Origin of the sequence: Marinomonas pollencensis, assembly GCF_003387375.1 — a bacterium.
Classification (GTDB): domain Bacteria; phylum Pseudomonadota; class Gammaproteobacteria; order Pseudomonadales; family Marinomonadaceae; genus Marinomonas; species Marinomonas pollencensis.
The window spans coordinates 323,852-381,522 of the sequence record NZ_QUNG01000001.1; the positions used below are offsets into that span (position 1 = coordinate 323,852).

Genomic DNA, 57,671 nt, shown 5'->3' on the forward strand with positions numbered 1-57,671 from the left:
AAAAATATAACAAAGGACAGGAGTGCTAGATATTGGTTTAACGTTAATAGGTGTCTAGGGAAGTCAGTTCTTGGGTAATCGATCAACAGACACAGTCCCAGAATTTAAAAGATTTGCATTATGATATTGCGGATACGGATCATCTTCTGCTTCATGCTCTTCAACATTTTGATAAATTTTACGAGTGTCTGTTACTGCGCTATCACTATCAACCTCAGCAACCTTTCCCACATAACAAGTGATTCCATTACTGTCTGTGTAATCTTATTGCTCTTCATTCTTAATCAATACTTCCACTACACAAAAGCACAACGAAGCAGCCCTTGCTGAAAAGCTGGAACAACTTATCCAAACACTAAGCAAACCAAAAGTAGCAGATAAAAAAACCCTTTGGACATCCGATGAATGCGCTGCTTACCTTGGTTTGTCAAAAAAGAAATTCATGGGCGACGTAGCGTGCAAACGCACTTTCCCACAAGCAAGAAACGTAGGCGGATCAGCAAACCGCACCAACTGGCAACTGGCGCTGGATCGCAAGCGAAGTCATGTCATGGGCACTCGCTCAGAAAATGACACACTGAATTGATTTACGACAGACATAAAAAAAACCGCCCATGAGGCGGTTTTTTATCACTGATTATTTATTCAAAGCATCAACAAACTCTCTAATTCTCAGATTAAAATGCCCGCTTGATACAATTTCTTTCATAACATCAATCAGCTCCACTTGATTACTACATACCATTTCATTTCGTTGAAAAACAATATTTATAGGATAAACATTGCTTGATTCTTTGTACTTAAATAAAACCTTGTACGGGTTATCTGAGCCTTTCTCTGTTAAACGAACCTCAAAATACCCAGTTCTTTTTTTAATATCTTTATTATTCCCATAGAGCATTCCAATTTGAACCGTAGCAGCCATAAAAGGACTCAAATCACCACCTTCTACTTCATGGTAGTGCTCAAGTTTTACATCTCTTTCTATAAAGCTCGACAAGTTTTCCTGTAGAGTAGAAAAAACAGAATTAAATCCTTCTTTTAAACTAAGAAGTTCATCCGCTTTATCTTTCCCATCGCTTAAAGAATCGCTAAAATCAAACATAAAAACCTCTAAACTCTTAAAATCTCAGCTATAACTGGCATGTGATCTATATGACAGTCTTTTTTATCAAAATCCATTTTGAATTCACAGTCATCAATAACCGTAGTATTAGATTCATTAAGATGCCATTTGCTATGACCTAAAAAACAACCAGATAAAATAATCTGATCAAATGAATGCCACCTTACACCTTCTTTTGTTTGGTAATTATAGGTGCCAGAGCTAAATTTCCCACTAGAATTCGAATGACTATACTCAATAGAAGATACTACAGTCTTCCAAAACGGGTTATAAAGAAGGTCAATAGGATGTTTCTTTACTGAATCTAAGCATCTACTTGCCCTTAACGTTTTCATAAGACTTTCATCATAGGGATTATCATTAAAATCCCCCATAACAACGACTTCTTTTATTCCATTTTCAATAAAGTAGCTCTGAATGCTGTCATATATATGTTGCGCAGCAAACTTTCTATTTTCACTACCTGAATCTTGCATTCTACTGGACCAATGACAAAGATAAATCCTAAAAACTTCCTTATCATCGATGTTTTCAATATGTAAAACTTGGCCTGACTTTATTCTTGACCCCATATAAGGCTTAATTAAATTAGTATGCTCCTGTATCTTTATTTTCTTTGCATTGTACATTACACAAACATCGAACCTAGTACGTGGAATATTGTCAACTAGAGAGGCAACTCCAACATTTTCAAGGTCTAAGTTATTTTTTATATAAGTAACATCTTCTTCTGAAACTTCACACAAAGCTAAAAAATCGCATTCGTAGTCTAGAAAAAGCCTTACTATATGATCATAATTCCTTTTACTTGTTTCAGGCGTGGCCTTCGTCTCCGCTTTGTTCGAAGCTGGAGACAACCCCGTATTCCACCAAGCAAAACGCAACTTATATAAAAGCACTTTTATCCCTCACAAACTTATCTCAACAATCAACTTCAAAAGTAATTAATTCCATTCTATGTTTTTATTATCTTTTTCATAAGATCAATACCACGCAAATCTATTGCTTAGTGTCAGTTTCACCTTACATTAAAACGTTTTGCGCGTTCATGCCAGCCTAGCCTAACATCACATCCAAAAAAACCGCACTTAGGCGGTTAATTATGAATATAAAAGGCACTTCTATCGAACAAATTTAGTGTAACCAGGATATTGCATTAACATAAATTTCATAATATTAACTTTCAACTTAGGATTATGATGAGCCGTGGCATATGCACCTGCTCCAACCTCCATACCAGGTAAGTAGAAAGTTATAAATGACCTATCGTGTTTTCGTTCTTTGCTAACCAAGAACTTAGACAATTCAGCAAGCTCTCTTTCATTTGGAAGCCTTCCATCAATCAAAGGAACCTCTACATCAATTGAAATTTTAATTAATTACATTTCTGATCTATCCAATATTTTATACGGTATTTGGCTTTGATCTGCGTAAACCGATAAAGACATAATCGACATTAGTAAAACAATAATAAACTTCATCTCTACTCCTTTAGAATATTCAGTGAATTTAATCATCAGCCATTTCATCAAGATTGTTTCCTTTTTCACCATCTGGTCTTGTTCGGATGTATTTGTTATTTTTAGTCTCTACCGCAACCAAATCCACTATTCCTTTCTTAGCCATCTCATGCGCTTTTTCAGAAGAAATGAAGTTTACATTTCCCTCAAGTAGTACACCAGTAATATTGCCATCTTTGTCACGTTTTGCACCAATTACTTTACGCTTGTTAGTCATCTATTATTCCTTAATTTTGAAGTCCTAATCAGAAAAATAATAATAGTACAGAAACAAAAAAAACCGCCACTTGGGCGGTTTTTTAATCAATCAAAATATTTTGATCACATAGCAATTCTAGATTTATCATTAAACAACGAACCATTTATAGCAGAAGGCTTTGCAACCATACAAAACTCTAACATTTCGTTTGCTCTTCTCTTAACCTTGTCATAAATAACCCCTACTAACTTCACAACAATAATAAAAGGAAGCAGGTACAGAGACATCATGATTGTGTTAACCATAAAAACATCTTTAAGAACGTTATTAACGTCTTTCACAATAAGACCTGGAGTCTTATCGTGCGAATTATCTAATAATGCATGAAATCTTCTAAGAGACTCTTCATATTCGACATTATTATGCTTGGCATCAAGCATTGCTCTAACAAAGTTTGAAAATGTCAAAAGATGCAATCTATTTAATGAACGATTAATTACATCATCGACTTCTTTAAAAGCCCGAAGCGTTGTTTTATTTTCGGTATGCTGTACGTTTATGTATTGAGCTCTTAGAGTATCTCTCAACACAAACAACCTATCTCGAGCTGCTTGTCTGTAGCTCGGTAGAATTACAGCCTGATATATATAATGCACTACACATAAGATAAAGGCGATAACCCCTAAATATTGCATAATACTTTCTCCCTACTAAATAGACTGTCTTTTAGCGAGTTTCGCTAGAGCCAAGTCCATTGTTGACTTGCTGCTGTTGCAGTCTTGATTTTTCAATTCCAATTCTTTTATATTCTGAGCTGTGACTTCGTCTCATAGCTCTTGCATGACCAGCCCAAAGTATAGATACAAGCCCCATTCCTAACCAACCGATCAAGGAAAAATCTTTAAATCCTGAAAGAAGACTTAAAAAGGCATCATATACATGCTCTTCTGGCATTTTAAAAATTAAAGCCAAAGCACCGATGAAGAAAAACAGAGGAAACAATTGACCTCTATCCATTGCTTTCAAAACGATATCTCTAAAGGCATGAGCCCAAGTAACTTTTTGTGATGATTTTTTTGAAGCTTTTGCCATACCTAACTTACTTTATATTAATATCCATTTATTAAAATTCAATGGCTGAGCATTGAATGAGGCAAACTTCCACAATTGTCGAACTGAGTGAAAAGCGTGCAAATATTACTTTACAAAAACCTTATAAGCAATTGTTTGATAATTATGATACATACACGATGGTGCCAACTAGTCCAGCATCAAGGCTATGTCACCCATATCTGGTGCGTAGTACACCCTTTGTAAAATTCTAAGATCAGTATGGCCTGAAATCTTGGCTAAGTTAAGCACATCCACTTTAGTTGCTAGCCGTGTCAGTGCTTCTCGCCTTAGGTCGTGAAAGTGTAGATCATCTATCAGGCACTTATTACGAATCTTCCTGAAATTCACATCAAGGGAATCTGACTTTAGGTTAAAGGCATTGCGCTTGCAGTCATCTAGTGTCTTGAGCTTTTCTAATACTTTCACCGCGGTAGTCGATAACGGTACGGTACGAGGGTTGCCGTTCTTTGTTTTGGCTAAATGAACGGTGCGTCTTTCTAAATTCACGTCTTCCCATGTTATGCCGCAAATCTCACCGGCACGCATTGCGGTTTCGATGGCAAATACAATGGCCGCGCCTATTCGCTCGCTCTTGGATTCTGGCGGTATCTCTATATCGTATTGTGTGGCTATCATCAGTTGTTCAAATTCGCCTGGTAACAGCCTCCTAGTCCGGGCATCCGGCTCTTTGGGACGCTTCACCCTTGTCATTGGGTTTTCTTTCAACCAGCCCCATTCCTTCGCACATTGGCTACAAATAGAAGAAAGTACAGTCCATTCACGTAACACAGTACCAACGGCTACTTTTTGCAGGCGCCTGTCTCGCCATTCGGCAAAGTGTTTTGATTGAATATCTTGGAGGGAAATAAAACAAAGTGGGTCTGCAGGCTCATCAGCGCTTTTACCCAACCAGCGTTCAATTCTTCGTATTTCGAATTTCTGGCCACGTTTGGTCACACTGACCGTATCACGGTAGCGTTCAAGTGCTTTACTAAAAGGACGATCTGGAATGTCAGAGGAAGTACTTTCTTTTGCTTCGCGCTCTAGATCGGACGCCCATGCTTGCGCCTCACGCTTTGTAGAGAAGCCACGCTTCGTCTTACGCTTACCTTTCACGCTAACTTGAGCGCACCATGTTCCATCATCGGTTTTAAAAATAGACGCCACTGAATATTCTCCGGTGCAATGTGCGGTGCAGTTTCGGTGCAGAATTTCAGAAAAGATAGCATATAAGCGGAAAAGCTTACAATTTGAAGTAGTACTAAGAAAATGCTGGAGAGTAGATATTTAAAGGGATTGAGTAAGATAAGAACTTTTTAGAAAGGTATGGGCAAAAAAAAAGGCACCATAAATGGTGCCCGGGACCGGAATCGAACCGGTACGCTCGTTAAAGCGCAAGATTTTAAGTCTTGTGTGTCTACCAATTTCACCACCCGGGCATTTCTGATATGGAGGCCGGAGTCGGAATCGAACCGGCGTTCACGGAGTTGCAGTCCGCTGCATGACCACTCTGCCATCCGGCCTTCAATATATCAGACATCTTTTAAGTGGAGCGGGAAACGAGGCTCGAACTCGCGACCCCAACCTTGGCAAGGTTGTGCTCTACCACTGAGCTATTCCCGCGTCTCAAAAGATGGTGCATATTCTATGCATTTGAACTTTCACGTCAAGGAAAAAATCTAAATAAATAGCTAACTTAGCGACTTTTTTTATTTTTGATTATTTTTTATCCGCTTTCTTGGGTACTAGGTCTGGCCAAGCCGCTTTTAAGTAAATATACATGGACCAAAGTGTCAGCAATGCCGCCACCACCAACACCGACATACCGAACAATGACCACATAGTGCCTGGCGGACTACCCAACAAAATAAAAATAGCCAACATCTGCATCGCCGTTTTTAGTTTGCCAATGTAAGACACGGCGACACTGGCACGCTTGCCCATTTCCGCCATCCATTCACGCAATGCGGAAATAACAATCTCACGACCAACAATAACCACGCCTGCCAATGTCATTAATGGATCGGAATAACTAGCCACCAACATAATCAGCGCAACCGACACCATCAGCTTATCTGCTACTGGGTCAAAGAAGGCACCAAAGGGCGTCGTCTGGTTGAGCTTTCTTGCTAAATAACCATCAAGCCAATCCGTCCAAGCGGCTAAGGCAAACACAGCTGCACAAGTGTAATAACGCCCTTCCCACGGCAAATAATAAATAGCCACCAAAATCGGGATCATAAAAATCCGCAGGGAGGTTAATATATTCGGTATGTTCATTTTTTTCCTATTTCAGTCTGTAAACGTATGACAAATCAATTTTTATGCAGATGCAGATAAATTTCTTCCGCTTTTTTAACACCAATGCCTTTCACTTTTGCAATGTCGGCTTGGCTTGCGGCTAATAACTCTTGGTAGCCCCCAAAAGTAGACAATAATTCTTTACGTCGACTGGGTCCAATCCCTGGTATGTCTTCCAATACCGAATGACGTCTTTTTTTATCTCGACGACGGCGATGGCTCTTGACGGCAAAACGGTGCGCTTCATCCCGTATATGTTGAATCAAATGAAGCGCGGAGGAATCAGGTGGTAATACTACTTCATCCTCCTTCGACCCTATATACAAGGTTTCTAAGCCAGGTTTTCGCGTATCCCCTTTGGCCACCCCTAATAAAAAGATGTCGACCAACCCCAGCTCTTTCAATACCGCTTCAGCTTGGGTTAGCTGGCCTTTGCCACCGTCAATCAACAGTACGTCTGGCGCTTCTAACTCACCACTTTTAACCCGCTTATAACGACGCAAGAGCGCTTGCTTCATCGCACCATAATCATCCCCAGGCTCAACGCCTTCAATATTAAAGGAGCGATAACGCTTTTTATCAGGGCCATCAGGACCAAACACCACACAGGATGCCACCGTCGCCTCACCACTAGAATGACTAATATCAAAACATTCCATATGGCTTGGCGGCTCTTTAAAGCCTAATATTTTCTGTAGCGCCGTTACCCGACTAAAATGATTGCGCTTATCCGATAAGCGCGCTTGCAAACCTTGCTCTGCGTTAAGTTTAGCCAAATCCATCCAGCGGGCACGCTGCCCTCGAACATTATGCAACACTTCTATGCGCTTTTGTGTGGTTTCAAAAATCCCTTCCACCAGCGCGTCACCGTCTTCTAGTTCATGACTGCTAATCAAGACTTTTGGTAGCTCTTGAATTCCCCCTAAATAGAACTGGGCAATAAACGACGATAACAATTCACCCTCGGTGATTTCAATGGGCATTTTAGGATAATGACTTTTACTGCCAACCACCTTGCCATGGCGCACCATCATGACATGTACGCACAATCCCCCTGGCTGAATAATCGCGGCTAATACATCCGCATCGCCGGTTTGACCGTACACATCTTGCTGCTCTTGGATGTGTTTTAGCTGGATCATTTGATCTCGCAGCTCAGCCGCCCGCTCAAACTCCATTTCGATGGCCGCCGCTTTCATTTTGTCGGCTATTTCACTGGTTAATTCTTGGTTTTTACCTTCAAGAAACATTCTCGCATGTCGTACATCATCGGCGTACTGCTCGTCGTCAATCAAGCCGACACACGGACCAGAGCAACGCTTTATTTGATACTGTAAACAAGGCCGTGAACGGTTCGCATAAGTGCCATCTTCACACTGTCGCACCTTAAAAACCTTTTGCATGGTGTTTAAACTTTCACGAACCGCCGTTCCACTAGGAAAAGGGCCATAGAGTTTACCCGCCGTGGTTTTATTGCCACGCCGAAACAAGAGTGCTGGATGTTGATGCTGGGAGAGCAATATATAAGGATACGATTTGTCATCTCGTAGCAAGATATTGTAAGGCGGACGGTGTTGCTTGATCAGTGTTTGTTCAAGCAACAGGGCTTCTGTTTCGCTTTTCGTGACAGTGATTTCGATATCATCGATGCGACTCACCAAGGCCATGGTTTTGGTGGTCAGTCCGGTCGCACGAAAATAACTAGAGACGCGGTTTTTTAAGTTTTTTGCCTTCCCCACATACAACAACACCCCCTTGCCATACATGCGATAGACGCCCGGGCGAGTGGTTAAATGGCTGACAAAATGTTTTGGATCAAATTCTGCGTGAGTCAAACAAACCTCGTTTACGACCCCATACCAAGGACATTGTAACGCACCGCTAAATGAATAAGCTCCACGTCACTTTCTATGTTCAGTTTTGAAAAGATACGCGTCCGATAAGTACTTACCGTTTTAGGACTCACGTTTAAATGCTCTGCAATCTCTGTTGAACGTTTACAATCCACTATCATCTGGGCAACTTGTAATTCACGGTCCGACAAGGTCTCAAGTGGCGACCCTTTACTATCGATCGTGTATTTTGCTAACGCCATTTTCTGCGCCACGCTCTTAGCAATATAACGCTCACCTTTATGAACCGCATGCAAAGCCTCTAGCAGTTCATCGGTGTTGGTGCCTTTGGTTAAATAGCCAGAAGCGCCTGCTTCTAGCAGTTTGACCGGATATAAGCTGTCTTCAAGCGCAGACAAAGCAATCACCTTCACTTTTGGCGTGAGGCGTTTTATTTCTTTCGTCGCTCCCAAACCACCAATTCCGGGCATATGAACATCCATCAACACAATATCAGGTAAAAGCAAGCGTGACTGTACGATGGCTTCTTCGCCACTGTGAACAATACCCACCACGGTTACACCTGAGACATCCTGTAAAACACGGCTAATTCCTTGACTCACCATATCGTGGTCATCAACTATCAGGATTTTTAACAAAGGAACCACCTTACTCACTAGTTAACTTAGTCCTCTATTACTATGTTAACCATAATGACACGGGTCTCATAGCGCTGAGAACATTTTATTTTTTCTATTAACCTAACCACTTAGGTCACTCTGGTAAGGTGCCGCTGTAGCCCATTGCTTTCAGTTTCTCTGCTGCGATAAGGCGATATCGCTGGCGAATCCCTGTGCCCAAGGTTTTTTGCGTGTAATACAGCACAGGAGCAACCTCTTCTTCAGGCAAATTCAAGGCCTTAGCAATGTCGCTAATAAGCGTATCGACACCGACTGAGTATTTGTTTTCGATCATCGTCACTTTCGGCACAACAAGGCGCTCACCAGAAATCACCCGATCGACAATATTACGATAATTTTCTTCGTAAAGAGGCCACGAGACACGCTCCTCTTCTGACTTAAGCTTGTACCAGCCAGTTTGCGTACCTGCAAAATACACCGCAGGGTGAGACCAATGAAACAGCAAAGGGTCTGAACGACAAGCGCAGGCTTCTAAATAAGCAGAACGCGGGTCCAACAAACCATAAGCTTTATAAGCTGTATTAATCAGCTTAAGAAACTCTGAAATGGTTGGAGGCCATGCATACACTTCTTTGGTACGTTCTACCGCATATGCCAGCAGCGGCTCCTGAAACCCCTTTAACGCAACCGCCCACTCACGCTTAGCCAGCTTTACCTCATCAGGATTACTGTAAGCCGAGGCAAATTTGTGGGTATAAATCGCTTTAAAACGAGCAAACAACATGTTCACCAAGACGCGCGTTTGCTGCTGCGCTTCGTCTCTCTGACTATCCTGCTGGGTATTACCAGTCTGTGTCGTGGATGTTGGTGAGGGCGTCGCTAACTTGCTCTCGAGAGGTTTTATTAAATTTTGTACTGCCTGAGGTTCCTTCATAAGAAGATCGATCCGATTGTTTGTACTGCCACTGACGTTTTACGTATTTAAAAAATTCGCTGTTCCAAGTTCTGACATTTTTTCGCTGCTCTTTAATACGCAACAAGAACTCCGCTTGCAGCGATAAGGCAAACTCTTTACTAATGCCCGCTTGCGCAACCTGTTCCAACGTCGCTTCTTCTGGTTGCCATTGATCGGGCTGGCGAGAGCGCTCCTTTTGCTCTAAATACAAGTCAAAGTCGGTCACTCCACGCCTATCATTAACCACTGGCGGTGTTGCATATTCTTGATGTCGCGCCGTGTGCCTTGGCGCATAGCTGGCCTTAGGAGCACTCGACTGAGGCGGCTTCGGGGTGAACTGTGATTGTGGTGCCCCTGTCGGTGTTGCAGATGCCCTATTTAGGCTGGCGTTATCACGTGCTTCTTGCTGCAAACGATTGACTTTGGTCATCAATAAATCATCGCCACCAGCAGGCGCTGAATGCGTTTCTTTTCTTGCTCCTGACGCCTCAACCAGATGAATCTCTAACAATTGGTCATGGCGCTGAAAACTCAGTAACTGGCTAATTTGTAAGTTTGCCAATAAGCGCATCACCATAGGCACAGTCCAAAACGGCAACTGAGTACTTAAGTGTGCGATTTCTATTTTCAAAACAGCGGAGTTCAGCACATAAGTCTGTTGTTTTAAAAAGGTTAAAAGCACCGTCTCTTCTAGGCCTACCTGTGCTGCCATAGAAAAAGAAATAGGTAATAAATAATCGTTGTTCAACATCGTTCTCGCTTCACACGTTTAGCCTCTCAGTCTAACAAAAGCTCGCCTCATAAGCACGATAACCCGTAAAACCCTTGGCCTGCAATCTAAGGTTTTTTTCACTAACAAAGACTAATGACAATTACATTACCGTTACATTAAGCATCATTGACAGCACCAAAATGGACTTCTATGCTCAGGCTGTAGGTCACTAAAAACCCCTACCCAAATCAACTTTACTGAGGAGAAAAGTTGTATGCACACAATTAATATTACTGGACACCACTTAGACATCACCCCAGCAATCAAAGATCATATCACTGAAAAATTCAGCAAAGTCTCAAAACTGACCGATCAAATAACTACCATCAATATCATCTTATTAAAAGACAGCAAAAATCAAAAAGCCGAAGCCACTCTTCATCTTCCAGGCAAAGAAATTTTTGCGGCAGCCTCCTCGCAGGACAGGCTATTTCATGCTATTGATGCCATGGTAGACAAGTTAACTAGGCAAGTAGAAAAGCACAAAACCAAACAAAATACTGTTAGCCACAAGGCCGCAGTTGTTTCCTAGCCGTTATCGCTCGTTATTGCCAAACGGCAACCAAAACCTTTCCAAAAGCACCGAGCACAGCTCGGTGTTTTTGTATTAAGTTGTAACTATCTAAAACACATCTTGAGTTTTTGAACTAACAGCCTCATATTAAGTCATAAGGTAAACATAAACTTTAAGGAGTACCTCTCATGCGTTACACCGAAGCCCTTTCGACACACACGTCCAAATCGGCCAACAAAACGCTCCGCAACACCTACGGGTTGTTATCGCTAACATTGTTGTTCAGCGCCTTTACTGCGGGCATGAGCTTGGCCTTTAACTTACCTCACCCAGGACTCATCATTACCTTGGTGGGTTTTTATGGTTTGCTTTTCTTAACCCATAAATTTAAAAACAGCGCCCTCGGCATTCTGTTTGTCTTCGCGCTAACGGGCTTTATGGGGATCACATTAGGCCCTATTTTAAACGCCTATCTAAGCATGACAAATGGTGCTAGCTTGATCATGAGCGCATTAGCCATTACTGGCCTTTCTTTCTTAGGCTTGTCCGCTTACGCTCTTGTTTCTAAAAAAGACTTCAGCTTTCTAAACGGCTTTATTACCGTTGGTTTCTTTGTTTTATTGTTTGCTGTTATCGCAGGTATTTTCGTCCAAATGCCAGCCTTGCAAATATTTATCTCAGCGGGCTTTGCTCTCTTCTCAGCCGCTATTATTTTGCTGCAAACAAGCCAAATCATTAACGGTGGTGAAACCAACTACATAATGGCAACAGTGAATCTTTATGTTTCTCTGTACAACATGTTCTTGAGCGTTTTGTCTCTACTAGGCATGGCGAACGACGACTAAAAACAGTCAACTAGAAAGAATAAATCAAGGCCGCTGCATGCGGCCTTTTTTATTGGTAAACTCTGCACTTACTTGCAACAAGGTACAGGATTCGATGCAATACGCACTCTTAGTCACAGGCTCCCCTTATCAAACAAAGGCCTGCCATAGCGCCCTAAAGTTTCTAAAAGCCGCTCTTCTCAATCCACAACACACACCGATAGGAGTTTTCTTTTACGAAGAGGCTGTGCTGATTGGTAACGCACTAAGCCAACCACCAAGAGATGAATTTGACTTAAGAAAAGAGTGGGCGGAGCTCGCCAAAGCGCACCATATACCACTCTACTTATGCATCGCTGCCTCAGTGCGGCGCGGCATCGTTAACGAAACAGAAAGCAAGCGCTATGAGCTATCGCAACACAGCTTGGCAGAAGGCTTCCAACTTGAAGGTTTAGGCACTCTGGTTGAGCTCATGAACACCACCAGCAAACTGATACAGTTTAGGTAACCACTATGAACAACACCCTAATACACCTAAGCAGTTCACCCTTTTCCAGCCTTTCTTGTAAAGAGGGCTTAGACCTTGCTTTAGTGCTCGCAACCTTCGAGCAGCCGGTTGACCTATGCCTCTCTGGCGCAGCCATCGCCCTGCTTTACAGCGGTCAAAACCCTAATCAAACTGACGGCAAACATTTATATAAACTGCTGGATGGTCTCACGTTTTATGACATTGAAAATGTATACGTTGAAGCCAATAACGGGCTAATTCGAGAGTCAGATATTTGGCCAAACTATCAAGCGCTCGATACACCAAGCTGGCACGCTCTCTTTTCACAGTACCAACACGTTTTTCGGTTTTAATCATGCGACTACATCAAATAAATCAACTAATGTATCCCGTAGACATCGAGCAAACTTGGCATCACGCACTGCAAGTTGGCGACGCTTTACTATTACTAGAAGAAGCCATTCTGCGCTGCACTACTGAGCAACAGGCGATGCTCGCTTCATTAGTAGCAGAAAAATCGCTCTGCCTTTATTATTTACAAAGTGATGCGCTTGCCTACGGCGTCGACCCCGCCATAGGCACAGCACTTAACGATCAAGAGTGGGTCACATTAACCCTCTCTGCCGACGCAAACATAAGCTGGTAAACCAATGAATAACAGCATAGATAACATAGCTTTGGACGAGGAAGGCTACTTACTGAATCTAGCCGATTGGACAGCAGATCTCGCCTTATACCTTGCCGAAAAAGAATCCCTTGAATTAACAGAGCAACACTGGGAGATCATTTACTTACTGAGAGACTTCTACCAACAGTTTGAAGTCTCTCCAGCCATGCGCCCTCTGGTGAAAGCCGTATCCAAATCACTTGGCCCTGAAAAAGGTAAAAGCATTTACCTAATGAAACTGTTTCCTGGTAGCCCGCCAAAACTGGCTGCGAAAATCGCAGGGCTACCCAAACCCGCTAATTGCCTATAATTTAGCAAGCCATCGCTAACCCGCATAAAAAAAGCGCCTTGCTTAGAATAAACAAGGCGCTTTTTTATTAAGCATTGCAGCACTCGCCGAATAGGCAATTCGAAAGCCTAATACTTTCCATGCCACTCCAGCTTATTCTGTAACGTCACTACGTCACCAACAATCAATAAGGCTGGTGACTTCACTTCATTTTGCTTAGTAACGGCTAAAATGTCTCGAATCGTAGAGGTGAATACCCGTTGCTCAGAAGTGGTGCCTTTTTCCACCACAGCTACAGGCATTGAGGGCACCATCCCAAAACGAATAAGCGATTGACTGATTTCTTCTAGGCCCGTTAACCCCATATAAATAACCAAGGTTTGTGCTGGATGCACCAGCTCATCCCATGGCAAATCCGTGCTGCCATCTTTAAGATGGCCGGTTAAGAAGCGTACCGATTGTGCGTAATCCCGGTGCGTTAAAGGAATCCCTGCGTAAGCGGCGCAACCTGCCGCTGCGGTAATCCCTGGCACTACCTCAAATGGCACATGCTCTTGCACCAACTCTTCAAGCTCTTCTCCGCCGCGCCCAAAAATAAAAGGGTCACCGCCTTTTAAGCGCACCACCATTTTGCCTTCTTTAGCCTTAACAGCGAGCAAACTATTGATCTCTTCCTGAGGCAAGCTATGCATCGACTTTGCTTTGCCGACGTACATTTTCTCGGCCGTTTCAGGGATCAAGGCAATAATTTCTGCGCCCACCAAACGATCATAAAGCACCACATCGGCTGAGGTAATCAAGCGATGTGCTTTCATGGTCAATAGCTCTGGATCACCTGGCCCAGCACCTACTAAATACACTTTACCAGTCATAGAATATCTCGTTTTACAAAAAAAGCCTCCTAAGAGGCTTTTTTAAATAAAGGAAAGCTTATGCTTTTGCCAATACCGTTTTACCGCCCATGTAAGGCTGAAGTACGGCAGGAATGCTTACCGTCCCGTCTTCATTTTGGTAGTTCTCTAACACAGCTACCAGAGTACGACCTACCGCCAAACCAGAACCATTCAAGGTATGTGCCAACTCAGGACGGCCTGTTTCTGGGTTGCGCCAGCGCGCTTGCATACGACGCGCTTGGAAATCCCACATATTAGAACAAGAAGAGATCTCACGGTATTTGCCTTGGCCTGGCAACCACACCTCAATATCATAGGTTTTGTGTGCAGAGAAACCTAAATCGCCACCACATAGAATCACGGTACGGTACGGTAATTCTAACTTCTGCAAGATAGTCTCCGCGTGGCCTACTAGCTCTTCCAATACCGCTTCAGAGCGATCTGGACGGCACACATGCACCAGCTCTACTTTTTCAAACTGATGTTGGCGAATCATGCCGCGAGTGTCACGACCATAGCTTCCTGCTTCACTACGGAAACAAGGTGTATGAGCAACGAATTTTCTGTGCAACTCGGCGTCGTTTAAAATGTCATTGCGCACTAAATTGGTTACCGGAACTTCGGCCGTTGGAATAAGGTATAAGTCATTATTACCGCTTTCTTTATCCACCGGCACCTTAAACAAATCTTCTTCAAATTTAGGCAATTGACCTGTGCCTTTCAAAGACGTTGAGTTGACCAAATAAGGCACATAAACTTCAGAATAGCCATGCTCATCCGCATGGGTATTAATCATAAACTGTGTCAAAGCACGGTGCAGACGCGCCAAATCACTGCGCATAACGGCAAAGCGTGAACCAGTAATTTTCACTGCCGCTTCAAAATCAAGCATTTCCAATGCTTCACCAAGGTCGACGTGATCTTTCGCTTCAAAAGCAAACTCTTTTGGCTGCCCCCAGCGACGTACTTCGATATTATCATCTTCGGTTTTTCCTTCTGGTACAGAAGGGTGGGGAATATTCGGAATGCCTTCCAATAAACCGTCAAACTCTTCTTGAACTTGAGTCAGCTGTGATTTTGCCGCTTCAAGGTCATCACCTAAGGTCGCCGTTTGCGCTTTTAACTCTGCCGCTTTTTCCTTGTCTCCTGACTTCATCGCTTGACCGATTTGTTTAGAAACTGCGTTGCGGGATTGTTGTAGTTGCTCTGTTTCCACCTGAATCGCTTTACGACGCTCTTCTAAGGAAGAAAAACGAGCAACATCTAATTCGTAGCCTTTTTTCTTAAGCTGTGCCGCAATGGCTTCTGGATCAGCGCGAAGCGCTTTAATATCTAACATCGGTGCAACAAAGTCCTCTAACAAAATAATCAATATAAGAAAGCACAAAAAAACGTGCTAATAGCAATCTAGATAAAATATCTTTATAACAGCCTAAACGAAACGCGCTAAGGCTATTCCAGCCGCCACACCGGCAATACCTAATCCACAACTCAATAATAAATAGCTTGCCGCACTTAGCCAAGCCTGCATATTGATAAGTGAGATAATTTCCAAAGAAAAGGTAGAAAAAGTAGTAAAAGCCCCTAGCAAGCCGACCATTATCAACGGACGATAAGGTTCTAGACTCGGTATTCTCTCACTAATCACGACAAAAGCCACGCCCATTAAAAAGCAACCCAACACATTGATTAACATAGTGGCCAATGGGAAGTGATGGTGCCAGTAACTGTTTATCAAACGCGTCGCCCCGTAGCGCCCCAAGGCACCTGTTGCGCCCCCCAAAGCAATCATAAAGTAAAACATTATTAACTCTCTTTATTGTGTCTTTGAATAACGTCGAATCAAACTGTGGCTGTCCAATTCAGACAACCAAGCCAGTTTATCTGCTATCTTTTTTTCTAAGCCGCGTTCGGTTGGGTGGTAATAACGAACATGCGCGATTGATTCAGGAAGGTAATTTTCTCCCGCTGCGTAGGCGTTTTCTTCATTGTGGGCGTAACGATATTCCTCCCCATGCCCCATACTTTTAGCCAGTGCAGTGGGCGCGTTTCGCAAATGATCAGGCACTTCATAACTCGGCTGGGAGGCCACATCTGTCATCGCTTGATTAAAGGCCGTATAAACCGCATTGCTTTTTGGAGCACACGCCATGTATACAGCGGCTTGGGCAATAGCACGATTGCCCTCTCCAGGCCCTACACGCTCAAACACATCCCATGCATTTAAACCAATTTGCAGCGCCCTTGGATCGGCATTGCCAATGTCTTCTGAGGCAATAGCCAATAATCGACGCGCAATATATAAAGGGTCACAGCCACCATCCAGCATCCGCGCCATCCAATACAAGGCACCATCAGGAGAAGAGCCACGAACCGACTTATGAAAAGCGGAAATTTGGTCATAAAAAACATCACCTCCGCGGTCATAACGACGTACACTGCCACCTAACACATCCTCTAAATGCGCGTGAGATACCGCCGTACCGGGCTCAACCAAGTCTGATAAAATCTCGAGAAAATTCAATCCTCGACGAATATCACCATCCGCCGCTTGTGCCAAGATAGCCAAATCGTTATCGCTCAACACTAACTCAGCACTCGCAAGACCTTTTTCATGATCTGCTAAAGCTCGCTGTAGGACTTGTTTGATGTCTTCGCTTGTCGGTGTTTTCAGACGATAAACTCGCGCTCTCGACAATAAGGCTGAATTCAACTCAAATGCAGGGTTCTCGGTAGTTGCACCAATAAACAAAAAGGTACCGTCTTCAATATAGGGCAAGAAAGCATCTTGCTGAGACTTATTAAAGCGGTGCACCTCATCAACAAACAATACTGTTTGGCCGCCTTTCATCATGCGCAGCTGCTGGGCTTGCTCGACCGCTGAGCGAATCTCTTTCACCCCAGACATCACCGCTGAGATTTCAATAAACTGAGCATCCAGGGCATGGGATAACAGCTGTGCAAAGGTGGTTTTACCGACGCCTGGCGGTCCCCATAAGATAAACGAGTGGCAATGACCCGTTTCCACCATTCTGCGCAGCGGGCGGCCTTCACCCACTAAATGTGACTGACCTATGTATTCGGATAAATTAGCTGGACGCATTCGAGCAGCAAGAGGCTGGTATCCGGTGGATTGCTGATCAGCGAATAAATCGTCCATTATTGACCTTCTGTGATGACATCCACATCACTAGGCACTGCCATGGAAAAATTGGCACTCGCCACGCCCTTATGTTGCTCTACCTTTTTAAACTCAATCACTGTGGTTTGCCCTAAACCGTCCAGAATGCTCATAGCGCTGATCTTAGAGCCTTTAAATGCCAAAGTAAGGGTCTTAAACATTGCCTCCGTGTCTTTTGGCTCTAGACGGTATTTAAGATCACCTAGTGTAGAGACTTGATAATTTGGCAAAACACTGGCGGCTGGCTGGCCTAATAACGCCGCTGGAGAATTACTGGCTTTTGACAAAGGCTTTTTAGTCGCTTGCTGTAAATCGACATCCCATACCAATACAGATTTACCGTCTGAGATAATTCTTTGGGCATAAGGTGACACACTGTCCCAGACAAACTTATTCGGCTTAGACAGCAAGAAAACACCATTGCTGACTTGTACTTTGTTGCCCTTTTCGTCATAAGTGACCTGACGAAATTCCCCTTCGAGATTACGATTTTGATCCAGTAACTGAGTTAGTTGGGTTGCAGCATTACTCGCCGCATTTGCCACACCAGTGAACAATACCAACAACACCAACATCATTTTATACATCAAACTTATTCTCCTAGACCCCGACGTCTGCCACGGCATTATTCAGGAATTAATACTTCACGCTGGCCATTTGTTCCCATAGGACCAACTAAACCAGCGGCCTCCATTGCTTCCACTAAATTGGCTGCACGGTTATAACCTATTTTTAAACGGCGCTGGATCGATGATATGGAAGCTTTACGCGTTTCAATAACAATTTTGACGGCATCATCATACAAGGCGTCTTTGTCTTCACTGTCTTCTCCCGACATTAGATCTTCGGGATTCGTCACAACGTCATTGATATACTCAGGCTCGCCTCGCTGTTTCCACTCTTCAACCACCGCATGAACTTCTTCGTCTGACACAAACGCGCCATGCACTCGAATCGGAGTCGGCAAACCGGCTGGTAAATACAGCATGTCACCCATGCCTAACAACTGGTCTGCTCCACCCTGATCCAAAATAGTTCGCGAGTCTATTTTCGAAGACACTTGGAACGCCATTCGCGTTGGTATATTGGCTTTGATCAGACCGGTAATCACATCCACAGAAGGCCTCTGGGTTGCCAGAATCAAATGAATGCCTGCAGCTCGAGCCTTTTGTGCAATACGAGCGATCAACTCTTCCACCTTTTTACCAACGATCATCATCATATCTGCAAATTCGTCAACAATGATGACAATATAAGGTAAAGGTTCTAAATGCGGCACTGTGCGCGCCACACCATCTTCGGAAAACATCGCCATCTCAGGCTGCCATAACGGATCTTCGATAGGCTTACCTGCCTCAATTGCTTCTCGCACTTTTTTGTTATAACCCGCAATGTTTCGCACCCCTAACTTGGACATCAGTTTATAACGACGCTCCATTTCATCCACCGACCAACGCAACCCATTCGCGGCGTCTTTCATATCGGTTATCACCGGAGTAAGCAAATGGGGAATGCCTTCATAAATAGACAATTCAAGCATTTTAGGGTCGACCATGATCATGCGCACTTCGTCTGGGGTGGCTTTTAGCAACATACTCAGAATCATGGCATTCACCCCCACCGATTTACCAGAACCTGTGGTACCGGCGACGAGCACATGGGGCATTTTGGCTAGATCAACCACAACGGGTTCACCAGAAATATCGTGACCTAAGGACAATGTCAGCGACGAGGTGGCATTGTCGTACATGTCACAATTAATCACTTCCGAGAAATAAACGGTATCGCGCACCTGATTGGGAATTTCAATACCAATCGTTGATTTACCAGCGATCACCTCAACCACACGTACGCTCATGACACTTAATGAACGCGCCAAATCTTTCGCCAGATTCGTAATTCTGGACACTTTGACGCCAGGCGCCGGTTGAATTTCAAAACGCGTAATAACCGGACCTGGGTTAACCTCTACTACTTCCGCCTTCACTCCAAAATCTTGTAATCGCCGTTCTAGCAATTCAGATAAAGCCAACAACTCATCTTCGGTATATCCACCTTGTTTTGGTTTTGGCTGGGTCAGCACAGACCGATCTGGCAATAAATACGTAGGCTCAGAACGCACCTCATCATCTGAGCTCCCAGCAGGGCCGCCTAAGGTGTCAAGTTGCTTGGCCTCCGACAAAGTACGAAACGCAGGCTTATGACTTGGGATAGTCTCGGCTTTTTTGGCCACTGGCGCAGGCGTCTCTGGAGCGACAGATAACAGCGGATCATACTCTTCTTCTACTGACTTCTTCGCGTCACTTTGGGGAGCGGCCGATGCTGCCGACGCAGAAGACTCAGCTTGACTTGGCACTGCCTCATCTATGTATAAAGTATCGCCAAAAGACATTTCGACGTCTTCAATCGCAATATCCTCCAAACCAGAGAAGCTAGGGTCTTCATGGGGTGTTTCTGTGACCGCTTCTAGCTCAGTGGGTGCGGCCTTGCTGTTTTTAGACAACAATCCAAACAAAGCAAATGGCTTCTTGGCCGGTTTTTCATCTTCTTCTGGCTGCTCCGGCTCAATTACTGCTTCCTTCTCTACCACAGGATCTTGACGATTTTTACGACGTTTGCGGACGATCGCTGGCTCTTCAGGCGCTTCTTCAGCTGGCTGCTCAGTGACGACGTCAGCTTGATCACGCTGTTGCGCTTTTTTGGCTTGCCATTTTTCTCTGATCCGCATGATAAAATCGAAGGTTTTTTCACCCAATTTGTCAATCAAAGCCAACCAATGGATTTGAGACAAGAGCGTAAAAGCTAAAATAACAAATGCCAAACCAACCAGAGTTGCACCATCGTAACCGATAAATCGATTTAAAAGGTTACCAAGGCCATGCCCTAAAATACCACCAGCACCATACTGCAAGGACGCCGAGCCCACCGTATGGAGGTAGCAAAGTACAGACCCGAATGAAAGGTATAAAATCCCTCCCACGGTACACAATAAGGTGTTGTTTAAAGGCAACAGTTTGTGTGGATTACGCCATAGAATAACGGCCACCCATAAAAAGAGAGGCGGCAATGAATAAAACAATGAACCAAAGAAGCCAGAGAACAAATCAGCTATAACGGCACCAATAGGCCCCATCGAATTATGAATCGAACCATCACGACCAGAATAAAACCAACCTGGGTCATCAGGACTATAAGAATAGATCGCCAAAGCAAAGAAAAACAAAAAAAGCAGAGCTGCAATAAACGCGGCCTGTTTGGCAAACATATCCCATATTGGTGATCGTCCAGACTCACTCATTTCTTCCGCCAAAACACGTCCATCCTATTCATACTAAAGCTAACAGCAACACACCCAAAATTGAGCGACAAGTACGCATAGCTTACCACAAAAACCCCTAGCCTAAATATTGCCTCGACGCTTTTACACAGATAATAAGCTTTGCCCAGACAGAACTGACACCAACAGAAAAAATTCAACCAAATCAGCCCCATAAACCTAAGACAACCATCTGGCTGAGCGCAACTTTCGCACAAATGCATAATACGAATAACCATTAACGGATCATACACAACTGGCAGGCAATGGGTCAGTCATTCATTTTTGCCTTCCGCAAGAGAGAGCCTCTAAGCCATTGCGACAGATAAAAACATCCTGACCGACTGTGCGACCTCAGCATAACAACCAGCACTGACTGTTTAGTAAAAGAATCAGAGCAATGATGGTTTTATTGTCATTTTAATTCACGCTAAAATGCGCCCTACCCTATCGCCACTTTTTCCTTCTTAAGGCTCATATTTCCATGCCAGAACAAGACAACACTGACAAAGAGCTCATTTTATTGACCGAACGCATCGATGAGACCCCTGACCCAAGCAAAGCATTGGATGACCCAGAAGGCCTATCTGCAGTTGGCGGCGACCTGTCTCCAGAACGTCTTATTCACCTTTATAGCAAAGGATTTTTCCCTTGGTATAGCGACCCAGACCCTATCTTATGGTGGCACCCAAAAGAACGATGCGTTTTACAACCTCAACATTTTCACGAATCTCGCTCACTGCGAAAAGCGAGCAAAAAAGAAAACTGGTCATTTACCCTCAATCAAGAATTTCAATCGGTTATGAGCCATTGCGCCGCCTTACGCGAAAAAGAAGGAACTTGGATTTCTGATGACATCAAGCAGGCTTACCAAAGCTTGCACGCTCTAGGATATGCACACTCCATTGAAGCAAGAATTGACGGTGAACTTGTCGGCGGCTTTTATGGGGTTGCCATGGGCAAGGTGTTTTTTGGCGAATCCATGTTTTCGTTGTGCCCTAATGCCTCAAAACTGGCATTGAACCAGTTTTGTAAATTCGCTCAAGAGTATGAGATAGAGCTGATTGACTGCCAAGTTGAATCCGATCATTTATTGTCACTAGGTGCGCAATTAATGCCGAGAGACGACTTTTCTGCCGCTCTTGCTCGGCTCATCACAACCCCTAATAAAAACCAATTTCTCACCAATTTAGAGGCATTCGGCTAAAAAAAGGACGATTGTTTAAAATAAGCGCAACGCATTGCCCTTCTGGGTTTGCCTTACGTCGTCTTTTTAGGCAAAATATGCCTCGATCAAAATTCAGACGTCGCTAAACAACGCAAGTCCATTTTTTAGCGATCAATCGGCCGAAGTAGAGACCACTCCTCTCCTTGTCTGCAGACCGTCAAATAGGCATGGTCGGCGTCTACTAATTTAAAAGTTAACACCATAGGACACATATTGTGGCAAAAGAAGACAGCTTAGAAATGGAAGGCACTATCATTGATACGTTGCCAAACACCATGTTCCGTGTCGAACTAGAAAACGGACACGTTGTAACCGCACACATCTCTGGAAAAATGCGCAAAAACTACATCCGCATCTTGACTGGCGATAAAGTGAAAGTAGAACTAACACCTTACGACCTAAGTAAAGGCCGTATCGTTTACCGTTCTCGCTAAGTTATTCGCCCTTCTTTGAGGGCTGAGTACCAGCATAAAAAAACCGGACACTTGTCCGGTTTTTTTATATCTATGCAAAAGTCAAAAATGAAGTTTCATTTTAATACGGGCAAACACACTGCCGCCAAATTAATGGACGACAGCTTCTTTTACCACATCAAATTTCAATTCATCTAATTTTTCATCCAGCGTCACTTTTACATGACCACCTTCGTTTAAATCACCAAACAGAATTTGGTCTGCTAATGGCTTCTTCAAATGCTCCTGTATTACCCGCGCCATTGGGCGAGCCCCCATTTGACGATCATAGCCTTTATTCGCTAACCAGCCTCTCGCTGTATCAGACACTTCTAACAAGACCCCTTTTGGATCTAACTGAGCCTGCAACTCCACCAAAAACTTGTCCACCACATTAAAGATAATGCGCTCATCAAGTTGCTGGAACTGAATCACTGCATCCAGTCGGTTCCTAAATTCTGGAGTGAAAGTGCGATTAATCACTTCCATACCATCGGTTGAATTGTCTTGACTAGAAAAACCAATCGAACGACGAGCCAACTCTTCTGCTCCGGCATTAGACGTCATAATCAGAATCACATTGCGAAAATCCGCTTTGCGACCATTATTGTCCGTCAAGGTACCATGATCCATTACCTGCAGAAGCAAATTAAAGACTTCTGGATGGGCCTTCTCAATTTCGTCCAATAACACCACACTGTGTGGATTTTTGGTTACCGCTTCCGTTAACAAGCCACCTTGATCGAAACCAACATAACCCGGTGGTGCACCAATCAGACGCGATACGGCATGACGCTCCATATACTCAGACATATCAAAACGAATCAATTCCAAGCCCAGCTGTTTAGCAAGCTGCTTAGTCACTTCCGTTTTACCAACCCCTGTTGGCCCAGCCATCAAGAAAGAACCTATCGGCTTCTGCTCTGCTTTTAACCCAGCTCTTGATAATTTAATAGCAGATGACAAAGAATCAATCGCTTTATCTTGCCCGAACACCACCATTTTAAGGTTGCGCTCTAGATTTGACAGCACCTGACGATCATCGGAATTCACTGCTCTCACTGGAACCCGAGCAATCTTAGAGACTATGTCTTCAATGTCCGCAACTGTGATCACCTCTTTACGCTGATCTTCTGGCTGCAAACGCTGGAATGCCCCAGCCTCATCCACCACATCAATGGCTTTATCAGGCATATGACGATCGGTCACATAACGTTGCGCTAACTCAGCGGCCGCCAATAACGCCGGCTCTTCGTATTTAATCTTATGATGCTCTTCAAAAGCACCAATAATGCCTTTTAAGATCTGATAAGTATCATCAACACTTGGTTCGTTAACATCGATTTTTTGGAAACGACGGGCCAAGGCATGGTCTTTTTCAAACACACCACGAAATTCTTGAAAAGTAGTCGAGCCGATACAACGCAACCCACCAGAACTCAGCACAGGCTTGAGCAAATTAGAAGCATCCATCACCCCACCTGAAGCCGCGCCGGCGCCAATAATGGTGTGAATTTCATCAATAAACAAAATCGCATTCGGTTGCTTTTTAATCTCACCCAACAAGTGCTTTAAGCGTTTTTCAAAATCACCACGGTATTTAGTACCGGCTAATAAAGCACCTAAATCAAGAGAGTAAACTACCCCATCAGCAATCACATCGGGCACTTGACCATCAACAATGCGTTTAGCCAAGCCTTCAGCAATGGCGGTTTTACCTACGCCAGATTCACCGACTAACAATGGGTTGTTTTTGCGACGACGAGACAGCGTTTGAATAACACGCTCTACCTCGTATTCACGACCTATCAGCTTATCAATTTTGCCCGCTTTAGCTTCTTCGTTAAGGTTGGTTGCGTACTTTTGTAGTGGTGCAGCTGAACTGTCTTCAGCTTCCTCTTCTTCTTGATCAGCACCTTGGGAAGAAGCATCCCCCAGCTTTGAAATGCCATGAGCAACATAATTGACCACATCAATACGAGCAACACCGTGACGTTTTAATAAATAAACGGCCTGGCTTTCTTGCTCACTAAAAATGGCAACCAACACATTGGCACCCGTTACTTCACGTTTACCTGATGATTGCACATGAAAGACAGCACGCTGCAACACGCGCTGAAAGCCCAACGTTGGCTGAACCTCACGTTCAGTATCATCTTCAGGGATCAGTGGTGTCGTACTGTTGACGAACTCTTCGAGCTCTTTACTCAATGTATCAAGGCTGACACCACAAGCCGTCAAGACACTTGATGCTGCACCATTGTCAAGCAATGCCAACAACAAGTGTTCAACTGTCATAAATTCATGGCGTTTGTCACGCGCCGCTTTAAAGGCATTGTTCAGGGTTTGTTCAAGTTCTTTATCTAACATTGCTATTCCCTCACTCTGAATCAGTCGACTTTCTCTAAGTCACACATTAAGGGGTGCTCATTCTGTTCTACGAACTGTTGTACCATTGCTACTTTCGTTTCGGCAATATCAAAAGGGTATATACCACAAACGCCTTTCCCTTTTTGATGCACTTCGAGCATTACCTGATTGGCCTTCTCTCCATCCATTGAAAAAAAACGTTGAAGAACAAATACGACAAAATCCATTGGCGTAAAATCATCATTAAATAACACCACCTGATACATGGATGGCGGCTTTAACTCTGTTTCTTCAGGAGCAAGGGCGATATTAGAATTCCCCGCTTCATCTTCTTCTGATATTAGTCTAATTTGTTGATTTACAATCATCCTATGCCTCTGAGGCTACACTTTTCCACAAAATTCACCAAATTTGGTTCATTTAAGTTAAAAAATACACATATCACCACTTAAATTTTACAAATAACAAAACGACTTCTACGCTCAATAATAGTGGATCAAATACGCAATCAATGTTGATAGATTAGATTCTAACACTGAATGCTTGAGAACACTTTGAACCTATTTAGCAACCTCGTTCATATAGATGTTTTAACTACGTTGCAACAAAACTCAAAGCTCAGTCAAGGCTTATGAGGCAAGGCAACTATTTATTAATTATTAACGACACTTGAGAGTGGATAAGGAGTGACTCATGCATAGTGGATCAGTGAAGTGGTTCAATAACGCAAAAGGCTATGGCTTTATCGTTAGTGAAGAGTTCGATGAAGATTTATTCATTCATTACTCTGCGATTAACGTAGAAGGCTACAAAACATTGAAAGCGGGACAATCCGTCACCTTTCAAGTTGAGCCGGGTAAACGTGGTCTACACGCCATCGATATTACCCCTGTGGCACCACCAGACAGCAACATAGAAAGCAAAGATTCTACAGTGTCAGCGCAACACGCTTAGCTTGTACTGAAGCATCGCTATCAGCCACTGATTTTGCTATCTTACACCTCTATTGAGTAGTAAGGGCTTTCTCTCGCCTATCGATTCAGTGCTTAACAATGTGATTTTCATTATTTAGATTTAGCGATTCATGCCCTCAAATTTGATTTTATTTAACAAACCATTTCGAGTATTAAGCCAATTCTCCACCGATGACGACAAAAGCACGCTGGCAGATTTTATTGATCTACCTGACTTTTATGCCGCCGGCCGACTGGACTACGACTCTGAAGGACTGATGCTACTGACCAATCAGGGAGCCATTCAACACATTGTCGCTTCACCAGACTTTAAGTGGCCAAAAACCTACTGGGTACAGGTCGAGGGCGAAATCACCGACAGCGCACTGCAGCAATTAAAGCAAGGCGTCAGTTTAAAGGACGGTTTAACCAAACCAGCTCAAGCTGCCATCATAGCAACGCCAGATGTTTGGCCAAGAACACCCCCTGTACGTCATCGTGAAGCCATTCCCACCAGCTGGATTAGCCTACAAATTAGAGAAGGAAAAAATCGCCAAGTGCGCCGCATGACAGCAGCAGTTGGCTTTCCAACCTTACGCTTAATCCGTTATGCCATCGGGCCTTACACACTGGACAACATGCCGTCAGGCCAATGGGTTCATGTCGAACCAAGCAAAGAATTACTGACTGAGGTATCACGCTTTGAACAACAAAGAAAGAGGAAGACTACCACACCTGACCGTCGCCGCTTTGGTCAAAAAAGATCAACAGTATCTCATGGTGAAGGAGTGGCAAGACGGCACTCTCGTTCTCAATCAACCAGCCGGTCACGTGGAAAATAACGAAAGTATTCTTGAGGCAGTCATCCGTGAAACAAAAGAAGAAGCCGGCTGGCTAGTTACGCCTATTGGACTGCTCGGCATCTACGCCCTTACCCCCTTTGTAGGCGCTGACACCTACCATAGAATCTGCGTACTCTGTGAGCCTGTGGCACCCACGAACACAGCCTTAGACCCAGATATCGTGTCTTCTCATTGGCTCACCTTTGAAGAAATCATGGCGCAGCCTCATCGCAGCCCGTTAATTAAAACCTGCCTTGAAGATTCATTAAATAACCCCATTATCTCCTTATCTTTGCTATCAAATCAGCATTTGTCCGCTGTGCCCTGATAAGAAAAATACAGTACAATAGCGCCATCCTTTTCATTGAGGCTACGCCTCTTCACAATAGAGTAAAAATAGGTCATGACAGAACAACTAACTCCCTTAGACTCATCCGCTAACCACGATAAAAAAGTCATCGTAGGTATGTCTGGCGGTGTAGATTCCTCCGTATCAGCGCTTATTCTGATGCAACAGGGGTACCAAGTTGAAGGCCTGTTCATGAAAAACTGGGATGAAGATGATGGTACCGAGTATTGCACGGCAAAGGACGACCTGGCTGACGCTCAAGCCGTCTCTGACAAACTCGGCATTAAGCTCCATACCGCCAACTTCGCAGCCGAATATTGGGACAATGTATTCGAACACTTTCTAGCGGAATACAAAGCGGGTCGAACGCCGAACCCAGACATCTTATGCAACAAAGAAATCAAGTTTAAAGCTTTCCTTGAATACGCCTTAGAACTGGGTGCAGATTACATTGCTACTGGACATTATGTACGTCGTGGCGAACGCGATGGCGAGCCGGCACTCTTAAAAGGCCTAGACGCTAACAAGGACCAAAGTTACTTCCTGCATGCGGTAGGTAAAGACGAAATTGCCAAAACATTATTCCCTGTTGGGGAATTAGAAAAACCAGAGGTTCGTCGTCTGGCGGAAGAGTTTGGTTTAATCACCCACAATAAAAAAGACAGTACTGGCATCTGCTTTATTGGTGAGCGACGTTTTAAAGATTTCTTAGAACAATATTTACCGGCTCAACCAGGCGACATAGAAACCCTAAGTGGTGACAAAATTGGCCGTCACTTTGGCCTTATGTACCACACAATTGGTCAACGCCAAGGTTTAGGCATTGGTGGCTTATCCAACTACCCTGACGAGCCCTGGTACGTGGTTGAGAAAGACCTAGACAGAAATGTTTTGCTCGTCACTCAAGGTGGGCAACACGAGTCTCTGTTTAAAACCCATTTAATCGCGGACAATTTTGACTGGGTCGCTCGCAGCAAGCCAAACTTCCCGCTTACCTGTAAAGCAAAATGCCGCTATCGCCAAGCGGACCAAGATTGCACCATTAGCGAGCTAGCAGACGGGCGTGTTGAAGTTGCCTTTGTCGAACCACAACGCGCCATCACACCTGGGCAATCCGTCGTTTTTTATGTCGACGATTTATGCCTAGGTGGTGGCATCATCAATGTCGCGTTTAACAAATAAACCCTGCCAATTAATGTGAGAGATTGTTTATTGTGAGTCAACGAGAAAAAGAGCAAACCATTGCCTTATCCGCTATTTTCCAAGCGGCTGAACTTGTTGCTACCCTAGCAAAAACAGGTCAGCTCGATAACGATGGTTTAAAGCCTTTGATTAACAGCATATTGCTCGTCAATGCCCAAACAACCGAGGGTATTTATGGCGGCCAGTGGGATTGCCAGAGCAATCTCGCAGTTGGGCGAAGAATCACTCGCCAAGCCCTTGGCAAGGAGCGCAGCAGTGTCAATCCAGACACCTTACGCTATGCGTTAAGCCTGATACATTTAGAGAGCAAGTTACAAAAATCCCCTGACACCTTGTCCGCTTTAGGCCAAGGCATCAATCAGCTTGACCGCCAAAAGTCCCATTACGAAGACATTCTGCATGAAAATATGCTGGCGGCCATCTCTGGCATTTACCAAGATACACTGAGCAAATTGCCCTTTCGCATTCAGGTTCATGGGGATAGCCGTTACTTGCAGCAACCAGCTATTGCCAACCAAGTACGGGCGACACTGTTGGCCGGCGTTCGCGCCGCGATGCTTTGGCGACAACTTGGCGGCAAACGTTGGCATTTAATTTTCAAACGAAAATCTCTGCTAAACGCATTAGAAGCACGAATCTAAAACAGCAAAAAGGCCGACAACGGCCTTTTTTTTGCGCTATTTTTTTACTCTGTTTGCGAGCCACGCAGCAAAATAAAAATTTATCCGTTACAACACCTTGATTAAATGAGAATAACTCACATCTATTATGAGTATATTTTTATCCAATATCTCTACCCTATATTTTTAGGTAGTATATTGGCCAAAATAATCATTAGTACACAGATGAAATTTGAGAAGGAAGACCAGAAGTCACCATCTTCTTTTAATTTGCCACATAGCCTTAAATGTTAGGGGAATTACATGTCTACAAAACAAACTATTTACTATACCTTCACCGATGAAGCGCCAGCCTTGGCAACCGCTTCTTTGCTGCCTATCTTTGGCGCTTTTGCTAAAGAAGCCGACATCGAATTGAAATTAACTGACATTTCTTTGGCTAGCCGTGTAATTGCCGCGTTTTCGGATAAGCTTCCTGCAGACAAACAAGCAGAAGACGGTCTAAAGTTCCTTGGCGACCTAACAGCAGATCCAGAAGCAAACATTGTAAAACTTCCTAACATCAGTGCTTCTCTTCCTCAGCTATACGCAACAATCAAAGAACTAAATGCTGAAGGTTACGGCCTTCCTGAATACCCAGAGAACCCACAAACTGACGAAGACAAAGATGTACTAGCTCGCTACTCTAAAGTACTTGGTAGTGCGGTAAACCCAGTATTACGTCAAGGTAACTCTGACCGTCGCGCACCAGCAGCGGTTAAAAACTTCGCTCGCAAAAACCCTCACTCTATGGGCAAATGGAACAAAACGTCTGTTTCTCACGTTGATTACATGCGCGATGGCGATTTCTACTCTTCTGAGCAGTCCCTGACTATGGACAGCGCTCAAACAGTCAACATTGAATTCGTTAAACAAGACGGCACTGTTGAACTGAAAAAATCTTTGCCATTGCTCGCCGGTGAAATCATCGACAGCATGAGAATCAGCTGCTCTAAGTTGCGCGACTTCTTTGAAGCGTCTCTACAAGAAGCAAAAGAAGACAACATCATGTGGTCTGTTCACCTTAAAGCGACCATGATGAAAGTGTCTCACCCAATCGTATTTGGTCACGCGGTAACGGTTTTCTATAAAGATGTATTTGAAAAATACGGCGAATTGTTCAAAGAGATCGGTGTTAACCCAAACAACGGCCTAGGCAGTGTTTACGATAAAATCCAATCACTACCTGAAGCGAAACAAGAAGAGATCAAACAAGCTATTCAAGACGTTTACAAAACTCGTCCTGAACTCGCTATGGTTGACTCTGACAAAGGCATCACTAACCTTCACGTACCAAGCGACGTAATCGTTGATGCTTCTATGCCAGCGATGATCCGTAACTCTGGTAAAATGTGGGGCCGTGACGGCAAAGCACATGATGCTAAAGCGGTTATCCCAGATAGCACTTACGCACGCATCTACCAAGAAACCATCAACTTCTGTAAAACCAATGGCGCCTTTGATCCAGTAACTATGGGCACCGTACCAAACGTAGGCTTGATGGCTCAAAAAGCAGAAGAATACGGTTCCCACGACAAAACATACGAAATCGCCGAAGCTGGTACAATGCGCGTGGTTGATGCACAAGGCAACGTCCTAATGCAACACGAAGTAGAAAAAGGCGACATCTGGCGCGCTTGCCAAACTAAAGATGCTCCGATTCGCGATTGGGTGAAACTGGGCGTGACCCGTGCTCGTCAATCTGACACTCCTGCTGTTTTCTGGTTAGAAGAAGCGCGTCCACACGACAACGAGCTTCGCAAGAAAGTCGAAACATACCTAACAGAGCATGATACAAACGGCCTAGATATTCGCATCATGAACTACAACGAAGCGATCCGTTTCTCTATGGAGCGTATCATTCGTGGCCAAGACACTATTTCTGTAACAGGTAATATCCTACGTGACTACCTAACAGATTTGTTCCCAATCTTGGAACTAGGCACTTCTGCAAAAATGCTGTCTATCGTACCAATGCTTTCAGGCGGCGGCATGTATGAAACAGGCGCCGGCGGTTCTGCTCCTAAACACGTTCAGCAGCTAATGGAAGAAAACCACCTACGCTGGGATTCTCTTGGTGAATTCTTAGCTGTGGCGGTTTCTTTTGAAGAGTTGGGCATTAAGCACAACAATGAAAAAGCAAAAATCCTAGCGGCTTGCCTAGACAAAGCAACAGGCAAACTTCTAGACACCAACAAGTCACCTTCTCGTAAAGCGGGTGAATTGGACAACCGTGGTAGCCACTTCTACCTTGCAATGTACTGGGCTCAAGAGCTAGCAGCGCAAACAGAAGATGCAGGTCTTGCGGCGAAATTCGCGCCACTTGCTAAGCAGTTAGCAGACAACGAAGCTGCCATTGTTGCAGAGCTTGCAGCGGTTCAAGGCAAACCGTCTGGTCTATCTGGTTACTACCACATGGATCTTAACGAAGTGGCTAAGATCATGCGCCCAAGCGCTACCTTTAACAGCGCTCTAGAAACACTTTAAACTCGGATACCAGTGATTTCTTAGTAAAGTAAATCACGCGTAATACCCAGTTGAAAAATCCCAAGTAGCTAAGCTGCTTGGGATTTTTGTTTTTAGGGCAAAACCGCTACAACAAAAGTTTACGAATCTGTGCCCTACCATAGAAGTACGCCCCCCTTTTGCCTATAATAGCGGCTCCCTGAAAACCATGGTCGAGGCGTTATCTCAATGGAATTAACTAGCTTAAATGCGATTTCCCCAATAGACGGTCGTTACGGATCGAAAACCAACGTATTACGTCGCTCTGTCAGCGAGTACGGCTTGCTTCGTATGCGTGTCATTGTGGAAGTACGCTGGCTACAGGCTCTTGCCAAACACCCACAAATTATTGAAGTACCTGCACTAAGTGACGAAGCAAGCGCTTTGCTAGATCAATTGGCTGACAACTTCAGCGAAGCGGACGCTCAAGCGATCAAAGACATTGAGAAAACCACGAACCACGATGTCAAAGCGGTTGAATACTTCATCAAAAATAAAATGGCGAACAACGCAGAACTAGCGGCCATTTCTGAATTTGTTCACTTTGCTTGTACCTCAGAAGACATCAACAACTTGTCACACGCTTTGATGCTACGTGAAGCTCTGGAAGAAGGCATTGCTCCAGAACTTAAAAACGTCATCACCGCTATCCAAGACCTAGCAATTGAGCACGCCGAACAACCTATGTTGTCTCGTACTCACGGCCAAACAGCATCTCCTTCTACCGTTGGTAAAGAAATGGCCAACGTAGCTGCGCGCCTTAGTCGTCAGTTAAAACAGATTGAAAACGTTGAATTTTTAGGCAAAATCAACGGTGCAGTTGGTAACTACAACGCTCACCTTTCTGCTTACCCAGACGTAGATTGGCAAGCCCATGCTGAAGCCTTTGTGACTTCTTTAGGCTTGTCTTGGAACCCTTACACAACGCAAATCGAGCCGCACGACTACATTGCAGAGTTGTACGATGCAATTTGTCGCTTCAACACCATTCTGATCGACTTTGATCGCGATGTGTGGGGCTACATTTCAATGGGCTTCTTCAAGCAAAAAACCATTGCGGGCGAAATCGGCTCTTCTACTATGCCGCATAAAGTTAACCCAATTGACTTCGAAAACTCAGAAGGTAACTTGGGCATTGCCAATGCCATCATGGGCCACTTGAGCGCTAAGTTGCCAATCTCTCGCTGGCAGCGTGACCTAACTGACTCTACGGTTCTGCGCAATCTAGGTGTTGGCTTAGCCCACAGCTTAATTGCTTATCAAGCGACACTTAAAGGTATCAGCAAACTAGAAATCAATGCGCCACGTTTAGCGGCTGACCTAGACAATGCCTGGGAAGTCTTGGCCGAGCCAATTCAAACCGTGATGCGTCGCTACGGCATCGAATCACCATACGAGAAATTAAAAGAGCTGACTCGTGGCCGTACTATCGACCAAGCAACGATTGAAGCTTTTGTTGATACTCTAGAAATGCCAGAAGCAGCGAAAGTTGAGCTTAAAAAGCTAACGCCAGCTACTTATATTGGCAACGCGGTAGCACAAGCTAAAGCCATCCGCTAACCATTGCTAGGTTTAATTAGCGAAATCTAATTAACCATTCAATGATAAAAAGAGCCGATTTATCGGCTCTTTTTTGTCTCTCCCTGTACCTTTATCTCTTTCATTAGAGTGAGCTTTTTATGATAGATCTAGACGCACCACTGACCATTTTAGGCGGCATGACCGCGCGCACCTTTCTTGCTGAGTATTGGCAGAAAAAACCACTGCTTATTCGCTCAGGTTTGGTGGCTTTTGATGTGCCACTGGATGCTGATGAGCTGGCCGGCATGGCAATGGAAGAAGAGGTCGAATCACGGATTGTCATAGAAAACGGCAGCTCTCCTTGGGAGTTACGCCAAGGCCCGTTCTCAGAACAGGATTTTGCCACACTGCCTGAACAGGAGTGGACCCTATTAGTACAAGCGGTGGACCATTGGGTGCCTGAGGCTCAGGAACTGAAAGAGCGCTTCCAATTTTTACCAAGTTGGCGTCTAGACGACGTAATGGTTAGTTACGCCACCAAAGGCGGCAGCGTCGGTCCTCATTATGACCAATACGATGTTTTTTTAGTGCAGGTTGCGGGCAAACGTCGTTGGCAAGTACTTGCGCCAGATCAGTACCAAGACAGCGCAATCAAAGACATTCCACTGCATATATTGGACAATTTCCCCGTTGATAGCACCATGGATTGGGAACTTGAAGCAGGCGATATTCTCTATTTACCGCCTAACTTTGCCCATAACGGGCGCGCCCTCGATAACGATTGCATGACCTACTCCATCGGCTTTCGCGCCCCTAGCATGCAAGACGCTTTAACCGGTATCCGCGATAAATTATGCGAAAACATCAATCAGAAAGATCGCTTTTGCGCACCGGAAGCCGGCACTCGAGATCACAGTGCGCAAATCAACAAAAGCGACATTCAATATTTGCAAAGCCAACTGGTTCGTCTAATCGACCAGCCCGATGTACTCGCCCAATGGCTGGGCGAAACCATGAGTGAAAGTAAATACCCAGAATTCTTAGCGCCTCTGAATCAGCAAGAATTGGAGCAAGCGTACGCTAATGCCTTAGCTGGCCACACCTTTATTAGACCAGGCGATGCTCGCATCAGCTATTATCACCCTGAAACAGACGAGTCTGAAAACCAACAGACGTTAGAAGGTGTCGATACAAAAGACGATAACAGAACAAGCATGACGGTTTTTTGTAATGGCGATAGCATCACTATGAATCGTGAGCTAGCTATTTTCGTACAAGCGGTTTGCAATGAAACCGAGTTTGATTTCTCAGGGTTAGATTTAGAACAAGACAGCGATCTAATTCCCTTGTTGCGCTTCCTGATTCGCCAACAAGGCCTGATTGAACTCACTGCATCTGACGATTAAAAGGACAACCAGTTGAACGTATTAACCTCGGATTGGAACAGCAGCAAAGACCAGCTCACCTTTGTTAGGAAGCAGGTTTTTATTATTGAGCAAGGCATTCCAGCTGAAGACGAATGGGATGAGCACGATCAAGAGGCGGTACATTTTGTTGCCTTCGGTATGACCGCTGTTCCTACCGGAGTATGCCGCTTATTAGCGGACGGTCAAATCGGCCGCTTAGCCGTATTGCCTGCTTACCGCCGACAAGGCTATGCCAGCATGCTGCTACGCAAAGCAGTTCAGGTTGCTAGAGAAATGGGTATCAGAAGAGTGTTTCTTGAGGCTCAGGTAGACGCTCAATTATTCTATGAGAAGCATGGCTTTAAAACCGATGGCAAAGTATTTTTATCGGCGACAAAACTCCACGTACACATGGAAAGAGACATATAGCTTCTCGGCTTTTAAACCAAAAGAACATTAGTCTTCATATAAAAAAGCGAGTTACCCTATTCTGGATAACTCGCTTTTTTTGCTATTAACGCTTAATGACTAATTAAACAACAGCAATCAATTCAACATCAAACTGAAGAACAGAATGAGGCTGGATCATAGCACCAGCGCCTTGTGCGCCGTAAGCCAATTCAGCAGGAATAGTAAGACGGTATTTCGCGCCTTCTTTCATCAACTGAAGACCTTCAGTCCAACCAGCGATAACGCCAGTTAGAGGAAATTCAATTGGCTCGCCGCGAGCGATAGAGCTATCGAATACTTGACCGTCAAGTAGACGACCTTCGTAGTGAACACGAACAGTAGACTCTAGCGCTGGAGTTGCACCAGTACCTTCTTCAAGCACTTCGTACTGAAGGCCACTTTCTGTTACCTGGATGCCATCTTTTGCTTTGTTTTCTGCAAGGAAAGCTTCACCCGCTTGGATGTTTCCTTCAGAAGCTGCACGACTCTTTTCTTCCATTTTTTGCTGAAGTTCAGCGAAAGCCGCTTCAAGCTCAGCACCAGGAACACGCATTTCAGCACCATTCAACGCATCTTCAATCGCAGCAAAAAGGTGGTTTAGAGACAATTCACCAAGATCGCTACCACGTAGTTGATCACCGATTTGACGACCAATGCCGTATGCGATTTTAGATTCGTTTGAGTCGAACGACAGTTCTGACATAGCTAACTCTCTTATCTGTTAAAAATTTGAGGCCGTATCATAACATAGCCCTACCAGCAGAACATTACCCCAAAACATGCAAACAGCGAGAAGTTAAAATAGAATTTGCAAATGATAGTGATTATCATTTATTATCAAGATATCGCAATGAATGGAAGAGAGCGACACCATGAAAGCAAAAACATTTATACCGCAAATGATCCATCACAAAGAAGCCAAAAGACCTCGTGATTATTGGGGTATCTTGTTTGTTGGTCTGGTGTTCACCGCCTTAATGGGCAGCTTCTTAATTGATAGCCATAGAGACAAACAGAGCGCTAGCCTCAAAATGGCCCTCTCTAATACCAGCTCACTAAATATTGATATAGGTCAGCACCAAAAAAGCTAACCCGCCTATACTCTATTTATACTAGAAAAAGGAGAGTCACTATGCTTGCGCCAATTAACACCATACTATATGCCTGCGACCTCGAAGGACAAACCCAATCTGCATTAGAGTTAGTGATGAATCTTGCTTTAGCCCACCAAGCCAAGGTCATCATCATGCACTCTATGGAACCTCTTAGCACTCAAACCAATAGCATGATTTATAATTATGTATCGGCTGAAGTATCTAAGAAGATGCAGGAAGAGGCTGTCAGAAATGTAAAAGAAAGAATGGATCAACAACTTGATCGCTTTATGGAAGAGCATAAAGATACATTAGCAGCACTCACCAGCACCCCAGAAAGACTGATAGTGAATGGCATAGCATCCGATGCGATCCAATATACAGCGGAAGAAAAAGGCGCTGACATGATCGTCATGAATAGCCGAACGCACAGTCGGATTGGACAAATGATTATTGGCTCAACCGCCAATAAAATTATTCACCACAGTAAAATTCCTGTGCTTGTCGTTCCTATTAAATAACCCTAGTCAGATACCACTATCTTGGATACACTTACTGTATATATAAACAGTAAGTGTATCTATGATTCTTTATATTGCTGAAAAACCCAGTCTCGCTCGCGCTATTGCCGCCGCCCTACCCTCTCCACAAAAAAAAGAGGATGGCTGTATTTGGTTACCTAATGGTGATTGTGTCAGTTGGTGTATTGGTCATCTACTTGAGCAAGCAGAACCTCATCAGTACAACCCCGCGTATAAAGCCTGGAACTTAGAACACCTACCTATCATCCCTAGTGAATGGCAATGGCAGGAAAAAGCCGCGACTAAAAAACAGCTTTCTATCTTAAAAAAGCTCATTAAAAAAGCCTCCGTCTTAGTCCATGCTGGCGACCCTGATCGCGAAGGACAACTGCTCGTTGATGAGGTGCTGCACTACACTAAGGTGCCAGCTCAAAAACTGAAAAGCACACAACGATTATTGATTAACGATCTAACCCCTTTAGCCGTGAAAAAAGCACTTAGCCAATTACGTTCCAATGCCGAGTTTTCAGCCCTTTCAAGGTCAGCTCTTGGTCGCGCCCGTGCAGACTGGCTATTTGGACTCAATCTAACTCGCGCCTACACGATTCGAGGGCGCCAAGCGGGCTACCAAGGCGTTCTTTCTATTGGTCGCGTTCAAACCCCGGTATTGGGATTGGTAGTCGCAAGAGACAAAGAAAGAGAAGCTTTTGTGGCAAAGGATTTCTATCAGGTTTGGGCCAACATAGAAGACAAACAAGGTCATCGCTTTCGTGCAAAGTGGCTACCGAGCGAATCATGCCAACCCTATATGGACTCAGAAAATCGCGTATTAAGCCTCCCCCTTGCGCAAAATGTTGCGGCTCGTATCACGAATAAACCGGCCATTGTGAGCCAAGCGAATTACCAACAAAAAAAGCAGCCCCCACCCCTGCCTTATAGTCTGTCTGCATTACAAATTGATGCTGCAAAAGCTTTCTCTTTGTCTGCCCAACAGGTGTTAGACATTTGTCAGACACTGTACGAACGCCATCAAATGATCACTTACCCAAGATCTGATTGTCGTTATTTACCAAACCAACAGCACAAAGATGCGACGGCCATCATTAAAGCTCTTGGCAACGCAGAAGGAGAAATCGCTAAGGGCGCGAGCTCAGCCGATCCAAGCCGAAAAAGTAAGGCGTGGAATGACAAACAAGTGACCGCCCATCACGCTATTATCCCCACTACTCAAGCTTATAAAATGGCGTCTTTATCCAAGACTGAAGGACTGGTTTTTTCTCTTATTGCTCGTCAGTACTTAATGCAGTTCTATCCTGATTATGACTATTTATCCTCACAAATAAGGCTGGTTATCGAAGGCGGACAATTTGAAGCCAAGGGCAATACACCGATCGCATTAGGCTGGAAAGCCTTGCTCGGCAATAAAAATAAAGCGAAAAGCCCTTCTGACGAAGAACAAAGTGAGCTTCCTAAACTGGTAAAAGGCGAAGAAGCTTGGTGCCACGAAGGCATGATAGATGAAAAAGTCACCACACCACCGGCTGCTTTCACCGATGCGACCTTGCTCGCCGCCATGACAGGCATCAGTCGCTTTGTGACCGACAAAAGCATTCGAGCTATTCTCAAAGAAACCGACGGCCTTGGTACTGAAGCCACGCGAGCCAGTATTATTGAGCTGCTTTTTAAACGCAATTTCTTAACTCGACAAGGTAAGCAGATTCATGCGAGTACCACAGGTCGTGCTTTTATAGATTGCCTACCGAACCAACTTGTGACACCTGATATGACGGCCAAATGGGAATCCTCTCTAAATGCAATCAGCTTGGGGGAAGCAAGCTACCAAGACTTTATGCAGAGCCTAGAAGAAAACCTGACGTCATTGCTCGACAAATCAAGAGAAATGCCGACAGCAGCGCTAAAAAACCTGCCGCCTCCAAGTAAAAAAGCATTCACTAAGCGCAAACCATCGAGCAGAAAATCAACCAGCAAAAAAGCTGGCTCCAGCAATACAAAAAGACGCCCAAGGGCGTCTTTTTGACGGTTTGATGGCTTAACGGACATCCATCTTAATCATAAAACCATTTCGTCACATAGGGCGCACAGCCATTAACCCATCGCCAACCAAGCACCGACGAAGAGCATTAATGTACCAGCGACACGATTCATAATACGAACGTTACCACTTTTCATCAAAACGGAACGCAAGGTTCGCCCGCCCGCGGCATAAATGATCAAACAACTGAACTCCAAACATAAAATAATCACGACTAACACCGCCAGTTGACTGGCAAGTGGCTGTGAAGAATCCAGAAACGGCGGTAGCAAAGCCACAAAAAATGCCCAACCCTTAGGGTTAGCAATCGCGGTTACAAATCCCTGAGAAATAAGCTCAAAATACGTCGAAGGCGCACTTTCTTCCTGTGACTTGATCGCCATTTTCCCTTTCGACAGCCACATTTGGATACCAATATAGGCAAGATAAAGACCCCCAAGTGCTTTCAGTACAGTGAAGGCTGTCGGGTAATTAAGCAATAATGCCGCAACGCCAATGGCGGATAAGGTCGCTACTGTGGCAACTCCAGCAAGTTCGCCTAACATCATCCATAATGCACGCTTCACCCCAATGGTCATTCCTAACGTCATAGCAAGTGTCATACACATGCCAGGCGTAATAGAAACAAAAAAGAAAGTAGGAATAAAAGCTGATAAAAGCGCTAAGTTCACAAAATCCCCTTATGTCATTTAGCTTAAATATTTCCGCCCTAAAGCAGAGCCCCAGAAGTCGAAAGTAACAGGAAAGGCACCGACTAGAAATGTTTCTTTTTCTTGAACTCTGTTTCATCAATGAACTTATCCCATTCTTGGGTCAATTCACTGTCTGCTGAGTCTTGTTCGGCATGACTTGACGCTCCATTGTCATTCCCCCCCCCAGATTGCGCTTCTTCAACTTCATTTATTAAGCTAGTAAGTTGCTTACTGGCTGTTTTCGCTTCCGCTGTGCCCTTAATAGGAGCTAGCTGAGTTAATGCCTCTTTATAAGATGCGATCGCTTTTTCATAATTCCCAGATAAAAAAGACTGTCGAGCAATATAAGCATGCAAATCTGCTTTCGCTTTGTATTTATAAAACTGGAGCAAATTTGAATATCGAGCTACTACTTCGGTGTCGAGTGTTTTCTCTTTTTCAGCTTGTTTAATACACAACTGAAAAGAATCGAATAGACGTTTTAAATCCATTACCATCAACTCATCATTAATCGGCTTAGCTCGCCTCTTTTGCTTACTTGTTTGCAACTCTGACATTTCTTCCGCGGTCAATTTTCGACGGCGAGACAGTGTCGCATCTGGTTGCAACTTAATGAGCTCATCATAGTGAGTCAGTAAACGAGAAAACAGCCATAATCGCATGTCTTTTGGCTGATATTGGGGAGGAATATCATCGAGATAACGGCGTATCTGTCGCAGCTGATTTTTCAAAGCCACTATTTTTCTGAGTTTTTCTAAGCGAGCTTGCTCTTTAAACTGAAGGTATATTGCAAACGCAATAAAGCCACCAATGACTAATAAGAGAACAGAAACAATGATAACCGTCATACTCTACCGTTTACTCTTTTGAATGAAAAATATAGGTTTTGACTCATCGTACAGTGGCTTAACCGTCAGACAGACCGCGCCCCCTCAGCTATCGAGTCCAGCGAGCTAGATGATGTATGAGTGACAAATAGCATCTCCTCCACCTTAGCAATACGACACTTCACCCACTCAATTTCTTCCGCCACATTTTCAATGACCGCGACTTTTTCTATTTCTGCTAACGCGCTACGGTATTTGTCTAATGCACTGGCTTTTCTATCGGCCACTAAATCCACTTTTGCTTGATATAGCAATAAGTCATAATGCACTAAAGAATAGGAAAAGCGCATTAACACAGCCTGGCGCTTCGCGCTTCGACTATCAATAATATGTTTTTCTGAAAACTCTCTTAATAATACAGGCAAGAAATGAAGCGCATTTTGTATTTTAGTACAATGCGTTTTGCTCATTACTTTTTCATTTTTGCTTTTTTGAATCCCATCTCTCAACTGGCTTCTTATTTCTGACAACTCAGGCAAAACCACCATTAACTCAGGCACAGAAACCCGCTTACTCACGAGGTTTGGCACAATAGAATGCAAATAATCGATCAACAACATCTTGGTTTGAATCGGTAAGTATCGATCAGGTACGGACTCCAGGATTGAAACTAAACGATAACTTCTATTAATCAGTTTTTCGATAATTTTTTTCTTCCGAAGCTGCTGCTTTTTTTGCCATACAATAAACGCTGCAACACTGAGTAGAAATATAATACTTACAATAAAAACAATCGTTAGTAGAACACTTATTTGCTGCATATTGTCTGGCCTGTCGATTAATCCCTATCTCCCATTACTTTTTTATATCATAGAGCTCGATCAAGAGACACAAAAAAGGCCAGTAAAAACTGGCCTTTTAATCACTAGGGATAATAGGAGAATGTCATATTGACGCTTCCTAAACCTCCTGCATAATACTAACGAGAGACAGAGAAGCCTAACAGCATGTAAAACAACATAGCAGCAAGCACAGCGGAAGCTGGTACCGTAATCACCCATGCTGCAGCAATTCGAATTAGCGCTGAACGCTTAACCAATTCTTTCTTAGTCGCTTTTTTAAGTCCTTTACGCTCTTCTTTAGAGATAGGAGAATTTGAGCTTGCTTGCTTCAGCTCCTTCAGAATAAGGCGCTTTTGGTCTACATCAGCTTCTGTAAAACGTGTCACAAATGACTGAGTCTCATCGACACCAAACCCTGCGTCTTTAGAATGCTTAATAATAGCGGCGATCTTTTTATCGTAAGACTGTTTCAAGTATTCACGTAAAAATCCAACACCAAAAATACCACCCACTGCAATATGCGTGGAGCTCACTGGAAGCCCTAGTTGCGAAGCAATAATGACCGTAATCGACGCGGCCATGGCCACACAAAATGCGCGAGTTTTATCTAGCTCGGTGATTTCACTACCCACTGTTCTAATCAGTTTAGGACCGAATAGAGCAAGTCCGATAGCAATACCAATACCACCCACTGCCATTACCCAAAGAGGTATAGAGGCTTTACTGGCAACGGATCCAGTCATCAAGGCGTCGTTGATGGCAGCTAAAGGCCCAATCGAGTTGGCGACATCATTGGCGCCATGAGCAAAACTTAATAGCGCTGCAGAAACGATTAATGGAATAGTAAACAAACTATTCACGGCATCTTTATTGTTTTGCAAAGAAGCAGCCGCTTTGTCCACCATAGGTCGCACAAGGAAGTACGCCGTTAATGCGATGGCAAAACCGATTAGACCCGCCGTGATAATGTCTAATTTCCAAAGATGCTTAAGGCCTTTAAGAATAAGATAGGTCGAGAAAGCCCAAACCATCAGCCCCACCAATAGAGGAACGGTTTTTTGTGCTGCGGCTATCATGTCATTTTTATAGGTAATAGACCGCTTAATATAGATTAAGAATAGAGCGGCTATCACACCACCTAAGACAGGAGAGATTACCCAACTAGCGACAATAGCAAGCAATTGACTCCAGTTTGCAATATCCCAACCACCAGCGGCAATACCTGCACCTAACACACCACCCACAATGGAGTGTGTAGTAGAAACTGGCGCACCTAAGTAAGTAGCTAGGTTAAGCCAAATCGCCCCAGCAAGCAGCGCTGCCATCATTAGCCAAATAAAAGTCTCGGCATCGGCAATGGCATCTGGATTAATAATGCCTTTTTTAATTGTACCAACAACATTACCACCGGCAATCAAGGCCCCAGCTGCTTCAAATAATGCGGCAATTAGGATTGCACCCGTCATAGATAAGGCTTTCGACCCCACCGCAGGGCCCACGTTATTGGCAACATCATTAGCACCAATATTTACCGCCATATAGGCACCAATGGCCGCAGCAATAGCAAGAATAGAAAGGTTAGAAACACCTATCCCTTGCCAGGATGCGTAAAAGCCAGCGATAAAAATAAACGCAGCGGCTAGCAAGATTCGAATAAATTCGCTTCCACCCCATAGGGTAGTTTCTTCTTTCGGGTTATTTGTAAGATCCATATAGGCTCATCTTTACTGATTAATCTATGCCAAACCGCTTTTCACTGAACCCAATATAGTGAAAAGAGAAATGCCTACCTTAGCAATTGTAGAATTCGGCTCTGGGGTCATCCTGTCACATTTTGTTCATAAAATGCCTTTCGGGCGCCATTCTACACCGAGGGTCCTAAGATAAAAACCCTATAAATATTACATTTTTGTGTCAAAAAGTTTCTTAAAAAAAAGCGCCTCATACGGCGCTTTTACAAAAAAACTATTTGTCGATAAAACAGTCTATGTTTGCGACCTACCACTCCATCTAAAGTAGTGGCCACTTATAGAGCTTAACTAAACCACGGTTAAGCCATATTCTGCCGATGCATCCACTAACCAACGCCAAACATAGTCGGCGAAACTACGTCGCACTATCAGAAAATACTTCCCCTCTGCTTGGTGGTGAAGCACTAGGGTAGCCTTAGCAAAGGTCGTAGTGACGACTTTACCAACCGGCAAAGAAGCCTCCACATCGTAACCACAACTTTTTTGTAGCACTTGTTGGACCGCTTCGCCTGACAACGTCATTAAGGTTTGGCCTGCGGATACATCCACCACAGCAAAATGCCCTGTCAATTCAGCACGCAACGACGCTTCAATCACTGCGGGCTCGATGTTTTCAGCCAAAATAAGCCACTCACCAGGGCTAATCCAAAAGACATAATAACTGTCCGATGCATGACTGGTTAAGGGTTGAACTGGTAAGGCAAAACCTAATACCTTTTCCACACCGGCTAAGAAATCTGGGTTCTCTGGGCTCCCTCGTAAAGTAAGTTGTGCGCAAAATGGCACTTCATTGAACACCACGGCGGCGGCTTCCGCATTTTGATGAGAAACATGGTGCAAGGGTGTTTCTCTGCGTGTTGCACCTTGAGTATTTTGAGCGCGTGCAGCGAACTCAAAGGTCGTCAAATCAGACATTTTGGCGCTCTCCTTCTGGGTCATAAAACACATAATCACAAATCACGGCTTCGATAACACGCCCATCGGCCAACGGAAAATATAAGGTTTCACCTTTATGCTTATGGCCTTCTTTGATCACAGCTAACGCGATTGATCGCCCTAAAACAGCACTGTAGTAACTCGAAGTAACATGACCTACCATGGTCATTGGAATGGCCTGCTTAGGATCCCATACTGCTTGTGCCCCTTCTGGCAACACCTCATCACTGTTCTTTGTTTTGAGTCCAACAAACTGTTTACGGTCGGCTTTTTGCGTATCTGGACGATCAAAAGAGCGCTTGCCAATAAAACTAAAGGCTTTGTTCTTACCCACACACCAGCCCATGTCCATATCATAAGGGGTAACGGAACCATCGGTATCCTGACCGACTATAATAAAGCCTTTTTCCGCCCGTAAGACATGCATCGCTTCGGTGCCATAAGGCGTAATAGAAAACTCTTTGCCAGCCTCAATAAGCGCCTCCCAAACAAATAAACCATCATTCGCTGAGACATTGATTTCATAGGACAATTCGCCCGTAAAACTGATACGAAAAACCCGTGCAGTGACGCCTGCCACCGACCCATTGCGCCACTCCATAAACTTAAACGCCTCTTTATCAAGGTCAATGTCATGGCAAACTTTAGCCAGCACCTTGCGTGCATTCGGTCCAGAAATGGTCATGGTTGACCAATGATCAGTCACCGACGACATATAGACTTCAAGCTCAGGCCACTCTGTCTGATGCCATAATTCTAACCACTCTAAGACAGCCGCAGCCCCGCCAGTGGTCGTGGTAACAATAAAGTGATCATCTGCTAAACACGAGGTCACACCATCGTCCATGATCATGCCATCTTCTTTTAACATTAAGCCATAACGACATTTCCCTATCGCCAACTTAGACCAAGCGTTGGTATAAACTCGATTCAGAAATTCACGGGCATCTTTGCCTTGAATGTCTATTTTGCCTAACGTAGAGGCATCTAGAATCCCTACGCTATTACGGGTAGCTAAACACTCTCGGTTTAATGCCTCCGATAAGCTTTCACCTGGCTGAGGGTAATACCAAGGCCGCTTCCATTGACCAACATCTTCAAACACAGCGCCATTATCAATATGCCATTGGTGGATTGCGGTATAACGCTCGGGATCAAACAAAGTGTCTGCATCACGCCCCGCTAATGCACCAAAAGTTGAAGGTGTATAAGACGGCCTAAAAATCGTGGTGCCAGTTTCTTCAATACTCTTGCCCAATGAACGTGCAGCAATCGCCATGCCGTTCACATTGCCAAGCTTACCTTGATCTGTACCAAAGCCCATGGCGGTATAACGCTTAACATGCTCAATCGACTCGAACCCTTCACGGGTCGCCAGCTCAATACCAGCTGCGGTCACATCATTTTGTAAATCAACAAATTGCTTGGGTGCTCGACTGACATTTTTTTTATGTGGCACCAGAAACAAGGCTTGAGCCTTGCCTTCTGCTAAGCGCTCAATGTCTGGCTTAGTCATCAGCAGCTCACCATCACCAAAGCCTGCTTGTGCCGCCGCTTTGCTGCCCGTCTCCAAGCCACCATGAACACAATCAGCCAGTTGATGATCGCCCATTATTGAGCCAACACAATGTTGCGCCTGTAATGCTTTACCCGGAACAAAACCAATAATGTCATCACGCCAGACAGGACGAGACCCTGTGTGGCAGCTTAAATGCACAACCGGGCTCCAGCCTCCTGAAGTGGCTACCGTATCGCAATCGTAGGTTTTAACGTCTCCTATTATGCGATCGCCTTCCGCGCTGATAGCCGCCACCGACGCTGAATAAACACGTCGTCCGCCTTTAACCTCCATAACGCCATGACCAAACCAAACGTCAATACCTAGCGCTTTGGCCTCAGCGACTAAAGCACCATCAGAATGGGGACGAGAATCAGCTATACCGACCACATTACGCCCCGCTTTAGACCATTCTATGGCGGCCAAATAACCACTGTCATTGGCGGTCGACACAATCAAGTTATGACCTGGTACAACGGCATAACGTTTAATATAGGTAGTGACCGAAGACGCGAGCATGACGCCTGGCACATCATTGTTAGCAAATACTAGCGGCCGCTCTTGTGCCCCTGCGGCCAAAATCACTTGCTTAGCACGAATACGATGAGAGCGTTGACGCGTCCCCGAGACAGCACGCTCGCCAAGATGATCGGTACGTCGTTCAATCGCCACTAAAAAATTATGATCGAAGTAGCCCATCACTGTAGTCTTAGGCAATACTTTTACATTGCTCATGGCATTTAGCTCTGCCACCATCTCAGCTAGCCATAGACTGCTGGACTGACCATTAATGGTTTGCTCGAAGGTCAGCAGATGACCTCCCATTTCGCTCTGCTCATCCGCAATGATGACGCGAGCGCCTGTTTTCGCGGCGGCATAAGCCGCACTCAACCCCGCAGGACCACCCCCTACTACCATCACATCACAGTGCTGATTAAACTTATCATAGGTATCTGGGTCTGGAGCTGTCGGCGCTTTACCTAGGCCTGCGGCTTTGCGAATAAAGTGCTCATAGGTCATCCACAACTTTTGCGGATACATAAACGTCTTATAATAGAACCCAGGCGGCATCATGGCGCCTGCCTTGCCCAGATAAGACATCAGATCGAACTGTAAACTCGGCCAGCCTGCTACCGGGTTAGAAACCAAGCCGCTATACAATTCTTGCTGTGTCGCTCGCACATTGGGTACAGTTGAATCGCCGGTACCAAGCTGAACCACACCATTTGGTTCTTCGCTACCATGTCCTGTAATGCCGCGCGCACGAGAATACTTGAAGCTGCGGCCAACCACATCAACCCCATTTGCCAATAACGCTGAGGCTAAGGTATCTCCTTCATAGCCCTTATATGTCTGACCAGCAAAACTGAAATTTAATACTCTATTACGGTCAATCCGGCCCCCTTGGGCTAAGCGATTTTGTTGGCTCATTCCGTTTCTTCCTTATCGGTTACAGCTGGCGTTTCACCTATTTTGTAGGTTTCATAAATCTCATAAGTAACTGTGTTGCGAGTAACGTTAAAAAAACGTCGACAACCGCTCACGTGATACCACATTTCATGATGGATGCCTTTGGAGTTATTACGGAAGAACAAATAATCCCCCCACTCTTTATCCGATAACGACTCTGGATCTTTGGGTCGAACAATATGCGCCTGACCACGATAATGAAACTCGTTTTCTTCGCGCAATTCCTGACAATAGGGACAAAATAGATGCAACATAAAACAGCCTCCTAGTGAGCGACACCTGCCGCGCCATGTTCGTCAATAAGATGCCCCGAATGGAAGCGATCGATACTAAAAGGCTTGGCCAACGGATGCGGTTCGTCTTTCGCAACCGTATGAGCAAACACATTTCCAGAACCAGGAGTCGCTTTAAAGCCACCGGTTCCCCAGCCACAGTTAAAATACAAACCTGGGATATGTGTCTTAGATATAATCGGACTGGCATCCGGTGTGGTGTCAACAATTCCTCCCCACGCACGGTTCATTCGCACTCGCCTAACATCAGGAAACATTTCACAAATCGCTGCTAAAGTGTGCTCAATAACCGGAAACGAACCGCGCTGGCCATACCCTGTGTAGCTGTCTATGCCGGCACCGATGACCAAATCGCCTTTATCCGACTGACTCATATAGCCATGCACTGCATTGGACATTACCACGGTATCTAGAATCGGTTTGATCGGCTCAGAGACGCAGGCTTGCAATGGATGACTCTCAATAGGCAGTTCCATACCCACCATTTTCGCCAATAACGACGAGCTACCCGCAGTAACACAGGCCACTTTCTTCGCGGCAATAAAGCCGCGATTGGTTTCTACGCCACACACCGCACCTTCATGGCGACGGATGCCTACTACTTCCGTTTGTTGTAATAAATCAACGCCCAATGAATCGGCAGCACGGGCAAAACCCCAGGCCACCGCATCATGACGTGCGACACCACCACGGGCTTGCCAAGAAGCGCCCAAAACAGGGTAACGAGCCCGCTCAGAACAATCCAAAAGCGGGCAGATCTCTTGCACTTGTTTGGCGTTCAATACCTCACCATCAATACCATTGAGGCGATTGGCATTGACGCGACGTTCAATGTCTCTCATGTCCTGAAGATTATGCCCAAGGTTCAACACGCCACGTGGCGAATACATCACGTTATAGTTCAAGTCTTGGCTCAAACCTTCCCATAGTTTCATCGAGTGCTCGAATAAATGAGCCGCTTCATCCCAAAGGTAATTTGATCGCAGTATTGTGGTATTACGGGCGGTATTGCCGCCCCCTAAATAACCTTTTTCTACCACTGCAACATTGGTAATGCCATGCTCTTTAGCAAGATAATAAGCCGTTGCTAAACCGTGCCCTCCACCGCCAACAATCACCACGTCGTAAACATCCTTGGGAGTTGGGTTACGCCATACTTTTTGCCAGTTTTCATGGTGACTTAACGCATGCCTGAATAGACTAAACACTGAATAACGACTCATAACACCATCCTATACACTCGATAACACGGTTCTAAAACGATTTATCACTAATCTGCTATATCAGCACTCAATGACATTAACAGCGAGTCCACCGCGGGAAGTTTCTTTGTACTTATCATTCATATCACGCCCGGTATCGCGCATAGTACGAATGACTTTATCCAAAGAAACATAATGAGAACCATCTCCTCGTATTGCCATTGAAGCTGAGTTAATGGCTTTCATTGCCGCCATGGCGTTGCGTTCGATACAAGGTACTTGAACCAGCCCACCGATCGGGTCACAGGTCAGCCCTAAGTTATGTTCCATACCAATTTCTGCCGCATTTTCAATCTGCTCTGGGGAGCCTCCTGTCGCTGCCGCCAATCCAGCGGCAGCCATAGCACAAGCAGAGCCGACCTCTCCCTGACAGCCCACCTCGGCTCCAGAAATAGACGCATTTTCCTTGAACAACATGCCAATCGCGGCGGCAGTTAAAAAGAACTCGATGATGCCGTCTTCACTAGAGCGTGGGCAAAACTCCCAGTAATAATGTAGGACAGCAGGAATAATGCCAGCCGCACCATTGGTTGGCGCCGTTACTACACGTCCCCCTGCGGCGTTTTCTTCATTGACTGCTAAGGCATATAAATTCACCCAATCCATTGCGCCAAGAGAAGGCGTTATCATATCCATACGGGTTTTACTGGTTAAATCTCGGTACAAACTGGCCGCTCGACGTTTTACCTTTAAGCCTCCTGGCAAAATACCTTCATTACGCATGCCGTTTTTGACACACTCCTCCATGACGTTCCAAATACCAATAATGCCAGAGCGTATTTGCGCTTCACTGCGCCACACTTTTTCATTTTCTAGCATGATCTGAGCAATACTCAGGTCGTGTTTTTTGCATAAGCTAATCAAGGTTTCTGCACTGTGGAATTCAAACGGCAGGACCGTGTTATCTTCAACTAACTCCACTTCACCTTGTGCATTTTCCTCGACAATAAAACCGCCGCCAACCGAGTAAAAAGTTGACTGATGTAAGGATTCGCCACTCGCGGCAAAGGCTTCTAGCACCATGCCATTTGCATGAAAATCTAACCGGTCAATACGGTGATAAATTAAATCCGTCTGCACATTAATAGACACCGCCTGCTTGGTAAGTAGCTTGATCACAGAACTGGATTCAATTTCACTTACGCGCCCTTCTATAATGCTCGGGTCAACCACATCAGGAAGCGCTCCTTCTAACCCCATTAATACCGCTTTACCTGTGCCATGCCCTTTACCTGTGGCACCTAGAGAACCATACAAATCAACCTTTAAGCTGCTCACTTGAGACAGTAAATTAAGTGCTTCTAGCTGCTCAGAAAATTGACAGGCGGCGACCATAGGACCAACGGTATGGGAGCTCGACGGCCCAATGCCTACCTTAAAAAGATCAAATAAACTGATTGCCATGACTACGCTTTCCTCTTTTTCTGGAACCCTGGCATGATGAAAAACACAGCGTTCGGTTGTTTTTATTATTTGTATAACGGCAAGATATGAGAAACATCACTCCTGCCTCACTGTCATCTTTTTATCATGATTAGCCAAGCGAACAAGAAGTTAAATGCAAAATTGCCGCTAACAAATAAACACGCGCCACGTTAAGGCAACATTGTGTGTGCCATCAGGCTGAATTATTTACCTGAAAACGACATCTTTATGCCCTCACGCTCCGGTACGAAAGCTCAACTCACAATACTTTCAAAGATCCCTGCTTAATATGAATTTGACGCAAGAAAGAAACCATTCAAAAAATCAACCACTTAAGCCATCCATTTTGTAAGTATAAGTAACTGAAATTGTTGAAAATTTCCCTTCTATCAAAACAAACCAAAATGGCCTGTTAAGCGAAATCCCCCATTAAACCTCGCTATGAGCAATCTCATTGAGATGAATGAATTTTATTTTGTGCACATTTGTTACAAAGTATGCAATTCGTCATTGTTTTTTGTATAGTGTCTGCAGGCTTTATTACGCATTTCTACTTTACGGCTGAAGTAAAGCCATTCTTTTTAGCATGTTGGCCTTTTCTCAAAAAGGTTTCAAAAACAGCATCCAATAAAAACGAACACAGAGATTTACCCTTCACACCCAAAGGAAGAGGATTAATTATGTCAGCAACTATTATTGTCGGAGTCGACGGAAGTGAAGCAGGAAATCGTGCCCTTTCCTACGCGAAACGACTCGCTACCTTAATCGGAGAAGATTGCGTATTAGAGCTTGTATGCATTGTCGAATGGTCTCCCTATACCTTTCAAACCCACGAAGAAAACGCCCTACGTAAGAAACACCGTCAGGAAGAATTAAACAACGCCAACGCTCGGGTTATTGCCCCAGCACTTAAGTCGCTCGAAGAAACGGGAATTAAAGGCAATGGCCGCGTGCTACACGGTAAAGTTGCTCACCTGTTGAACAGCATTGCCGTCGAAACAAACGCGGAACAAATCGTCGTGGCTCGCTCCACTGAACACGGCTTAAGCACACGTGTATTTGGGAGTGTGACAGCACACCTTGTTATGAGTGCAAACGTGCCTGTCACCGTTGTAAGCTAAGGAGCTGCCATGAAAAATTTCACGATATTAATAACCGCCTTAGCCTCTTTGCTGCTGATGAGCACTACAGCTCAAGCAGCAGAAGGCATTGATGCTGCCGTGAACGAAGCCTTTGGCGCGGCCACCGGCTGGTTCGTTGCACTTATCTTCGCACCTATTCCAGGAACCAGTTTCCCTTGGATAGTCCTTTGGTTGGTCACGGGGGCCAGTATCTTCACCTTGTACTTTGGTTTTGTTCAATTCCGCAGCATCGGGCACTCGATTGCCTTGGTCAAAGGCGATTATTCAAACCCAAATGACGCCGGTGAAGTAAGCCACTTTCAAGCCTTAGCAACCGCGCTTTCCGGTACCGTTGGTCTGGGTAACATTGCCGGCGTAGCGGTAGCTGTCTCTATCGGTGGCCCTGGTGCAACCTTCTGGATGATCCTCGCAGGCTTGTTAGGCATGGCCTCAAAATTCACCGAGTGTACTTTGGGTGTGAAATACCGAAATGAATACAAAGACGGCAGTGTTTCTGGTGGCCCCATGTATTACATTTCCAAAGGCTTCGCTGAAAAAGGCATCCCTGGCGGTAAATTGCTCGCTGGTTTGTTTGCCGTATTTTGTATCTTGGGCTCCCTTGGTGGCGGTAACATGTTCCAAGCCAACCAAGCTCACGCTCAGTTAACACAAGTTATCGGCAACTACCCTGGCTGGATTACAGGGGTTATCTTTGCCGCACTGGTTTTCTCCGTTATCGTTGGTGGTATCAAATCGATTGCCCGTGTTACCGACAAAGTGGTGCCATTCATGGGTATCCTTTATGTGGGCGCAGCCGTGATTATCTTGATCTTCAATGCCGATAAAATTGGCTGGGCATTTGGTCAAATCTTTACTGGCGCATTTACCGGTCTTGGTGTTGCGGGTGGTCTAGTCGGTGCCTTGATTCAAGGGTTCAAACGTGCAGCTTTCTCTAACGAAGCCGGTGTTGGTTCTGCTGCAATCGCTCACTCAGCGGTACAAACAAGCGAACCTATTACGGAAGGCTTTGTGTCTTTGCTTGAACCTTTCATTGATACTGTTGTGATCTGTACTATGACCGCTCTTGTGATCATCATCACTGGCCAATTAGTCTCTGACCCACAAACAGGCCTTTATATTCTTAATGAAAGTGGCTCTATCATGACCGCTGACGGCTCATCTGGTGTGGCATTAACGTCTGCCGCATTTGGTTCAACCATTAGCTGGTTCCCGTTCATCTTAGCCATTGCGGTTATCTTGTTCGCTTTCTCAACCATGTTAAGTTGGTCTTATTACGGCCTAAAAGCTTGGACATACTTGTTCGGCGAAAGCAAAAAAATGGAGCTGACATTTAAAATCATCTTCTGCTTATTTGTTATCGTGGGCGCTGCGTCTAGCCTAGGCCCTGTGATTGACTTCTCTGATGCTGCGATCTTCGCCATGGCCGTTGCCAATATCATCGGCTTATATTTCTTGATGCCGATCGTGAAAAAAGAATTAACCTCTTACTTAGCGCGTCTAAAAAGCGGCGAGATTGTGAAATACAAAGACAGCAAGAAATAACATGCATTAATTACCCTTTGTATATAATCAATAAAAACCAAAAGAGCCCCTGCTCTTTTGGTTTTTTTTTGCTCAGCTTAAAAATGGCCCCGTAGGGCCAAAGGTATCAACTTGCTAATAGCAATATTAGCTTTCCTAGAAAAAGCCTAGCGGATTAACGTCGTAGCTCACTAGCAAGTTTTTCGTTTGTTGATAGTGCTCTAATGCCACTTTATGGGTTTCACGACCTACACCCGACTTTTTATAGCCGCCAAACGCCGAGTGCGCTGGGTACTGGTGATAGCAGTTCATCCAGACTCGTCCCGCCTGAATGTTACGTCCCATGCGATACGCTAGATTCGTATCACGCGTCCATACTCCCGCACCTAAACCAAATTCGCTGTCATTGGCAATCGCCAGCGCTTCTGCTTCATCTTTAAAGGTGACAATACTAACGACCGGGCCAAAAATTTCCTCTTGGAAAACCCGCATATCATTGGTGCCTTTAAACAAGGTTGGCTCCATATAAAAGCCTTTTTCAAAGCCTGGTACGGTCGCTACGCCACCGCCAATCAAGACTTCTGCACCTTCTTGCTTACCAATTTCCATATAACTCAAGATCTTATCAAATTGCTGTTGCGAAGCTTGAGCACCGACTTGCGTGTCGGTATCTAATGGATCACCACGCACAATGGTTTTGGTACGCTCAATCACTAATTTGATAAATTCGTCGTAAATAGATTCATGAACCAGGGCGCGCGATGGACAAGTACACACTTCACCTTGGTTAAAGAAGGCCAATACCAAGCCTTCGACACATTTACTAATATAAGACTCTTCTTGCTGCATGATGTCTGCAAAGTAAATATTCGGTGACTTACCACCCAGTTCAACAGTAGAGGGAATGATGTTCTCCGCGGCACAATGCAAAATCTGCGCACCGACTGGGGTCGACCCAGTAAAGGCAATCTTGGCGATACGCTTGCTTGATGCCAGAGCTTGACCTGCTTCTTTACCAAAACCATTGACGATATTGAGTACCCCAGCAGGCAGCAAATCACCGATAAGTTTCACCAGTTCAAGAATAGAGGCAGGAGTCTGCTCCGCTGGTTTTAACACCACACAGTTACCCGCGGCCAACGCAGGCGCTAATTTCCATGCGGCCATTAAGATTGGAAAGTTCCAAGGAATAATCTGCCCGACAACGCCTAATGGTTCATGAAAATGGTACGCCACCGTATGTTCATCCAACTCTGCTGCCGTGCCTTCTTGGGATCTTAAGCAACCGGCAAAGTAGCGGAAATGGTCAGCTGCCAGAGGGATGTCTGCATTGAGAGTTTCACGCACTGCTTTACCGTTATCCCAGGTTTCTGCGACGGCTAAAAGCTCTAGGTTCTGTTCAATACGGTCTGCGATTTTGAGCAAAATATTAGAGCGCGCCGCAACGGCGGTTTTACCCCAGGCTTCTCGAGCTTCATGGGCTGCATCCAGTGCTAGGTTAATGTCTTCTTCTGTGGATCGTGGGATTTGGCAAAAAACTTCACCGGTAACAGGGCTGACATTATCAAAGTATTGGCCTTTCACTGGCGCAACCCAATCCCCGCCAATGTAGTTTCCATATTGCTCTTGAAATGATACGAGGCTACCTGCACTGCCTGGTTTTGCATAAATCATAATCTATCTCCACTCTTGTTGTTTTTGTAATGAGTTTTAATGAGGCTAAAAAATCATTAGCGACTCTTCTTCCCACTTTAGAAACAAGCGCCACAAAAAACTTGCCCACCAGTCCAAGATACTTGTCTGTGTATCCATTTATATTGACCTTAATCAACACAAGGTAGATGATAAAAGCGAAAAATATAAACACCGCGCCACCAAAAAAAACAATTCAGAGGTGTGTTAATGAACAAATCTTTCATGGCAGATAAACCACTTGCTTGGCAAAAGCGAGCACCAAGTCAATTGATTGAAAACCGTGTTTGTTTTGCTGGCCCCCATGCTGAGTTAAGTATTTATGATACCTATGAGCAAGCCCAAAAAGTCAGCCTGAAAGCAAACTCTCTGCTCTACTGCGGCATGGTCACTGGGGCAAAAGTCATGCACACAAAAAGCCGTGAAAACATCCCTTTCATGCCCCATGAATCCTTTATTTTATCCCCTAATGAAGAAGTCTTTATCGACTTTCCGGAAGCGCAACTAGACCTACCAACTACCTGTCTAACCATTGAAATTTCCAAAGAACGCGTCGCGCAAATTTGCGACCGGATGAACGATATCATGTCGTCTTCGCCTATCCCTGTGAATGTGCCCATTGACCCAAATCAACCACTGCACACCTTACACACTCAGGCGACACAACAGTTACTAAACCGACTCACCAGTGATTTTGTGCAAAATGACCCTGACCGCGACTTACTGGTGGACTTTGGCGTCAGTGAGTTAGTCACGCGCATTCTTCGCCATCATGGTCGCGATGCATTACTGCACTTCACCCAGCAAAACCCTGATGCCAATGGACTTACCTGTGTGCTTCATTGGATTGAACAAAACCTAGCCTTGCCTTTGGACATAACAGAGCTGAGCAAAAAAGCCTGCATGAGCCGCAGCCGCTTTTACGATGCTTTTAAACGCCAGTTACACTGCACACCAGCCGAGTACCAGCATCAGCGGAGGATGTGCCGAGCCTACCAACGTCTACAAGAACACGTTTCGGTAACCGAAGTAAGTTATGAATTAGGGTACCAAAGCCTGAGCCATTTCAGCCGACGCTTTCATCAACACTTTGGGGTAACACCAAGGGAAGTGACACAGAACAAGCTCAATTAACAAGTCAATGGGCGGTTTAGGGTCTGTTTGAAGGGCGCTTTTTAGACGTTTTCTTAGGGTATTGAAACAAAAAAATGCTTCTTCAATTGCTGAGCGGAAACTTAACAACCAAAGAAGCACAAACCTAATTCAGATAATACTCAGCACTGACACTTACTTAAGTAAGATAGTGGCCCGCGTTACTTTTCTTTCCATGGAATCAGTTAGAGCCTCTTTTACATTCTCAAGGCTGTATTCTGCGTCCAACATTTTATTGAACGGTAAGCGATCAATATTTTTGCTCAAAAAGCTCAACGCTTTATGCAAATACTCTGGACTATAACGCATGACAGGAATGATCATCACTTGCTGTCTGGTAATGAAGCCTGGGTCAATATCGATGGTTTTGCCTGGTGTCACATTTCCCATGGTAACAAACTTACCGCCACTGCGAACCAATTCTAGGCCTTCGGCAAACGCTGCCGGAACACCCGCCACTTCAATACAAGCATCCGCACCTTGACCATTGGTCAACTCACGAACGGCAGCCACTCGCTCTTGCTTGGTTTTGTAGTCATTCATGTTAATAACATGATCTGCCCCAAATTCAGCGGCTAACGCTAACCGTGATGGGTCCGCATCAATCACAATGACGTCAACGCCTTTGCTTTTCAAAATCGCCGTAGCGTAAATACCTAATCCGCCTGCGCCCTGTACTACAACCTTATGGCCTAGGCTAACAGCGGCCTGGTCGATACCGTAATACACTTGTGACAAGGCACAATTTGCTCCAGCTGCCAAAGTATCTGGCACATTATCAGGTACTTTATAAAAGAACTGACCTGGATGAATAAAATAATGTGTTGAAAAAGTAGTATGGAAATGCGGGTATTCTTCTGGTTGCTTCGCCCAGAAACTATAGGCATTTTCACACAGATTCAGGCGACCAGACTGGCACGTTGGACAGTGCTGACAAGCAATGAAATAAGTTGCTGCAATACGATCGCCTACTTTAAGTTCCTGACCGGCATTATCCGTTACAACGCCTTCACCCAGTTGATGTACAAGCCCTACGGTTTCATGACCCAGCCCGCCGCTTTTCTTAGGGTGCTCGCCTGACCAAATATGCAACTCTGAGCCACACACATTACTGCATAAAACTTTGACAATTACATCGCCTGGGCCTGGAGCTGGAACATCATATTCCTGATACTCCAACGCACCAGGTTCTGTCATTACCACTATTTTACCTTTCATCTTTGTCACCACTGTTTTAATTAACACACACTTAATGGGTTATGATGGAAGCCAAGGTTTGCCTTGGCTTTTTAGTTCGCTCACAACCTCTTAAGCTCACGTTAGATATTGTTATTTTGGGTTAAATCACGCCATTTTTTCGCGTGTCGATGGTTTCTGTAATAGAGATTACCGGCTCATCCCAAGGATGACTGGAAAAAATACTTTCTACTACTTTTTCAAGCAACGCACGCTCTCTAGGAATAGAGAACTGAACTTGAATAGAGTCACAAGCGTACTGCCCGTCAATTTCACCCGCGTAAGTAACCGACCCTTTACGCGGTACACAGCGCTCTGTACCTGGTTGTGAATGCCACAACACTCCATCATAATTACCATACTTAAGGTTGGTTGCTTCCTTAATTGAGGCTATGACTTTTTCGAGGAATTCCTCAATAACAAACACTTTGATTCGATAAGAATCGACGAAAATAATATCGCTCACTGTGACACCCCTTACTCGTAGTAGCCATCAGTTGATTTAACAAGCGAATCAAATTGCTTGCTATCGTGGCCAAACCAGACTTCAGAATTCGTACGGTTAGACAGTTTTTTGATTTTCTCAACCGTATTCATGTAGCCAATAGAATCAATGATGGTTGAAGGCAGGCGTGTTGGTGGTCCATAGTTCTCTGCTGTGTAAACCGCATCGGATGATAAGATAACGCCACCATGTCCAGGCATATCAATATGCAAACCCAACATGCCGTAGGAATGACCGCTACCGAAGTTCAATAGCTGAATCCCCTCTAGCAGCTCAAGATCCCCTTCGGATTCTTTCACTACTCGCCATGTCAGATCACTTTTAATCCAAGAATCTATTTCATCCCAAATAAAACCATCGGCGGTTTTGTTTTGAGCGTAATTAGACATAGCAGCATTAAATTCATTTTGATGAACAATAATCTTGGCTTTGGTAAACAACTCCAAACAGCCAGCATGATCAAGATGTAGGTGGGAAACAACGACGTAGTCTATGTCTTTCGGGTCAAAGCCGATTTCTTCCAAGCGACTATGGAGATGACAATCCTGTCCATTGACTTCAGCAGTGTAATTAAACATTTTTTGTACTGCTTGAGGCCAGGTTCCATTTTCTCCCATACCTTTAGGGCTACACGCGGTATCGAATAAAATTTTACCATCGGGGTGGTCAATCAGAACGGTATAGATGGGGAACTCTAACAATTCATTTGGCTTGTTTGGTTCATCTATCGTGGCAGGGTTATGCATGCTCACAAAAAAGTTTTTATCGGCTTTCATGCGACCATTATCAAGTACATACACTTTAGGAATTTGTTTTATTATATTAGACATTTTTCCCTTCCTTTATTTGCTTCATAATTATTTTTTTTATTGCATCACTTACCTTTCCATATTGTCTAAAAGAGCAACAGAACAAAATTCAAATAAATAATGAAGGTCAGTAGATAACCTTATGCTTAGACACAGCAGACGAGAACCCTAGATAGGTAATGGTGATATTTATTCAGGCTGACATAAGTTAAACTTCAGGTTTCGCTTTTATGGACCTTGTATAATGAGAAAAACACCGCCACGTTATATTGAAATCGCTCAGTATCTGGAAGACTCGATA

Annotated in this window: 58 protein-coding genes and 3 tRNA genes (1 of these 61 cut by a window edge); 25 read left to right on the plus strand and 36 right to left on the minus strand. The window is 44.6% G+C overall.

Translation table 11 applies throughout. The annotated features are described in order from the left end of the window. Positions 1 to 442 precede the first annotated feature (442 nt). Entirely contained in the window at positions 443 to 586 is a 144-nt protein-coding gene (locus DFP81_RS18165) for a hypothetical protein (RefSeq protein WP_181903020.1), read from the plus strand. 51 nt (positions 587 to 637) lie between these two features. Here the strand turns inward: DFP81_RS18165 and DFP81_RS01450 are convergent, their stop codons facing one another. The 14 genes from DFP81_RS01450 to DFP81_RS01520 all read right to left on the minus strand — a co-directional run bounded on the left by DFP81_RS01450 (position 638) and on the right by DFP81_RS01520 (position 10,438). After that, entirely contained in the window at positions 638 to 1,105 is a 468-nt protein-coding gene (locus tag DFP81_RS01450; protein ID WP_115895978.1) for a hypothetical protein, read from the minus strand. Positions 1,106 to 1,113: 8 nt separating this feature from the next. Further along, the gene (locus DFP81_RS01455) at positions 1,114 to 2,025 is read right to left on the minus strand and encodes an endonuclease/exonuclease/phosphatase family protein (RefSeq protein ID WP_115895979.1); all 912 of its coding nucleotides are present in this window, start codon (positions 2,023 to 2,025) and stop codon (positions 1,114 to 1,116) included. Positions 2,026 to 2,635: 610 nt separating this feature from the next. Next, positions 2,636 to 2,863, minus strand: a complete 228-nt coding sequence (locus tag DFP81_RS01465) for a DUF3892 domain-containing protein (protein ID WP_115895981.1) — start codon at positions 2,861 to 2,863, stop codon at positions 2,636 to 2,638. 104 nt (positions 2,864 to 2,967) lie between these two features. Beyond that, positions 2,968 to 3,540: a hypothetical protein gene (locus tag DFP81_RS01470; RefSeq protein ID WP_115895982.1), complete on the minus strand. Its 573-nt coding sequence runs from the start codon at positions 3,538 to 3,540 to the stop codon at positions 2,968 to 2,970. A gap of 31 nt (positions 3,541 to 3,571) precedes the next feature. Further along, complete coding sequence (locus DFP81_RS01475; RefSeq protein ID WP_115895983.1) at positions 3,572 to 3,937, minus strand: hypothetical protein; 366 nt, start codon at positions 3,935 to 3,937, stop codon at positions 3,572 to 3,574. Between the two features lie 168 nt (positions 3,938 to 4,105). Continuing rightward, the gene (locus tag DFP81_RS01480; protein WP_115895984.1) at positions 4,106 to 5,125 is read right to left on the minus strand and encodes a site-specific integrase; all 1,020 of its coding nucleotides are present in this window, start codon (positions 5,123 to 5,125) and stop codon (positions 4,106 to 4,108) included. Positions 5,126 to 5,310: 185 nt separating this feature from the next. Continuing rightward, positions 5,311 to 5,397, minus strand: a tRNA-Leu gene (locus DFP81_RS01485). Between the two features lie 10 nt (positions 5,398 to 5,407). Then, positions 5,408 to 5,481, minus strand: a tRNA-Cys gene (locus DFP81_RS01490). A 25-nt stretch (positions 5,482 to 5,506) separates the two neighbouring features. Further along, positions 5,507 to 5,581, minus strand: a tRNA-Gly gene (locus DFP81_RS01495). Positions 5,582 to 5,677: 96 nt separating this feature from the next. After that, a complete protein-coding gene (gene pgsA, locus DFP81_RS01500) occupies positions 5,678 to 6,238 on the minus strand; it encodes a CDP-diacylglycerol--glycerol-3-phosphate 3-phosphatidyltransferase (RefSeq protein WP_115895985.1) in 561 nt (186 codons plus the stop codon). Positions 6,239 to 6,273: 35 nt separating this feature from the next. After that, positions 6,274 to 8,094, minus strand: a complete 1,821-nt coding sequence (gene uvrC / locus DFP81_RS01505; protein ID WP_115895986.1) for an excinuclease ABC subunit UvrC — start codon at positions 8,092 to 8,094, stop codon at positions 6,274 to 6,276. A gap of 11 nt (positions 8,095 to 8,105) precedes the next feature. Beyond that, positions 8,106 to 8,750 carry a response regulator gene (locus DFP81_RS01510; protein ID WP_115895987.1) on the minus strand — a complete coding sequence of 215 codons (645 nt, stop codon included), beginning with the start codon at positions 8,748 to 8,750 and terminating at the stop codon, positions 8,106 to 8,108. Between the two features lie 115 nt (positions 8,751 to 8,865). After that, on the minus strand, positions 8,866 to 9,666 hold the full coding sequence (locus tag DFP81_RS01515) for a replication protein P (RefSeq protein WP_245959053.1): 801 nt from the start codon (positions 9,664 to 9,666) through the stop codon (positions 8,866 to 8,868). Then, positions 9,575 to 10,438, minus strand: coding sequence for a DnaT-like ssDNA-binding domain-containing protein (locus tag DFP81_RS01520; protein ID WP_115895989.1), 864 nt, complete (start codon positions 10,436 to 10,438; stop codon positions 9,575 to 9,577). Before DFP81_RS01520 ends, DFP81_RS01515 begins: the two co-directional genes overlap by 92 nt. A gap of 235 nt (positions 10,439 to 10,673) precedes the next feature. Here DFP81_RS01520 and hpf point away from each other — a divergent pair, with 235 nt between their 5' ends. The 6 genes from hpf to DFP81_RS01550 all read left to right on the plus strand — a co-directional run bounded on the left by hpf (position 10,674) and on the right by DFP81_RS01550 (position 13,282). Next, positions 10,674 to 10,991 carry a ribosome hibernation-promoting factor, HPF/YfiA family gene (hpf, locus tag DFP81_RS01525; RefSeq protein ID WP_115895990.1) on the plus strand — a complete coding sequence of 106 codons (318 nt, stop codon included), beginning with the start codon at positions 10,674 to 10,676 and terminating at the stop codon, positions 10,989 to 10,991. Positions 10,992 to 11,161: 170 nt separating this feature from the next. Beyond that, positions 11,162 to 11,818, plus strand: coding sequence for a Bax inhibitor-1/YccA family protein (locus tag DFP81_RS01530; RefSeq protein WP_115895991.1), 657 nt, complete (start codon positions 11,162 to 11,164; stop codon positions 11,816 to 11,818). A gap of 94 nt (positions 11,819 to 11,912) precedes the next feature. Further along, on the plus strand, positions 11,913 to 12,305 hold the full coding sequence (gene tusD / locus DFP81_RS01535; protein WP_115895992.1) for a sulfurtransferase complex subunit TusD: 393 nt from the start codon (positions 11,913 to 11,915) through the stop codon (positions 12,303 to 12,305). A 5-nt stretch (positions 12,306 to 12,310) separates the two neighbouring features. Further along, positions 12,311 to 12,658 carry a DsrE family protein gene (locus DFP81_RS01540; protein ID WP_115895993.1) on the plus strand — a complete coding sequence of 116 codons (348 nt, stop codon included), beginning with the start codon at positions 12,311 to 12,313 and terminating at the stop codon, positions 12,656 to 12,658. 2 nt (positions 12,659 to 12,660) lie between these two features. Further along, a complete protein-coding gene (locus DFP81_RS01545) occupies positions 12,661 to 12,951 on the plus strand; it encodes a DsrH/TusB family sulfur metabolism protein (protein WP_115895994.1) in 291 nt (96 codons plus the stop codon). A gap of 4 nt (positions 12,952 to 12,955) precedes the next feature. Continuing rightward, the gene (locus tag DFP81_RS01550; RefSeq protein ID WP_115895995.1) at positions 12,956 to 13,282 is read left to right on the plus strand and encodes a TusE/DsrC/DsvC family sulfur relay protein; all 327 of its coding nucleotides are present in this window, start codon (positions 12,956 to 12,958) and stop codon (positions 13,280 to 13,282) included. Between the two features lie 107 nt (positions 13,283 to 13,389). Here DFP81_RS01550 and cobA read toward each other — a convergent pair whose 3' ends face one another. The 6 genes from cobA to DFP81_RS01580 all read right to left on the minus strand — a co-directional run bounded on the left by cobA (position 13,390) and on the right by DFP81_RS01580 (position 20,633). Further along, complete coding sequence (gene cobA / locus DFP81_RS01555) at positions 13,390 to 14,133, minus strand: uroporphyrinogen-III C-methyltransferase (protein WP_115895996.1); 744 nt, start codon at positions 14,131 to 14,133, stop codon at positions 13,390 to 13,392. A gap of 58 nt (positions 14,134 to 14,191) precedes the next feature. Further along, positions 14,192 to 15,493: a serine--tRNA ligase gene (gene serS / locus DFP81_RS01560; RefSeq protein WP_115895997.1), complete on the minus strand. Its 1,302-nt coding sequence runs from the start codon at positions 15,491 to 15,493 to the stop codon at positions 14,192 to 14,194. 93 nt (positions 15,494 to 15,586) lie between these two features. Beyond that, positions 15,587 to 15,958, minus strand: coding sequence for a fluoride efflux transporter CrcB (gene crcB, locus DFP81_RS01565; RefSeq protein ID WP_115895998.1), 372 nt, complete (start codon positions 15,956 to 15,958; stop codon positions 15,587 to 15,589). Between the two features lie 12 nt (positions 15,959 to 15,970). Next, the gene (locus DFP81_RS01570; RefSeq protein ID WP_115895999.1) at positions 15,971 to 17,314 is read right to left on the minus strand and encodes a replication-associated recombination protein A; all 1,344 of its coding nucleotides are present in this window, start codon (positions 17,312 to 17,314) and stop codon (positions 15,971 to 15,973) included. Then, complete coding sequence (lolA, locus tag DFP81_RS01575) at positions 17,314 to 17,922, minus strand: outer membrane lipoprotein periplasmic chaperone LolA (protein WP_115896000.1); 609 nt, start codon at positions 17,920 to 17,922, stop codon at positions 17,314 to 17,316. The genes DFP81_RS01570 and lolA overlap by 1 nt, the downstream gene beginning before the upstream one ends. A gap of 38 nt (positions 17,923 to 17,960) precedes the next feature. Next, positions 17,961 to 20,633, minus strand: coding sequence for a DNA translocase FtsK (locus DFP81_RS01580; RefSeq protein WP_115896001.1), 2,673 nt, complete (start codon positions 20,631 to 20,633; stop codon positions 17,961 to 17,963). A gap of 502 nt (positions 20,634 to 21,135) precedes the next feature. On the opposite strand from DFP81_RS01580, the gene aat reads away from it, so the two are divergent. Both aat and infA read left to right on the plus strand, forming a co-directional pair. Further along, on the plus strand, positions 21,136 to 21,858 hold the full coding sequence (aat, locus tag DFP81_RS01585; RefSeq protein WP_115896002.1) for a leucyl/phenylalanyl-tRNA--protein transferase: 723 nt from the start codon (positions 21,136 to 21,138) through the stop codon (positions 21,856 to 21,858). Positions 21,859 to 22,094: 236 nt separating this feature from the next. Continuing rightward, positions 22,095 to 22,313, plus strand: a complete 219-nt coding sequence (gene infA / locus DFP81_RS01590) for a translation initiation factor IF-1 (RefSeq protein ID WP_115896003.1) — start codon at positions 22,095 to 22,097, stop codon at positions 22,311 to 22,313. Between the two features lie 129 nt (positions 22,314 to 22,442). Here the strand turns inward: infA and clpA are convergent, their stop codons facing one another. Next, positions 22,443 to 24,701 (minus strand): ATP-dependent Clp protease ATP-binding subunit ClpA, encoded by a 2,259-nt coding sequence (gene clpA / locus DFP81_RS01595; RefSeq protein ID WP_115896004.1) that lies wholly within the window; start codon positions 24,699 to 24,701, stop codon positions 22,443 to 22,445. 20 nt (positions 24,702 to 24,721) lie between these two features. Further along, a complete protein-coding gene (gene clpS / locus DFP81_RS01600; RefSeq protein WP_220342773.1) occupies positions 24,722 to 25,069 on the minus strand; it encodes an ATP-dependent Clp protease adapter ClpS in 348 nt (115 codons plus the stop codon). A 325-nt stretch (positions 25,070 to 25,394) separates the two neighbouring features. On the opposite strand from clpS, the gene DFP81_RS01605 reads away from it, so the two are divergent. From DFP81_RS01605 to DFP81_RS01645, 9 genes are all read left to right on the plus strand, one after another. After that, entirely contained in the window at positions 25,395 to 25,655 is a 261-nt protein-coding gene (locus DFP81_RS01605) for a cold shock domain-containing protein (RefSeq protein ID WP_115896005.1), read from the plus strand. 130 nt (positions 25,656 to 25,785) lie between these two features. Beyond that, the gene (locus DFP81_RS01610) at positions 25,786 to 26,496 is read left to right on the plus strand and encodes a pseudouridine synthase (protein ID WP_115896006.1); all 711 of its coding nucleotides are present in this window, start codon (positions 25,786 to 25,788) and stop codon (positions 26,494 to 26,496) included. After that, on the plus strand, positions 26,432 to 26,824 hold the full coding sequence (locus DFP81_RS01615) for an NUDIX domain-containing protein (protein ID WP_115896007.1): 393 nt from the start codon (positions 26,432 to 26,434) through the stop codon (positions 26,822 to 26,824). Before DFP81_RS01610 ends, DFP81_RS01615 begins: the two co-directional genes overlap by 65 nt. Positions 26,825 to 26,899: 75 nt before the next feature. Next, positions 26,900 to 28,027, plus strand: a complete 1,128-nt coding sequence (mnmA, locus tag DFP81_RS01620; protein ID WP_115896008.1) for a tRNA 2-thiouridine(34) synthase MnmA — start codon at positions 26,900 to 26,902, stop codon at positions 28,025 to 28,027. A gap of 32 nt (positions 28,028 to 28,059) precedes the next feature. Continuing rightward, positions 28,060 to 28,689 (plus strand): high frequency lysogenization protein HflD, encoded by a 630-nt coding sequence (gene hflD / locus DFP81_RS01625; RefSeq protein ID WP_115896262.1) that lies wholly within the window; start codon positions 28,060 to 28,062, stop codon positions 28,687 to 28,689. 282 nt (positions 28,690 to 28,971) lie between these two features. Next, positions 28,972 to 31,194, plus strand: a complete 2,223-nt coding sequence (locus DFP81_RS01630) for an NADP-dependent isocitrate dehydrogenase (protein ID WP_115896009.1) — start codon at positions 28,972 to 28,974, stop codon at positions 31,192 to 31,194. Positions 31,195 to 31,401: 207 nt separating this feature from the next. Next, positions 31,402 to 32,772, plus strand: coding sequence for an adenylosuccinate lyase (gene purB, locus DFP81_RS01635; RefSeq protein WP_115896010.1), 1,371 nt, complete (start codon positions 31,402 to 31,404; stop codon positions 32,770 to 32,772). A 119-nt stretch (positions 32,773 to 32,891) separates the two neighbouring features. Further along, a complete protein-coding gene (locus tag DFP81_RS01640; protein ID WP_115896011.1) occupies positions 32,892 to 34,139 on the plus strand; it encodes a cupin domain-containing protein in 1,248 nt (415 codons plus the stop codon). A gap of 12 nt (positions 34,140 to 34,151) precedes the next feature. Continuing rightward, the gene (locus tag DFP81_RS01645) at positions 34,152 to 34,568 is read left to right on the plus strand and encodes a GNAT family N-acetyltransferase (RefSeq protein WP_115896012.1); all 417 of its coding nucleotides are present in this window, start codon (positions 34,152 to 34,154) and stop codon (positions 34,566 to 34,568) included. Between the two features lie 103 nt (positions 34,569 to 34,671). Here the strand turns inward: DFP81_RS01645 and bamJ are convergent, their stop codons facing one another. After that, a complete protein-coding gene (bamJ, locus tag DFP81_RS01650; RefSeq protein ID WP_115896013.1) occupies positions 34,672 to 35,292 on the minus strand; it encodes a BamJ family beta-barrel-assembly machinery protein in 621 nt (206 codons plus the stop codon). 169 nt (positions 35,293 to 35,461) lie between these two features. On the opposite strand from bamJ, the gene DFP81_RS01655 reads away from it, so the two are divergent. From DFP81_RS01655 to DFP81_RS01665, 3 genes are all read left to right on the plus strand, one after another. Beyond that, the gene (locus DFP81_RS01655; RefSeq protein ID WP_147299430.1) at positions 35,462 to 35,680 is read left to right on the plus strand and encodes a hypothetical protein; all 219 of its coding nucleotides are present in this window, start codon (positions 35,462 to 35,464) and stop codon (positions 35,678 to 35,680) included. A gap of 41 nt (positions 35,681 to 35,721) precedes the next feature. After that, positions 35,722 to 36,204, plus strand: a complete 483-nt coding sequence (locus tag DFP81_RS01660; protein ID WP_115896015.1) for a universal stress protein — start codon at positions 35,722 to 35,724, stop codon at positions 36,202 to 36,204. Positions 36,205 to 36,265: 61 nt separating this feature from the next. Beyond that, positions 36,266 to 38,242: a DNA topoisomerase III gene (locus DFP81_RS01665; RefSeq protein ID WP_115896016.1), complete on the plus strand. Its 1,977-nt coding sequence runs from the start codon at positions 36,266 to 36,268 to the stop codon at positions 38,240 to 38,242. Positions 38,243 to 38,310: 68 nt separating this feature from the next. Here the strand turns inward: DFP81_RS01665 and DFP81_RS01670 are convergent, their stop codons facing one another. The 9 genes from DFP81_RS01670 to DFP81_RS01705 form a co-directional block, all read right to left on the minus strand. Further along, positions 38,311 to 38,928 (minus strand): LysE family translocator, encoded by a 618-nt coding sequence (locus DFP81_RS01670; protein ID WP_115896017.1) that lies wholly within the window; start codon positions 38,926 to 38,928, stop codon positions 38,311 to 38,313. A gap of 83 nt (positions 38,929 to 39,011) precedes the next feature. Then, complete coding sequence (locus DFP81_RS01675; protein WP_115896018.1) at positions 39,012 to 39,797, minus strand: hypothetical protein; 786 nt, start codon at positions 39,795 to 39,797, stop codon at positions 39,012 to 39,014. Positions 39,798 to 39,862: 65 nt separating this feature from the next. Further along, a complete protein-coding gene (locus DFP81_RS01680) occupies positions 39,863 to 40,597 on the minus strand; it encodes a hypothetical protein (RefSeq protein ID WP_115896019.1) in 735 nt (244 codons plus the stop codon). A gap of 158 nt (positions 40,598 to 40,755) precedes the next feature. Continuing rightward, on the minus strand, positions 40,756 to 42,330 hold the full coding sequence (locus tag DFP81_RS01685; protein ID WP_115896020.1) for an inorganic phosphate transporter: 1,575 nt from the start codon (positions 42,328 to 42,330) through the stop codon (positions 40,756 to 40,758). 327 nt (positions 42,331 to 42,657) lie between these two features. Beyond that, on the minus strand, positions 42,658 to 43,284 hold the full coding sequence (locus DFP81_RS18170) for a sarcosine oxidase subunit gamma (RefSeq protein WP_181903021.1): 627 nt from the start codon (positions 43,282 to 43,284) through the stop codon (positions 42,658 to 42,660). Continuing rightward, positions 43,277 to 46,294 (minus strand): sarcosine oxidase subunit alpha family protein, encoded by a 3,018-nt coding sequence (locus tag DFP81_RS01690; RefSeq protein WP_181903022.1) that lies wholly within the window; start codon positions 46,292 to 46,294, stop codon positions 43,277 to 43,279. The genes DFP81_RS18170 and DFP81_RS01690 overlap by 8 nt, the downstream gene beginning before the upstream one ends. Further along, a complete protein-coding gene (locus DFP81_RS01695) occupies positions 46,291 to 46,587 on the minus strand; it encodes a sarcosine oxidase subunit delta (protein WP_115896021.1) in 297 nt (98 codons plus the stop codon). Before DFP81_RS01695 ends, DFP81_RS01690 begins: the two co-directional genes overlap by 4 nt. A gap of 11 nt (positions 46,588 to 46,598) precedes the next feature. Further along, on the minus strand, positions 46,599 to 47,849 hold the full coding sequence (locus DFP81_RS01700; protein ID WP_115896022.1) for a sarcosine oxidase subunit beta family protein: 1,251 nt from the start codon (positions 47,847 to 47,849) through the stop codon (positions 46,599 to 46,601). Positions 47,850 to 47,909: 60 nt separating this feature from the next. Further along, a complete protein-coding gene (locus tag DFP81_RS01705) occupies positions 47,910 to 49,292 on the minus strand; it encodes an L-serine ammonia-lyase (protein ID WP_115896023.1) in 1,383 nt (460 codons plus the stop codon). A 701-nt stretch (positions 49,293 to 49,993) separates the two neighbouring features. Between DFP81_RS01705 and DFP81_RS01710 the strand changes: the two genes are divergently transcribed. Continuing rightward, positions 49,994 to 50,434 carry a universal stress protein gene (locus DFP81_RS01710; protein WP_115896024.1) on the plus strand — a complete coding sequence of 147 codons (441 nt, stop codon included), beginning with the start codon at positions 49,994 to 49,996 and terminating at the stop codon, positions 50,432 to 50,434. A gap of 9 nt (positions 50,435 to 50,443) precedes the next feature. Then, entirely contained in the window at positions 50,444 to 51,997 is a 1,554-nt protein-coding gene (locus tag DFP81_RS01715; RefSeq protein ID WP_115896025.1) for an alanine/glycine:cation symporter family protein, read from the plus strand. Positions 51,998 to 52,132: 135 nt separating this feature from the next. Here DFP81_RS01715 and exaC read toward each other — a convergent pair whose 3' ends face one another. Next, entirely contained in the window at positions 52,133 to 53,650 is a 1,518-nt protein-coding gene (exaC, locus tag DFP81_RS01720) for an acetaldehyde dehydrogenase ExaC (protein ID WP_115896026.1), read from the minus strand. Positions 53,651 to 53,878: 228 nt separating this feature from the next. Between exaC and DFP81_RS01725 the strand changes: the two genes are divergently transcribed. Further along, complete coding sequence (locus DFP81_RS01725; RefSeq protein WP_115896027.1) at positions 53,879 to 54,802, plus strand: helix-turn-helix domain-containing protein; 924 nt, start codon at positions 53,879 to 53,881, stop codon at positions 54,800 to 54,802. A gap of 153 nt (positions 54,803 to 54,955) precedes the next feature. Here the strand turns inward: DFP81_RS01725 and DFP81_RS01730 are convergent, their stop codons facing one another. The 3 genes from DFP81_RS01730 to DFP81_RS01740 all read right to left on the minus strand — a co-directional run bounded on the left by DFP81_RS01730 (position 54,956) and on the right by DFP81_RS01740 (position 57,391). Next, positions 54,956 to 56,038 (minus strand): zinc-binding dehydrogenase, encoded by a 1,083-nt coding sequence (locus DFP81_RS01730; RefSeq protein WP_115896028.1) that lies wholly within the window; start codon positions 56,036 to 56,038, stop codon positions 54,956 to 54,958. 121 nt (positions 56,039 to 56,159) lie between these two features. Beyond that, positions 56,160 to 56,522, minus strand: coding sequence for a YqfO family protein (locus DFP81_RS01735; RefSeq protein WP_115896029.1), 363 nt, complete (start codon positions 56,520 to 56,522; stop codon positions 56,160 to 56,162). An 11-nt stretch (positions 56,523 to 56,533) separates the two neighbouring features. Next, complete coding sequence (locus DFP81_RS01740; RefSeq protein WP_115896030.1) at positions 56,534 to 57,391, minus strand: N-acyl homoserine lactonase family protein; 858 nt, start codon at positions 57,389 to 57,391, stop codon at positions 56,534 to 56,536. 223 nt (positions 57,392 to 57,614) lie between these two features. On the opposite strand from DFP81_RS01740, the gene DFP81_RS01745 reads away from it, so the two are divergent. Beyond that, positions 57,615 to 57,671, plus strand: partial view of a GntR family transcriptional regulator gene (locus tag DFP81_RS01745; RefSeq protein ID WP_115896031.1) — the 5' portion only. 672 nt of this gene lie beyond the right edge of the window; the window shows 57 of its 729 coding nt (coding positions 1-57); the start codon lies at positions 57,615 to 57,617; its stop codon lies off the right edge, out of view.

What these genes read in the sequence shown, in the direction of transcription:
- DFP81_RS18165 (WP_181903020.1), top strand. Translation starts at nt 443, where the DNA reads ATGGGCGACGTAGCGTGCAAACGCACTTTCCCACAAGCAAGAAACGTA.
- DFP81_RS01450 (WP_115895978.1), bottom strand. Translation starts at nt 1,105, where the DNA reads ATGTTTGATTTTAGCGATTCTTTAAGCGATGGGAAAGATAAAGCGGAT.
- DFP81_RS01465 (WP_115895981.1), bottom strand. Translation starts at nt 2,863, where the DNA reads ATGACTAACAAGCGTAAAGTAATTGGTGCAAAACGTGACAAAGATGGC.
- DFP81_RS01470 (WP_115895982.1), bottom strand. Translation starts at nt 3,540, where the DNA reads ATGCAATATTTAGGGGTTATCGCCTTTATCTTATGTGTAGTGCATTAT.
- DFP81_RS01475 (WP_115895983.1), bottom strand. Translation starts at nt 3,937, where the DNA reads ATGGCAAAAGCTTCAAAAAAATCATCACAAAAAGTTACTTGGGCTCAT.
- pgsA (WP_115895985.1), bottom strand. Translation starts at nt 6,238, where the DNA reads ATGAACATACCGAATATATTAACCTCCCTGCGGATTTTTATGATCCCG.
- DFP81_RS01515 (WP_245959053.1), bottom strand. Translation starts at nt 9,666, where the DNA reads ATGAAGGAACCTCAGGCAGTACAAAATTTAATAAAACCTCTCGAGAGC.
- DFP81_RS01520 (WP_115895989.1), bottom strand. Translation starts at nt 10,438, where the DNA reads ATGTTGAACAACGATTATTTATTACCTATTTCTTTTTCTATGGCAGCA.
- hpf (WP_115895990.1), top strand. Translation starts at nt 10,674, where the DNA reads ATGCACACAATTAATATTACTGGACACCACTTAGACATCACCCCAGCA.
- DFP81_RS01530 (WP_115895991.1), top strand. Translation starts at nt 11,162, where the DNA reads ATGCGTTACACCGAAGCCCTTTCGACACACACGTCCAAATCGGCCAAC.
- tusD (WP_115895992.1), top strand. Translation starts at nt 11,913, where the DNA reads ATGCAATACGCACTCTTAGTCACAGGCTCCCCTTATCAAACAAAGGCC.
- DFP81_RS01540 (WP_115895993.1), top strand. Translation starts at nt 12,311, where the DNA reads ATGAACAACACCCTAATACACCTAAGCAGTTCACCCTTTTCCAGCCTT.
- DFP81_RS01545 (WP_115895994.1), top strand. Translation starts at nt 12,661, where the DNA reads ATGCGACTACATCAAATAAATCAACTAATGTATCCCGTAGACATCGAG.
- DFP81_RS01550 (WP_115895995.1), top strand. Translation starts at nt 12,956, where the DNA reads ATGAATAACAGCATAGATAACATAGCTTTGGACGAGGAAGGCTACTTA.
- cobA (WP_115895996.1), bottom strand. Translation starts at nt 14,133, where the DNA reads ATGACTGGTAAAGTGTATTTAGTAGGTGCTGGGCCAGGTGATCCAGAG.
- serS (WP_115895997.1), bottom strand. Translation starts at nt 15,493, where the DNA reads ATGTTAGATATTAAAGCGCTTCGCGCTGATCCAGAAGCCATTGCGGCA.
- crcB (WP_115895998.1), bottom strand. Translation starts at nt 15,958, where the DNA reads ATGTTTTACTTTATGATTGCTTTGGGGGGCGCAACAGGTGCCTTGGGG.
- DFP81_RS01570 (WP_115895999.1), bottom strand. Translation starts at nt 17,314, where the DNA reads ATGGACGATTTATTCGCTGATCAGCAATCCACCGGATACCAGCCTCTT.
- lolA (WP_115896000.1), bottom strand. Translation starts at nt 17,922, where the DNA reads ATGTATAAAATGATGTTGGTGTTGTTGGTATTGTTCACTGGTGTGGCA.
- DFP81_RS01580 (WP_115896001.1), bottom strand. Translation starts at nt 20,633, where the DNA reads ATGAGTGAGTCTGGACGATCACCAATATGGGATATGTTTGCCAAACAG.
- aat (WP_115896002.1), top strand. Translation starts at nt 21,136, where the DNA reads ATGCCAGAACAAGACAACACTGACAAAGAGCTCATTTTATTGACCGAA.
- clpA (WP_115896004.1), bottom strand. Translation starts at nt 24,701, where the DNA reads ATGTTAGATAAAGAACTTGAACAAACCCTGAACAATGCCTTTAAAGCG.
- clpS (WP_220342773.1), bottom strand. Translation starts at nt 25,069, where the DNA reads ATGATTGTAAATCAACAAATTAGACTAATATCAGAAGAAGATGAAGCG.
- DFP81_RS01605 (WP_115896005.1), top strand. Translation starts at nt 25,395, where the DNA reads ATGCATAGTGGATCAGTGAAGTGGTTCAATAACGCAAAAGGCTATGGC.
- DFP81_RS01610 (WP_115896006.1), top strand. Translation starts at nt 25,786, where the DNA reads ATGCCCTCAAATTTGATTTTATTTAACAAACCATTTCGAGTATTAAGC.
- DFP81_RS01615 (WP_115896007.1), top strand. Translation starts at nt 26,432, where the DNA reads ATGGTGAAGGAGTGGCAAGACGGCACTCTCGTTCTCAATCAACCAGCC.
- mnmA (WP_115896008.1), top strand. Translation starts at nt 26,900, where the DNA reads ATGACAGAACAACTAACTCCCTTAGACTCATCCGCTAACCACGATAAA.
- DFP81_RS01630 (WP_115896009.1), top strand. Translation starts at nt 28,972, where the DNA reads ATGTCTACAAAACAAACTATTTACTATACCTTCACCGATGAAGCGCCA.
- purB (WP_115896010.1), top strand. Translation starts at nt 31,402, where the DNA reads ATGGAATTAACTAGCTTAAATGCGATTTCCCCAATAGACGGTCGTTAC.
- DFP81_RS01640 (WP_115896011.1), top strand. Translation starts at nt 32,892, where the DNA reads ATGATAGATCTAGACGCACCACTGACCATTTTAGGCGGCATGACCGCG.
- bamJ (WP_115896013.1), bottom strand. Translation starts at nt 35,292, where the DNA reads ATGTCAGAACTGTCGTTCGACTCAAACGAATCTAAAATCGCATACGGC.
- DFP81_RS01655 (WP_147299430.1), top strand. Translation starts at nt 35,462, where the DNA reads ATGAAAGCAAAAACATTTATACCGCAAATGATCCATCACAAAGAAGCC.
- DFP81_RS01660 (WP_115896015.1), top strand. Translation starts at nt 35,722, where the DNA reads ATGCTTGCGCCAATTAACACCATACTATATGCCTGCGACCTCGAAGGA.
- DFP81_RS01665 (WP_115896016.1), top strand. Translation starts at nt 36,266, where the DNA reads ATGATTCTTTATATTGCTGAAAAACCCAGTCTCGCTCGCGCTATTGCC.
- DFP81_RS01675 (WP_115896018.1), bottom strand. Translation starts at nt 39,797, where the DNA reads ATGACGGTTATCATTGTTTCTGTTCTCTTATTAGTCATTGGTGGCTTT.
- DFP81_RS01680 (WP_115896019.1), bottom strand. Translation starts at nt 40,597, where the DNA reads ATGCAGCAAATAAGTGTTCTACTAACGATTGTTTTTATTGTAAGTATT.
- DFP81_RS01685 (WP_115896020.1), bottom strand. Translation starts at nt 42,330, where the DNA reads ATGGATCTTACAAATAACCCGAAAGAAGAAACTACCCTATGGGGTGGA.
- DFP81_RS18170 (WP_181903021.1), bottom strand. Translation starts at nt 43,284, where the DNA reads ATGTCTGATTTGACGACCTTTGAGTTCGCTGCACGCGCTCAAAATACT.
- DFP81_RS01690 (WP_181903022.1), bottom strand. Translation starts at nt 46,294, where the DNA reads ATGAGCCAACAAAATCGCTTAGCCCAAGGGGGCCGGATTGACCGTAAT.
- DFP81_RS01695 (WP_115896021.1), bottom strand. Translation starts at nt 46,587, where the DNA reads ATGTTGCATCTATTTTGTCCCTATTGTCAGGAATTGCGCGAAGAAAAC.
- DFP81_RS01700 (WP_115896022.1), bottom strand. Translation starts at nt 47,849, where the DNA reads ATGAGTCGTTATTCAGTGTTTAGTCTATTCAGGCATGCGTTAAGTCAC.
- DFP81_RS01705 (WP_115896023.1), bottom strand. Translation starts at nt 49,292, where the DNA reads ATGGCAATCAGTTTATTTGATCTTTTTAAGGTAGGCATTGGGCCGTCG.
- DFP81_RS01710 (WP_115896024.1), top strand. Translation starts at nt 49,994, where the DNA reads ATGTCAGCAACTATTATTGTCGGAGTCGACGGAAGTGAAGCAGGAAAT.
- DFP81_RS01715 (WP_115896025.1), top strand. Translation starts at nt 50,444, where the DNA reads ATGAAAAATTTCACGATATTAATAACCGCCTTAGCCTCTTTGCTGCTG.
- exaC (WP_115896026.1), bottom strand. Translation starts at nt 53,650, where the DNA reads ATGATTTATGCAAAACCAGGCAGTGCAGGTAGCCTCGTATCATTTCAA.
- DFP81_RS01725 (WP_115896027.1), top strand. Translation starts at nt 53,879, where the DNA reads ATGAACAAATCTTTCATGGCAGATAAACCACTTGCTTGGCAAAAGCGA.
- DFP81_RS01730 (WP_115896028.1), bottom strand. Translation starts at nt 56,038, where the DNA reads ATGAAAGGTAAAATAGTGGTAATGACAGAACCTGGTGCGTTGGAGTAT.
- DFP81_RS01740 (WP_115896030.1), bottom strand. Translation starts at nt 57,391, where the DNA reads ATGTCTAATATAATAAAACAAATTCCTAAAGTGTATGTACTTGATAAT.